Source organism: Gemmobacter nectariphilus DSM 15620 (genome assembly GCF_000429765.1).
GTDB classification, from domain to species: Bacteria; Pseudomonadota; Alphaproteobacteria; order Rhodobacterales; family Rhodobacteraceae; genus Wagnerdoeblera; species Wagnerdoeblera nectariphila.
On the sequence record NZ_AUCM01000009.1, the window covers coordinates 1 to 54,634 of the forward strand.

At 66.6% G+C, this 54,634-nt stretch carries 59 protein-coding genes and 1 tRNA gene (1 of these 60 cut by a window edge); 34 read left to right on the forward strand and 26 right to left on the reverse strand.

Features of this window, described 5'->3' with window-relative positions; genetic code table 11:
* Both G481_RS23495 and cpaB read left to right on the forward strand, forming a co-directional pair.
* Positions 1-247 (forward strand): transposase (locus G481_RS23495; RefSeq protein ID WP_035025797.1); only part of this gene is annotated, 247 nt, incomplete at its 5' end.
* 61 nt (positions 248-308) lie between these two features.
* Complete coding sequence (gene cpaB / locus G481_RS23500; protein WP_342666579.1) at positions 309-920, forward strand: Flp pilus assembly protein CpaB; 612 nt, start codon at positions 309-311, stop codon at positions 918-920.
* A gap of 199 nt (positions 921-1,119) precedes the next feature.
* On the opposite strand, the gene G481_RS0110275 is transcribed toward cpaB, so the two are convergent.
* The 8 genes from G481_RS0110275 to G481_RS0110310 form a co-directional block, all read right to left on the reverse strand.
* Complete coding sequence (locus tag G481_RS0110275; protein ID WP_028029949.1) at positions 1,120-2,196, reverse strand: 2'-deoxycytidine 5'-triphosphate deaminase; 1,077 nt, start codon at positions 2,194-2,196, stop codon at positions 1,120-1,122.
* A gap of 63 nt (positions 2,197-2,259) precedes the next feature.
* A tRNA-Pro gene (locus tag G481_RS0110280) sits at positions 2,260-2,337 on the reverse strand.
* Between the two features lie 64 nt (positions 2,338-2,401).
* On the reverse strand, positions 2,402-3,622 hold the full coding sequence (locus G481_RS25135; RefSeq protein WP_051294458.1) for a MerR family transcriptional regulator: 1,221 nt from the start codon (positions 3,620-3,622) through the stop codon (positions 2,402-2,404).
* A gap of 14 nt (positions 3,623-3,636) precedes the next feature.
* Positions 3,637-3,936, reverse strand: a complete 300-nt coding sequence (gene ihfA, locus G481_RS0110290; protein WP_028029950.1) for an integration host factor subunit alpha — start codon at positions 3,934-3,936, stop codon at positions 3,637-3,639.
* 82 nt (positions 3,937-4,018) lie between these two features.
* A complete protein-coding gene (locus G481_RS0110295) occupies positions 4,019-4,993 on the reverse strand; it encodes a beta-ketoacyl-ACP synthase III (protein ID WP_028029951.1) in 975 nt (324 codons plus the stop codon).
* Positions 4,990-6,114, reverse strand: coding sequence for a phosphate acyltransferase PlsX (plsX, locus tag G481_RS0110300; protein ID WP_051294459.1), 1,125 nt, complete (start codon positions 6,112-6,114; stop codon positions 4,990-4,992). The genes G481_RS0110295 and plsX overlap by 4 nt, the downstream gene beginning before the upstream one ends.
* A gap of 35 nt (positions 6,115-6,149) precedes the next feature.
* On the reverse strand, positions 6,150-6,356 hold the full coding sequence (rpmF, locus tag G481_RS0110305) for a 50S ribosomal protein L32 (RefSeq protein ID WP_028029953.1): 207 nt from the start codon (positions 6,354-6,356) through the stop codon (positions 6,150-6,152).
* 149 nt (positions 6,357-6,505) lie between these two features.
* Complete coding sequence (locus G481_RS0110310; RefSeq protein ID WP_028029954.1) at positions 6,506-7,042, reverse strand: YceD family protein; 537 nt, start codon at positions 7,040-7,042, stop codon at positions 6,506-6,508.
* Positions 7,043-7,139: 97 nt separating this feature from the next.
* Here G481_RS0110310 and G481_RS23510 point away from each other — a divergent pair, with 97 nt between their 5' ends.
* Positions 7,140-7,604, forward strand: coding sequence for an outer membrane protein assembly factor BamE (locus G481_RS23510; protein WP_035025800.1), 465 nt, complete (start codon positions 7,140-7,142; stop codon positions 7,602-7,604).
* Between the two features lie 214 nt (positions 7,605-7,818).
* Here G481_RS23510 and G481_RS0110320 read toward each other — a convergent pair whose 3' ends face one another.
* Complete coding sequence (locus G481_RS0110320) at positions 7,819-8,964, reverse strand: pyridoxal phosphate-dependent aminotransferase (RefSeq protein ID WP_028029955.1); 1,146 nt, start codon at positions 8,962-8,964, stop codon at positions 7,819-7,821.
* Positions 8,965-9,078: 114 nt separating this feature from the next.
* On the opposite strand from G481_RS0110320, the gene G481_RS0110325 reads away from it, so the two are divergent.
* The 3 genes from G481_RS0110325 to G481_RS26355 all read left to right on the forward strand — a co-directional run bounded on the left by G481_RS0110325 (position 9,079) and on the right by G481_RS26355 (position 11,235).
* Positions 9,079-9,828, forward strand: coding sequence for a DsbA family protein (locus G481_RS0110325; protein WP_028029956.1), 750 nt, complete (start codon positions 9,079-9,081; stop codon positions 9,826-9,828).
* A gap of 153 nt (positions 9,829-9,981) precedes the next feature.
* On the forward strand, positions 9,982-10,983 hold the full coding sequence (gene gap, locus G481_RS0110330; RefSeq protein WP_028029957.1) for a type I glyceraldehyde-3-phosphate dehydrogenase: 1,002 nt from the start codon (positions 9,982-9,984) through the stop codon (positions 10,981-10,983).
* Positions 10,984-11,094: 111 nt separating this feature from the next.
* The gene (locus G481_RS26355) at positions 11,095-11,235 is read left to right on the forward strand and encodes a hypothetical protein (RefSeq protein WP_169728714.1); all 141 of its coding nucleotides are present in this window, start codon (positions 11,095-11,097) and stop codon (positions 11,233-11,235) included.
* Positions 11,236-11,319: 84 nt separating this feature from the next.
* Here the strand turns inward: G481_RS26355 and G481_RS23515 are convergent, their stop codons facing one another.
* Complete coding sequence (locus tag G481_RS23515) at positions 11,320-12,828, reverse strand: divergent polysaccharide deacetylase family protein (RefSeq protein WP_051294460.1); 1,509 nt, start codon at positions 12,826-12,828, stop codon at positions 11,320-11,322.
* Between the two features lie 158 nt (positions 12,829-12,986).
* Here G481_RS23515 and G481_RS0110345 point away from each other — a divergent pair, with 158 nt between their 5' ends.
* The 7 genes from G481_RS0110345 (at position 12,987) to lexA (ending at position 18,592) form a co-directional block, all read left to right on the forward strand.
* Positions 12,987-13,568, forward strand: coding sequence for an anthranilate synthase component II (locus tag G481_RS0110345; RefSeq protein ID WP_028029958.1), 582 nt, complete (start codon positions 12,987-12,989; stop codon positions 13,566-13,568).
* Positions 13,565-14,581: an anthranilate phosphoribosyltransferase gene (gene trpD, locus G481_RS0110350; RefSeq protein ID WP_028029959.1), complete on the forward strand. Its 1,017-nt coding sequence runs from the start codon at positions 13,565-13,567 to the stop codon at positions 14,579-14,581. Before G481_RS0110345 ends, trpD begins: the two co-directional genes overlap by 4 nt.
* Positions 14,578-15,225 carry a uracil-DNA glycosylase gene (locus G481_RS0110355; protein ID WP_028029960.1) on the forward strand — a complete coding sequence of 216 codons (648 nt, stop codon included), beginning with the start codon at positions 14,578-14,580 and terminating at the stop codon, positions 15,223-15,225. Before trpD ends, G481_RS0110355 begins: the two co-directional genes overlap by 4 nt.
* Positions 15,226-15,374: 149 nt before the next feature.
* The gene (gene trpC / locus G481_RS0110360; protein WP_028029961.1) at positions 15,375-16,187 is read left to right on the forward strand and encodes an indole-3-glycerol phosphate synthase TrpC; all 813 of its coding nucleotides are present in this window, start codon (positions 15,375-15,377) and stop codon (positions 16,185-16,187) included.
* Complete coding sequence (moaC, locus tag G481_RS0110365; protein WP_028029962.1) at positions 16,188-16,658, forward strand: cyclic pyranopterin monophosphate synthase MoaC; 471 nt, start codon at positions 16,188-16,190, stop codon at positions 16,656-16,658.
* Positions 16,655-17,836, forward strand: coding sequence for a molybdopterin molybdotransferase MoeA (locus G481_RS0110370; RefSeq protein ID WP_028029963.1), 1,182 nt, complete (start codon positions 16,655-16,657; stop codon positions 17,834-17,836). Before moaC ends, G481_RS0110370 begins: the two co-directional genes overlap by 4 nt.
* Positions 17,837-17,908: 72 nt before the next feature.
* Positions 17,909-18,592: a transcriptional repressor LexA gene (gene lexA, locus G481_RS0110375; protein ID WP_028029964.1), complete on the forward strand. Its 684-nt coding sequence runs from the start codon at positions 17,909-17,911 to the stop codon at positions 18,590-18,592.
* A gap of 182 nt (positions 18,593-18,774) precedes the next feature.
* On the opposite strand, the gene G481_RS23520 is transcribed toward lexA, so the two are convergent.
* Positions 18,775-21,156, reverse strand: a complete 2,382-nt coding sequence (locus G481_RS23520) for a ComEC/Rec2 family competence protein (protein ID WP_245594954.1) — start codon at positions 21,154-21,156, stop codon at positions 18,775-18,777.
* 85 nt (positions 21,157-21,241) lie between these two features.
* Here G481_RS23520 and gltX point away from each other — a divergent pair, with 85 nt between their 5' ends.
* The 5 genes from gltX to G481_RS0110405 all read left to right on the forward strand — a co-directional run bounded on the left by gltX (position 21,242) and on the right by G481_RS0110405 (position 26,094).
* Positions 21,242-22,669 carry a glutamate--tRNA ligase gene (gene gltX / locus G481_RS0110385; protein WP_028029965.1) on the forward strand — a complete coding sequence of 476 codons (1,428 nt, stop codon included), beginning with the start codon at positions 21,242-21,244 and terminating at the stop codon, positions 22,667-22,669.
* 64 nt (positions 22,670-22,733) lie between these two features.
* Positions 22,734-24,029, forward strand: a complete 1,296-nt coding sequence (gltA, locus tag G481_RS0110390) for a citrate synthase (protein ID WP_028029966.1) — start codon at positions 22,734-22,736, stop codon at positions 24,027-24,029.
* Positions 24,030-24,196: 167 nt separating this feature from the next.
* Entirely contained in the window at positions 24,197-24,541 is a 345-nt protein-coding gene (locus G481_RS0110395) for a DMT family transporter (RefSeq protein ID WP_028029967.1), read from the forward strand.
* The gene (locus G481_RS0110400; RefSeq protein ID WP_028029968.1) at positions 24,538-25,086 is read left to right on the forward strand and encodes a TetR/AcrR family transcriptional regulator; all 549 of its coding nucleotides are present in this window, start codon (positions 24,538-24,540) and stop codon (positions 25,084-25,086) included. The genes G481_RS0110395 and G481_RS0110400 overlap by 4 nt, the downstream gene beginning before the upstream one ends.
* Before the next feature lie 54 nt (positions 25,087-25,140).
* The gene (locus tag G481_RS0110405; protein ID WP_028029969.1) at positions 25,141-26,094 is read left to right on the forward strand and encodes a magnesium transporter CorA family protein; all 954 of its coding nucleotides are present in this window, start codon (positions 25,141-25,143) and stop codon (positions 26,092-26,094) included.
* 32 nt (positions 26,095-26,126) lie between these two features.
* On the opposite strand, the gene G481_RS0110410 is transcribed toward G481_RS0110405, so the two are convergent.
* The 9 genes from G481_RS0110410 to G481_RS0110450 all read right to left on the reverse strand — a co-directional run bounded on the left by G481_RS0110410 (position 26,127) and on the right by G481_RS0110450 (position 33,475).
* The gene (locus G481_RS0110410) at positions 26,127-27,464 is read right to left on the reverse strand and encodes a glutamine synthetase family protein (protein ID WP_028029970.1); all 1,338 of its coding nucleotides are present in this window, start codon (positions 27,462-27,464) and stop codon (positions 26,127-26,129) included.
* Between the two features lie 5 nt (positions 27,465-27,469).
* Positions 27,470-28,321, reverse strand: coding sequence for an ABC transporter permease (locus G481_RS0110415; protein ID WP_028029971.1), 852 nt, complete (start codon positions 28,319-28,321; stop codon positions 27,470-27,472).
* On the reverse strand, positions 28,318-29,202 hold the full coding sequence (locus G481_RS0110420) for an ABC transporter permease (protein ID WP_028029972.1): 885 nt from the start codon (positions 29,200-29,202) through the stop codon (positions 28,318-28,320). Before G481_RS0110420 ends, G481_RS0110415 begins: the two co-directional genes overlap by 4 nt.
* Positions 29,203-29,254: 52 nt before the next feature.
* Positions 29,255-29,974: a transporter substrate-binding domain-containing protein gene (locus G481_RS0110425; RefSeq protein WP_028029973.1), complete on the reverse strand. Its 720-nt coding sequence runs from the start codon at positions 29,972-29,974 to the stop codon at positions 29,255-29,257.
* A 50-nt stretch (positions 29,975-30,024) separates the two neighbouring features.
* The gene (locus G481_RS0110430) at positions 30,025-30,804 is read right to left on the reverse strand and encodes an ABC transporter ATP-binding protein (RefSeq protein ID WP_051294461.1); all 780 of its coding nucleotides are present in this window, start codon (positions 30,802-30,804) and stop codon (positions 30,025-30,027) included.
* A 128-nt stretch (positions 30,805-30,932) separates the two neighbouring features.
* Entirely contained in the window at positions 30,933-31,382 is a 450-nt protein-coding gene (locus G481_RS0110435; protein WP_028029975.1) for a tellurite resistance TerB family protein, read from the reverse strand.
* 105 nt (positions 31,383-31,487) lie between these two features.
* Entirely contained in the window at positions 31,488-31,781 is a 294-nt protein-coding gene (locus tag G481_RS0110440; RefSeq protein ID WP_028029976.1) for a DUF1330 domain-containing protein, read from the reverse strand.
* Positions 31,781-32,656 (reverse strand): PhzF family phenazine biosynthesis protein, encoded by an 876-nt coding sequence (locus tag G481_RS0110445; RefSeq protein ID WP_028029977.1) that lies wholly within the window; start codon positions 32,654-32,656, stop codon positions 31,781-31,783. The genes G481_RS0110440 and G481_RS0110445 overlap by 1 nt, the downstream gene beginning before the upstream one ends.
* Before the next feature lie 45 nt (positions 32,657-32,701).
* A complete protein-coding gene (locus G481_RS0110450; protein WP_028029978.1) occupies positions 32,702-33,475 on the reverse strand; it encodes a 23S rRNA (adenine(2030)-N(6))-methyltransferase RlmJ in 774 nt (257 codons plus the stop codon).
* A gap of 102 nt (positions 33,476-33,577) precedes the next feature.
* On the opposite strand from G481_RS0110450, the gene G481_RS0110455 reads away from it, so the two are divergent.
* Positions 33,578-34,213: a TetR family transcriptional regulator C-terminal domain-containing protein gene (locus tag G481_RS0110455; protein ID WP_028029979.1), complete on the forward strand. Its 636-nt coding sequence runs from the start codon at positions 33,578-33,580 to the stop codon at positions 34,211-34,213.
* Between the two features lie 74 nt (positions 34,214-34,287).
* On the opposite strand, the gene G481_RS0110460 is transcribed toward G481_RS0110455, so the two are convergent.
* The 3 genes from G481_RS0110460 to G481_RS0110470 all read right to left on the reverse strand — a co-directional run bounded on the left by G481_RS0110460 (position 34,288) and on the right by G481_RS0110470 (position 39,101).
* Entirely contained in the window at positions 34,288-35,268 is a 981-nt protein-coding gene (locus G481_RS0110460) for an LLM class flavin-dependent oxidoreductase (protein ID WP_028029980.1), read from the reverse strand.
* Positions 35,265-37,286, reverse strand: a complete 2,022-nt coding sequence (locus G481_RS0110465) for a M3 family metallopeptidase (protein WP_028029981.1) — start codon at positions 37,284-37,286, stop codon at positions 35,265-35,267. The genes G481_RS0110460 and G481_RS0110465 overlap by 4 nt, the downstream gene beginning before the upstream one ends.
* Positions 37,287-37,520: 234 nt before the next feature.
* Positions 37,521-39,101, reverse strand: a complete 1,581-nt coding sequence (locus G481_RS0110470) for a lysine--tRNA ligase (protein ID WP_028029982.1) — start codon at positions 39,099-39,101, stop codon at positions 37,521-37,523.
* Between the two features lie 115 nt (positions 39,102-39,216).
* On the opposite strand from G481_RS0110470, the gene G481_RS0110475 reads away from it, so the two are divergent.
* The 3 genes from G481_RS0110475 (at position 39,217) to G481_RS23530 (ending at position 41,123) form a co-directional block, all read left to right on the forward strand.
* A complete protein-coding gene (locus G481_RS0110475; protein WP_028029983.1) occupies positions 39,217-39,639 on the forward strand; it encodes a tellurite resistance TerB family protein in 423 nt (140 codons plus the stop codon).
* Positions 39,640-39,768: 129 nt separating this feature from the next.
* Positions 39,769-40,245, forward strand: a complete 477-nt coding sequence (locus G481_RS23525; protein WP_035025808.1) for a hypothetical protein — start codon at positions 39,769-39,771, stop codon at positions 40,243-40,245.
* Complete coding sequence (locus G481_RS23530) at positions 40,242-41,123, forward strand: TerB family tellurite resistance protein (RefSeq protein ID WP_051294462.1); 882 nt, start codon at positions 40,242-40,244, stop codon at positions 41,121-41,123. The genes G481_RS23525 and G481_RS23530 overlap by 4 nt, the downstream gene beginning before the upstream one ends.
* A 58-nt stretch (positions 41,124-41,181) precedes the next feature.
* On the opposite strand, the gene G481_RS0110490 is transcribed toward G481_RS23530, so the two are convergent.
* Positions 41,182-42,006, reverse strand: coding sequence for an LOG family protein (locus G481_RS0110490; RefSeq protein WP_028029984.1), 825 nt, complete (start codon positions 42,004-42,006; stop codon positions 41,182-41,184).
* Positions 42,007-42,145: 139 nt separating this feature from the next.
* On the opposite strand from G481_RS0110490, the gene dapD reads away from it, so the two are divergent.
* The 5 genes from dapD (at position 42,146) to G481_RS0110515 (ending at position 46,367) form a co-directional block, all read left to right on the forward strand.
* On the forward strand, positions 42,146-42,973 hold the full coding sequence (dapD, locus tag G481_RS0110495; RefSeq protein WP_028029985.1) for a 2,3,4,5-tetrahydropyridine-2,6-dicarboxylate N-succinyltransferase: 828 nt from the start codon (positions 42,146-42,148) through the stop codon (positions 42,971-42,973).
* 358 nt (positions 42,974-43,331) lie between these two features.
* A complete protein-coding gene (locus G481_RS0110500) occupies positions 43,332-43,577 on the forward strand; it encodes a GlsB/YeaQ/YmgE family stress response membrane protein (RefSeq protein ID WP_028029986.1) in 246 nt (81 codons plus the stop codon).
* Positions 43,578-43,719: 142 nt separating this feature from the next.
* Positions 43,720-44,787, forward strand: coding sequence for a tRNA 2-selenouridine(34) synthase MnmH (mnmH, locus tag G481_RS0110505; protein ID WP_028029987.1), 1,068 nt, complete (start codon positions 43,720-43,722; stop codon positions 44,785-44,787).
* Entirely contained in the window at positions 44,784-45,848 is a 1,065-nt protein-coding gene (selD, locus tag G481_RS0110510) for a selenide, water dikinase SelD (protein WP_028029988.1), read from the forward strand. The genes mnmH and selD overlap by 4 nt, the downstream gene beginning before the upstream one ends.
* A 171-nt stretch (positions 45,849-46,019) precedes the next feature.
* Positions 46,020-46,367, forward strand: a complete 348-nt coding sequence (locus G481_RS0110515; protein ID WP_028029989.1) for a hypothetical protein — start codon at positions 46,020-46,022, stop codon at positions 46,365-46,367.
* A gap of 94 nt (positions 46,368-46,461) precedes the next feature.
* Here G481_RS0110515 and G481_RS0110520 read toward each other — a convergent pair whose 3' ends face one another.
* A complete protein-coding gene (locus G481_RS0110520; protein ID WP_028029990.1) occupies positions 46,462-47,556 on the reverse strand; it encodes a Hint domain-containing protein in 1,095 nt (364 codons plus the stop codon).
* A 191-nt stretch (positions 47,557-47,747) separates the two neighbouring features.
* On the opposite strand from G481_RS0110520, the gene dapE reads away from it, so the two are divergent.
* From dapE to G481_RS0110535, 3 genes are all read left to right on the forward strand, one after another.
* Positions 47,748-48,914 (forward strand): succinyl-diaminopimelate desuccinylase, encoded by a 1,167-nt coding sequence (gene dapE, locus G481_RS0110525; protein ID WP_028029991.1) that lies wholly within the window; start codon positions 47,748-47,750, stop codon positions 48,912-48,914.
* Positions 48,911-49,339, forward strand: a complete 429-nt coding sequence (locus G481_RS0110530; RefSeq protein ID WP_028029992.1) for a GNAT family N-acetyltransferase — start codon at positions 48,911-48,913, stop codon at positions 49,337-49,339. Before dapE ends, G481_RS0110530 begins: the two co-directional genes overlap by 4 nt.
* A 96-nt stretch (positions 49,340-49,435) precedes the next feature.
* The gene (locus tag G481_RS0110535; RefSeq protein WP_028029993.1) at positions 49,436-49,948 is read left to right on the forward strand and encodes an SRPBCC family protein; all 513 of its coding nucleotides are present in this window, start codon (positions 49,436-49,438) and stop codon (positions 49,946-49,948) included.
* Here G481_RS0110535 and G481_RS0110540 read toward each other — a convergent pair.
* A complete protein-coding gene (locus G481_RS0110540; RefSeq protein WP_028029994.1) occupies positions 49,926-50,522 on the reverse strand; it encodes a DNA-3-methyladenine glycosylase I in 597 nt (198 codons plus the stop codon). The two genes, G481_RS0110535 and G481_RS0110540, sit on opposite strands and share 23 nt — an antisense overlap.
* Before the next feature lie 128 nt (positions 50,523-50,650).
* On the opposite strand from G481_RS0110540, the gene G481_RS0110545 reads away from it, so the two are divergent.
* The 4 genes from G481_RS0110545 to G481_RS0110560 form a co-directional block, all read left to right on the forward strand.
* A complete protein-coding gene (locus G481_RS0110545) occupies positions 50,651-51,490 on the forward strand; it encodes an EAL domain-containing protein (protein WP_028029995.1) in 840 nt (279 codons plus the stop codon).
* A gap of 119 nt (positions 51,491-51,609) precedes the next feature.
* Positions 51,610-52,782: an acetyl-CoA C-acetyltransferase gene (locus G481_RS0110550; protein WP_028029996.1), complete on the forward strand. Its 1,173-nt coding sequence runs from the start codon at positions 51,610-51,612 to the stop codon at positions 52,780-52,782.
* A gap of 110 nt (positions 52,783-52,892) precedes the next feature.
* The gene (gene phbB / locus G481_RS0110555) at positions 52,893-53,615 is read left to right on the forward strand and encodes an acetoacetyl-CoA reductase (RefSeq protein ID WP_028029997.1); all 723 of its coding nucleotides are present in this window, start codon (positions 52,893-52,895) and stop codon (positions 53,613-53,615) included.
* A gap of 207 nt (positions 53,616-53,822) precedes the next feature.
* A protein-coding gene (locus tag G481_RS0110560; RefSeq protein WP_028029998.1) for an ABC transporter substrate-binding protein crosses the window boundary here: on the forward strand, positions 53,823-54,634 show its 5' portion. The gene runs 193 nt beyond the window's last position; 812 of the gene's 1,005 nt are visible here — the first part of the coding sequence; the start codon lies at positions 53,823-53,825; its stop codon lies off the right edge, out of view.

Here is a 54,634-nt window from a genome sequence, read left to right on the forward strand (position 1 = left end):
GATCCCGTTCTATGCCTTCACCGCCGCGATCCGGAAGATCATCTATACCACCAACGCCGTGGAGTCGCTGAACCGAGTGCTGCGGAAGACGCTGAAGACCAAGGGCTCCTTCCCGACCGAGGAGGCCGCAACCAAGCTGATCTTCCTCGCCATCCGCAACTTCGAAAAGGGTGGCCGCGCGGTCCGGGAATGGGTTGCGGCCCGCAATCAGCTGGCCATAATGTTCGCCGGGCGCTTCGACGCCTGAACGTATCTGAAAACCGCATGGGCCAGATCAGATACACAGAATTTCAGACACTCCCGAGAACATCTTTCAGGACACCGCCGTGCTGTTCCCCGGCGAAGGCACCCGCCAGCGCACCGTGATCCGCCAGATGGAAAAATTCGAGCCGCTGCTTGCCTCCAAGGTGACCGAACCGGGCGAGGATGCCGGCCTGAACACCCGCCTTGGCCGCGGGATGCGCGCCTTCACCATCCGCGTGGACGGCTCGTCCGGCGTGTCGGGCTTTCTGCGCGCCGGCGACCGCGTCGACCTTTACTGGACGGGCAATACCGCCGGCCTTTCCGATGAACGCGCGGGCGAGATCACCAAGCTGATCGAATCCGGCATCAACGTTGTCGCCATCGACCAGAACACTGATGGCTCGGCCGGTGCCTCGGGCTCTGCCAAGACGGTAACGGTCGAAGTCTCGCCCCAGCAGGTCGCGCGTCTGGCTCAGGCGCAGATGACCGGACGGCTGGCCCTGTCGCTGGTCGGCGTGGCCGATGACACGACAGCTGCGGCTGCCGATGTCGACAAGCGCGGTCTGCTGGGCATCCAGCGCGAAGAGATTGCCCCGGTCGAACAGGCCAAGGTCTGCACCATCCGCACCCGCAAGGGCGCCGAGGTCGTGGAAATCCCGATCCCCTGCACGAACTGATCCTTGCCCCCCGGGCAGCACCGGTCGGCAGCGGTCGCAGGGGTATTTGCAGCAAGATGATGCATCAGGCGCGGCGCGATCCCGGATCCGCCGCGCCTTTTTCCCGTCAGGCAGCGCCCCCAAAGCGCCGCGCGCCCCTTTCGACTTGATACAAATATCCCCGCCGGAGGCATCCGCCACTGGCCACGGGCACCGCCGGTCAAAGCTTGAAGTGCTTCGACAGTTTCAGCCCCTGCCCCTGATAGTTCGACGCGATCCCCGCACCATACAGCGTATCGGGCCGCTCGGTCATGCGCTCATAGACCAGACGGCCGACGACCTGGCCATGTTCCAGAACGAACGGTGCCTCGTGACAACGCACTTCCAGAACGCCGCGGCTACCGCTGCCGCCCGCTGCGCGGTGGCCAAAGCCCGGATCGAAGAAGCCTGCATAATGCACGCGGAACTCACCAACCATCGCCAAATAGGGCGCCATTTCCGCCGCATAGTCGGGGGGAATCGTCACCGCCTCGCAGCTGACAAGAATGTAGAAGGCACCGGGGTCCAGGATGATGCGCCCTTGCGCGCTGCGCACCTCTTCCCAGAACTCCGCCGGATCATAGGCGCCGATCCGGTCAAGGTCGATCACCCCGGTATGCGGCTTGGCGCGGTAGCCGACCAGATCGCCCGTCCTGGGGCGCAGATCGACGGAAAAGCCAAGTCCGCCGGAAATCAGCGGCGCGCCATCGACCAGCGGATCGCGGGTGTGCAGCGCGGCCAGCGCGGCATCGTCCAGCATCGCATCGCCGCGCCGCAGGCGCAGCTGGTTGAGGCGCATCCCGGGCCGGACCAGCACGGAAAAGCTGCGCGGGCAGATCTCGGCATAGAGCGGGCCCGCGTAACCTGCGGGAATCCGGTCGAATTCCACCCCGCCATCGGTGATCGTGCGGGTCAGCAGATCCAGCCGTCCGGTCGAGCTTTTCGCATTGGCAACGGCCGCGACATCCGCAGGCAGCGCCAGCCGCTCCATCAGCGGCACGACATAGACGCAGCCCTTTTCCAGCACCGCACCCTGGGTCAGATCGACCCGGTGCATCTCGAATTCGGCGATGCGGTCGGCCACCTTGCGGCCATGTCCGGCCAGGAACGAGGCGCGCACGCGATAGGCGACCGACCCAAGGCGCAGGTCCAGACTGGCAGGCTGCACCTGTTCTGGGCGCACCTCCGGATCGGCGGCAATGGTGCCGTCCGCGATCATCGCCCGGATCGTCTGTGCCGGCAGAACCCCGTCAGCCATGATCGCCCTTTCCGAAAACGGAACCGCCCGCGCTGCCACAGGGCAGGCGGGCGGTTTCGGTGATGGTCGGGCCGGTGAGATTCGAACTCACGACCTTCCGCCCCCCAGACGGACGCGCTAACCAGGCTGCGCCACGGCCCGACGAGGGGGATACATACCCATATTCTGCGCAGGGGCAAGCGCGAAATCGCATCCGGCGTCGCCTTTAGCGTTCGGGGTGACTCTGGTCCATCCGCGCGCGCAGCGCATGCAGCCTTGCCGCAAGGTCCCGCAAAATGGCGGGGGCGATATCGCCCTGCGCGACCTGCCTCAGACGGGCCGCAAGCGCGCGCATGTCGTGCCGCGGATCCTCGGGCAGGTCGGGAACGGGAACCGATGGCCTCGGCTTGGCGGCGGGTTGCATGAACAATGGCAGCCCGTCGAACGGATCCGGGCGGATCTGCGCGGGCGCCGGAGGCACGCCAGGATCAGGCAACAGATCATCCGAAACCACGGGCAGATCAGACGGCGCCTCAGGCCAGGGCGCTTCGATGTCGGGTTCATTGTCCGCAAAAGCGCCCATATCGTCACCAGGCGGGGGCGTGTCTTGCGGGTCCGGGATGGCGGGCGGCACCTCTGGCGGGGCTGCGGGCCATGGCGCATCGTCCGAAGGCGCGGGCGACAAGTCGCCCGCCGACCCCCTGGCATCGTCCAGCGGTTCGGCCCCATCGACCACAGCGGGGCGTTCGCCAGCCCCATCCTTGTCTTGCGGATCGGGCAGAAGATCGTCGGTCACCTGTGGCTCCTCTGAGGGGGCCAGCGGCCATGACGGCTCGTCCCCGGACAACGCTTCTGTTGCGGCGCCGTGCGGCAGCACCGGGCCGGGGGCGCCATCCTGCGGGTCGGGCACCAGATCATCCGCCACCGCCGGACCAGGTTCCGGGGCGGCGGGCACGGGATCACCTTCGCCCCCGTCCTGCGGGTCGGGCGGCAAGCCTGACGGCCCGGACATTTCGTCGACACCAGATTGCCCGGCTTGCGGGGCGGCCGCGTCATCGGCGGCAGCGTCGGCCGTCTTTCGCGGACCGGGCCAGGGAATCACCCGGACTTCCTCGGGCACTGCGGCGGGAACCGACGCCTCTTGCGTCCATTCTTCCTGCGCCTCGGTCTCCAACCCCGGATCGGCAAGGGCGCAGACATGGCGAACCCCTTGCTCGCGCAGGATTTTCTGCACACCGCGTATGGTCATGCCCTGATCGTGCAGCAAGATCCGGATCCCGGACAGCAGCGCCACATCGGTCGGCCGGTAATACCGCCGCCCCCCGGCGCGCTTGACCGGGCGGATCTGCGGAAACCGGGTTTCCCAGAACCGCAGCACATGCGCGGGCACCTCCAGCAGGTCGGCAACCTCGCTGATCGTGCGGAACGCCTCGGGCGACTTTGCCATCCGCCCGCCGCCCTTCAGCCCTTGCCGGCCGCCACGCGGTCCTTCATCAGATGCGAGGGCCGGAACGACAGCACACGGCGGGGCGAGATTGGCACCTCTTCCCCGGTTTTCGGGTTGCGACCCACGCGAGCCGCCTTGCCGCGCACCGAGAAGGTGCCGAACGAGGAAATCTTGACCGTCTCGCCCGCGACCAGCGCGTCCGAGACATGTTGCAGAACCGATTCAACAAGTTGCGCGGATTCGTTGCGCGACAGGCCGACCTCTCGGAATACGGCCTCGCTCAGATCCATGCGCGTCAGAGTCTTTTCGCCCATACCGTCCCCCCGGTGTTTGGGGCAGCATGGGGCAGCGGATTTTCCGAGTCAATATCAATGACTTGCGGCGGCGCTTTGAAGCCTACCAGCGCAGCACCACGGCGCCCCAGGCAAGCCCGCCGCCAATCGCCTCGGTCACGATCAGATCGCCGGTCTTGATCTGGCCGCGCGCCTTGCCGACCGACAGCGCCAGCGGGATCGAGGCGGCCGAGGTGTTGCCATGATCCTGCACGGTCACGACGACCCGGTCCATCGACACCTGCATCCGCTCGGCGGTGGCGCTGATGATGCGCAGATTGGCCTGATGCGGCACGATCCAGGCGACATCGCCTGCGCTGACACCGGCCTTTTCCAGCGCGGTATGCGCGGTTTCGGCCAGCTTCTGCACCGCGTGCTTGAAGACGGCATTGCCCTGCATCCGCAGATAGCCCGCCTGCCCGTTCGACGACACGCCGCCATCGACATAAAGCAAGTCACGATAGCGCCCGTCGGAATGCAGATCGACCGAGAGGATCCCCCGATCGTCCGAGGTCCCGGCGCCCTCTTCGGCCTCGAGCACCAGCGCGCCGGCGCCATCCCCGAACAGCACGCAGGTGCCGCGGTCGGTCCAGTCCATGATGCGCGAGAAGGTCTCGGCCCCGATCACCAGGACGCGCCGGGCCTGGCCCGACAAGATCAGCCCGTTGGCATTGGCCAGCGCAAAGACGAACCCGGCGCAAACCGCCTGGACGTCATAGGCAAAACCGCTGGTCGTGCCCAGGCCCGCCTGCACCATCGTGGCAACCGACGGGAAGGTGAAATCCGGCGTCGAGGTCGCCACGACAATGGCGTCCAGCTGGTCGGCGGACATGCCCGCATCGGCCAGCGCGGCCTGAGCGGCCCGAATCGCCAGATCTGACGTGGTCTGACCTTCGGCAGCAAAATGCCGCCGTTCGATCCCCGAGCGCGAGCGAATCCACTCGTCACTGGTGTCGATGGTCGCTTCGAATTCGCTGTTGGGCACCACACGTTCGGGCAAATAATGCCCGACGCCCCGGACGACGGCGCGGATAGTCATGGATTGGTCCCGGCTCCTTCACCCTGCCCTGCTGTATCCTGCCCCGAGGCATTGGCAGATGCAACCCGTGCCGCCAGCCGTTCGATGAACCCCGCACGGGCCAGCCGGCATGCCAGCCCGATTGCAGCCTCGACCCCGGTGGCATCGGCCGAGCCGTGCGATTTGACGACCGTGCCGTTCAGGCCAAGGAACACCCCGCCATTCACCCGCCGCGGGTCGATCCGCGACTGCAAGCGCTTGAGCGAGGCCAGCGCCAGCAGCGCCGCGATCTTGGACAAAAAGGTCGCGTTGAACGCCTCGCGCAGGAAATCCCCGACCAGCCGGGCGGACCCCTCGCCGGTCTTGAGCGCGATGTTCCCGGTAAATCCGTCGGTCACGATCACATCCACCCGATCGGACGGAATATCGCTGCCCTCGACAAAGCCGACATAATCGAAACCGCCTGCCGCGGTGGCTTCGGCAATCAGATCCTGCGCGGCCTTCACCTCGGCCCGGCCCTTGTGATCTTCGGTGCCGACATTCAGCAGGCCCACGCGCGGACGCGCCAGCCCAAGCCCGTTGCGCGCATAGGACGCGCCCATCATCGCATATTGCAGCAGATCGGGGGCATCGGCCTTCACGTCGGCGCCGACATCGAGCATGACATTGAACCCGCCGGGGTTCCGGCTGGGCCACAGACAGGCGATGGCCGGGCGGTTGATTCCCGGCATGCGGCGCAGGCGGATCATCGACACCGCCATCAGCGCCCCGGTATTGCCGCAAGACACGGCCGCCGCCGCCTCGCCGCTGCGCACGGCCTCGATGCAGGACCACATCGAGGTGCCCTCGCCATGGCGCATCACTTGGCTGGGCTTGTCCTCCATGGTCACGACACGCGGGGCGTGACGCAATTCGACAACGGCAGAAAGGCCCGGCTTCCTGTCCAGAAGCGGGCCCAGCACGGCCTGATCCCCATGCAGAAGGATGCGGACATCCGGGTTGGCCGCAACCACGGCGGCCACACCGGCGACCACGGCCGAAGGACCGCGATCTCCGCCCATGGCGTCCACCGATATGACCAGTTGCTGCCGTGTCACGACATCTGCAACGCGATCAGTCACTTCCGGTCCGGTGGAACCCATGGAGGAACGCGGTCACGAGGCGTCAGGCAAACGCCTTACGCCGCGTCCTCGTCCAGATCCACTTCGGTCGCGGTCGACACGACTTCGCGCGAATCGTAGTGGCCGCAGGCGCCGCAAACGTGGTGCGGGCGCTTCAGCTCGCCGCAGTTCGGGCATTCGTTGGGGTTCGCGGCGACCAGTGCGTCATGGGCACGGCGCATGTTGCGGCGCGAACGGGTGACTCGGTTCTGCGGAACGGCCATTTCTCAACCTCGGGCTTGTCGGGGACACGCCCCTGATATGCTTGCGAAAATCACGCCGAAACCCAGCTTTAGACCGGGTCGGCGTAACCTGTCTTGCGAGGCGCGGAACATAGACGGATTCTGCGCGGGCGCAAGGGGTTTCTGCCGGTTCACCCCTCCAGCTTGCCTTTCAGCGCTGCCAGTCCGGCAAAGGGGCGCATGGCCTCGTCGGTCAGGGGCTCGGCGCCCTTTTCGGTGAACACCGCCTGCCTCAGCTCTGCCCCCGGCGCACGCGGATAATCCGGCAGTGCCAGCGCCAGCGACTCGACCATCACCGCCCACAGGTCGACCGATTCCGGCAAGGGCTCGCGGGTGTCGTCCTCGGGCATCTCGACCTCGTCCCCCTCGGGATCGGTCATGCCCGCGACATAGACACGCGCAACCGGCACATCCAGCGCAAAGGGAACCGGGGCCAGCGTCACCACGCAGGCCTGATCGCCCTGCGCCTCCAGCCGTGCCTCAAGTGCGACATCGGCGCGCCCCCTCGGGCGCAGCTCCCCCTGAAAGCGCAAGGCCGTCAGCGCAAGCAGCCCCAGTTCTGCGGCCAGTTCGGCCCGTTCCTCGGCGTCGGGCTCCAGCTCGAACGGGCGGCGCCGGTTGCCTGTCAGCTCGGCAGTTCGGATGCGGATGGCAGAGCGGTCGGTCATGGCGGGCCTCCCTATGGGGCGCGGTCTTGCTTGAACCGCGCCGAAACCTTCTGTAAGCCGGATATGAGGCTTCGGCAGTCAAGACAAGAGGACGGCGATGGTCAAGGCGAAAACCGGGTTGCGCATGGCTCTGGCAGGGCTGGCGCTTCTGGCGCTTGGCGCGTGCGCCGAGGTGATCCGCAATCACGGCTATACCCCGTCGGACGAAGACCTCTCCGCGGTCACTGTCGGCAAGGACACGCGCGAGTCGGTCACGGCCAAGGTCGGCCGGCCATCCGCAGGCGGCCTGATGGCCGACAGTGGCTGGTACTATGTGCAAAGCCGCTGGTCCCACAAGGGCGCCCGCGCGCCCCAGGAAATCGACCGTCAGGTCCTGGCGATCAGCTTCGATGCGCGCGGCCAGGTCAGCAACATCGAACGCTTCGGGCTGCAGGATGGTCAGGTCGTCGCCCTGTCGCGCCGCGTGACCGACACCAACATCAAGGGCGTCGGCTTCATCCAGCAGATGATGGGCAACTTCGGACGCTTCAACCCCGGCCAGTTCATCCGTCAGGGCCTCTGATCCGCCCGCCGCGCCCGCGGCAAGTGCCGGATGCCTCCGGCGGGGATATTTGCATCAAGGCGAAAGGCAGTGGTGCGCCGCGCCCTGCTTTCACCTTTCTGCAAATACCCAAGGGCGCCCGCCACAGGCGCAAGCCCTGCATGACGCGGCGCCTGCATCATCTTGCCACAAATACCCATGCGACAGTCAGACCGGGCGCCGCGCCGCGCCGCGATCAGCGCGCCCTGCCCGCCATGAACCGCGCCAGCCGCGCAAGACCTTCCTCGATATCCGCCGTCGCGCGGGCATAGGAAAAGCGCAGGGTCTGGTGACCTCGGTCCGGGTCGAAATCCAGCCCGGGCGTCACCGCGACCCCGGCACCATTCAGGATATCGGCGGCCAGCTTGCGGCTGTCATCGGTCAGGTCGGACACGTCAGCATAGATGTAGAACGCGCCATCGGGCGGCGCGATGCGGGAAAAGCCTGCCAGCGGCAAGCGCTCCAGCATCAGGGCGCGGTTGGCGGCATAGACGGCCCGGTTTTCCTCCAGCTCGTCGATGCAGTCCAGCGCGGCAAGGGCCGCGATCTGGCTGGCATGGGGCGGGCAGATGAACATGTTCTGCGCCAGCCGCTCGATGCGGCGGACCTGATTTTCGGGCACCACCATCCAGCCGACGCGCCAGCCGGTCATCGAGAAGTATTTCGAGAACGAGTTGATCACGCAGACATCGTCGGTCACGTTCAGCGCGCTGACGGCCGGGGTCTCGTAGTGCAGGCCATGGTAGATCTCGTCCGAGATCAGCGCGATGTCGCGCCCTGCGCAGTGGTCGGCCAGCGCCGCCAGTTCCGCCTTGCCCAGCATCGTGCCCGACGGGTTGCCCGGCGAGGCGACGATCAGCCCGGCAAGCCCTTCGGGGATTTGCGCGGGCACCGGCTGGAACCTTGTGTCCGGCCCGGTCGGAATGCCCACCGCCTGCAAGGACAGCGCCTTGAGGATATGGCGGTAGCTGGGATAGCCCGGCAGCCCCATCCCCACCCGCTCGCCTGCATCGAAGAAGGCGGAAAAGGCCAGCAGGAAGGCCGAGGACGATCCGGCCGTCACGATCACCCGCCCCGGATCCAGATCGACGCCATACCAGCGCTGATACAGGGCCGCGATGCCGCGCCGCAGCTCGGGCAGGCCAAGCGCCACGGTATAGCCCAGGGCATCGGCCTCCATCGCGGCCGCCAGGGCCTTGCGCGCGCCGGCGGGGGCGGGGGTGCTGGGCTGGCCGACCTCCATGTGGATGATGTGGCGCCCTTGCGCTTCCAGCGCCCGCGCGGCCTCCATCACATCCATCACGATGAAGGGATCGACATCGCCCCGGCTTGAAACCCGCATGTTCTGCCCCCTATGGTGCGCCTGACTTTCGGCCTTTTTCCGCGCAGGCTGCGCCGGGTCAAGGGCCGATCCCCCAATTCCGCCGGGCCTCCGGCTGTCCAACCGGAGCTGTCCATGCGTTTTCTGCCTGCCCTTGCCCTCTGCCTTGGCCTTGCCGCGCCCGTCTCGGCGCTGGATCTGACCGCGATGACCGATGCCGAGCGTGCGGCCTTTGGCCAGGCTGTGCGCGGCTATCTGCTGGAAAACCCCGAAGTGCTGATGGAGGCCATCGGCATTCTGGAACAGAAGCGCGAGGCCGATCAGGTGGCCAGCGACCTGAAAATCCTGCGCGACAATGCGGCGGCGATCTATACCAGCCCGGCCGACTGGGTGGGCGGCAATCCCGAAGGCGATGTGACGGTGGTCGAGTTCCTCGACTATCGCTGCGGCTATTGCCGCAAGTCCTGGCAAGAGGTCGAGCAACTGGTCGAATCGGATGGCAACATCCGCCTCGTGTTCAAGGAATTCCCGATCCTGGGCGAGGATTCGCTGGCCTCGTCGAAATTCGCCATCGCGGTGCGCAAGCTGGCCGGGGACGAGGTCTACAAGAAGGCCCATGATGCGCTGATCTCGCTCAAGGGTCCGGCCAATGCCGAGGCGCTGGACGATCTGGCCGCCGAACTGGGCCTTGATGCGGCCAAAGTGTCGGCCGAGATGGAATCGGATGCGACCCTGGCGATCATCCGAGCCAACCACGAGCTGGCCTCGCTCTTGCAGATCAATGGCACGCCGACCTTCGTGATCAACGAGACGATGGTGCGCGGCTATGTGCCGCTGGACGGGATGCAGCAGATCGTCGCGGGCCAGCGCAGCAAGGCGAACTGACCGGGCCGCTCACCCCTGCGTGATCGTTAGCGCAAACCGGCGGCAACCCTCCGCCTGTTTGCGTTAACACCATGATTTTCCGAGGAATCCATGCTTCCGCATCGGACGGATCCGGTGTATCGGGGCGCCATTGGCTTTCTCATGGAGACGCGCATGACCATTACCATCGGCATCAACGGTTTCGGCCGCATCGGCCGCTGCACGCTGGCCCATATCGCCGAGGCTGCGCGCAATGACGTGCAGGTGGTCGCGCTGAACGCCACCGGCCCGATTGAAACCAATGCCCATCTGCTGAAATACGACAGCGTGCATGGCCGCTTTCCGGGCACCATCCGGGTCGAGGGCAACACGATGGATCTGGGCCAGGGCCCGATCCGCGTGATGTCGACCTACAACCCCGACGAACTGGACTGGACCGGCGTCGATGTCGTGCTGGAATGCACCGGCAAGTTCAATGACCGCGACAAGGCCGCCGTTCACCTGACCCGCGGCGCCAAGCGCGTGCTGGTGTCGGCCCCGGCCAAGAAGGCCGACAAGACGGTCGTTTACGGCGTGAACCACACCGAGCTGCTGCCCGAGCATCTGGTGGTCTCGAACGGCTCGTGCACCACGAACTGCCTGGCGCCGCTGGCCAAGGTGCTGAACGATGCCATCGGCATCGAGTCGGGCATCATGACGACGATCCATTCCTACACCGGCGATCAGCCCACGCTGGACCGTCGCCACAGCGACCTTTACCGCGCCCGCGCGGCGGCCATGGCGATGATCCCCACCTCGACCGGCGCTGCCAAGGCCCTGGGCGAAGTGCTGCCGGAACTGGCAGGCAAACTGGACGGCACCGCGATCCGCGTGCCGACCCCGAACGTGTCCTGCGTCGATCTGACCTTCTATGCCGCCAAGGACGTGACCGTGGCCGACGTGAACGAGATCATGCGCGAGGCGGCGGCCGGCCCGATGGGCGCCGTGCTGGGCTATGATCCGGAGCCGAAGGTTTCGATCGACTTCAACCACACGACGCAATCCTCGATCTTCGCGCCGGAACAGACCAAGGTCACCGGCAAGCGTCTGGTGCGCGTGCTGTCCTGGTATGACAACGAATGGGGCTTCTCGGCGCGCATGGCCGATGTCGCCGCCGCCATCGGCCGTCTGGTCTGAGATCACACGAGATGATCGGCAAAGGGGGCCCCTGCGGCCCCCTTTTGCTTGCCTGCACCCTCTAGGCACCGTAACCCTTGGGGCGCCGGCCCCCCCTTGGGAACAGACACCATGACCAACACGCTTGCCATCGTCCTGGTGGCCCTGATCCTGATCGGAATGGGCATCGACTACATGACGGGCACCGGCGCGACGCTGTTTCTGGCGCGGCGGTTTCTGGATCTGGTCGATTGGGTGGTGTTCTGGCGCTAGGCGCGCCTGCGGCAGCGCATCAGCCCCGCCATGGGCCGGGGCAAAGGGCTGCGCTGCGGGCGCCGCCCCCTGCCGCCACAAGGTTTACTGCGCCGGGAACACCGCCGACAGCGGCGCAAGCGCCAGCGTGGCCGCCCGCCCCTCCAGCGCCCATTCCAGCACGGCGGTGATCGTCTCGGGGCGTGCGCGGCCCACCACGATGGCCCGCCCGTCCTGCTGGGCCTTGAAGGCGGCCCGGTCCAGATAACGGCGGATCACTGCGGCACTTTCGTCCTTGGCATCAAGCTCGCGGAAGATGATGGCCGCCGGCAGCCCTTCGCGGCGGGCGACCTGATCGGCAGCGTTCAGGCCACGGTCCATCGAGACCATCCCGAACCCACGGGCTGCCAGCGCCGGAACCAGCGCGCTGGCCCAGGCGCGGTCACCCTGGGCCGAGGTCTCGCGCAGGTCGGCAATGGCCAGCGCCCCCGGAAAATCGGCCGACAAGGCCTCCATCGCGACTTCCATGTCGGCAGCGGCCCCACGGCGCGGCAGGGCGGTTGCCGGCAGGGCGACCTCTTGCCCCGCAGCGCGCCACAGCGCCGCACGCTCGGCCGCGTCGGGCAAGGCGGGGTCCACGATCAGGGTCAGCGGAAGATCGCTGGCCGCAAGCGTCGACAGATCGGCAATGGCCCCGCCCTGGTCCAGCAGCAGGATGGCAAAGGGCGGCTTGTTGTCCGGGTTGGCAAAGGCGCGCGCATTGCGGCGCAGCGCACCTGCGGGCGGGGCATCCGGCGCCACTTCGGCCGCCGGCACAATCGTCGGCAACCGGCCGGTGCGAACCCCGTCGACCGCACCATTGAAGCCAGGCTCGGGCCGGCTGGCAGGCTCTGCCGGGACATCAGTAACGGCCGCCGCTTCGGGCTTTGTCGCGTCAGTCGCAGCCTGCGGCGGAAGCGGGGCAGGCGGCAGGATGCGCGGCCCGTCGTCTGCGCGCTCGGCTTCGGCCATGGCCGGGGCCGCAGGCCTGCGCGCATCCGGCGCCGCATCGGTCGAGGGCAGCACCGGCGCCACCCCTGCAGGATGCGCCGGCTGGGTCAGCGCGGCTGGCGGCGCGGCCGGCATCGGCGCAACCGGGGTTGCAGCGCCCTCGGCCCCGGCAACATCCTGGCCCGCCACCTCGGGCGCAGCCGGTGCCCCGCCTTGCGGCAAGGGCGCCTCGGGCGCGATGGCTGCGGGGGCGGCCTGCGCGCTTTCGGACGGCGGAGGCAGGATCGGGGCCGGTGCCGTCTCGGGCGCCCGTTCCTCGGCAGGCGCGGCGGTCGGCTCCGGGGCGGCTTCGGGCGCGGCCTTGGCTTGCGGGGCAGCTTCGGTCGGTGCAGCCGTCGCCGTCTCGTCCACGCTCGGGGCAGCAGGTTCGGCGGCAGGGGGTTCGGCCGGCGGCGTCTGCGGGGCAGGCGCAGACGCCGCCTCGACGCCCTGGACGGCGGGCGCATCAACCGGGCCCGGCATCGCAGGCCGCTGCGGCAAGGGCGAGGTCAGCGAGACCGCCCCCAGCACCACCACGACCAAAGCCACGCCCGAAACCAGCCCTGCCAGAATCCCCCGGATCACCGCTTCCTCCTGCCTCAATTCTTCGTGGGCCACCCGGAATATCCGTCCCGAGGCGGTCTTGACGCCCTGCCCACGCTGCGCGCATCTATAGCGCGACATCGGACGGGGTTCACCCCCTGAATGCGCCACCAGGCGCGGCTAGGCCATGGGGGAATGGCATGATCCTGCTGATCGACAACTACGACAGCTTCACCTTCAACCTTGTCCATTATTTTGGCGAACTGGGGGCCAAGGTAAAGGTCGTGCGCAATGATGCGCTGGATGTGCAGCAGGCGATGGCGCTGCGCCCGGACGCCATCGTCCTGTCGCCCGGCCCCTGCGATCCGGATCAGGCGGGCATCTGCCTGCCCCTGACCTTGGCCGCCGCCGAGGCGCGCCTGCCGCTCATGGGTGTCTGCCTGGGGCATCAGACCATCGGCCAGGCCTTTGGCGGCAAGGTGGTGCGTGCCCCGCAGATCGTGCATGGCAAGACCGACCTGATGCACCACCAGAATACGGGGGTGTTCGCGGGCCTGCCGAACCCCTTGCGCGCCACGCGCTATCATTCGCTGGTCGTGGACCGCGCCAGCCTGCCGGACTGCCTTGAAATCACCGCCGAGACGGGCGATGGCCTGATCATGGGCCTGCGCCACCGCGAGCTGCCCATCGAAGGGGTGCAGTTCCACCCCGAATCCATCGCCTCGGACCACGGACACGACATGCTTCGCAATTTCCTGAACACCGTGGGGGTGCCCGCATGAGCCAGGCCCTCAAACCCCTGATCGCCGCCGCCTGCACCCGCCCCCTGACCCGGGAGGAGGCCGAGGCCGCCTTTGGCATCCTGTTCGCGGGCGAGGCAACGCCGGCCCAGATGGGCGGTCTGCTGATGGCCCTGCGCACCCGGGGCGAGACGGTGGACGAATATGCCGCCGCCGCCAGCGTCATGCGATCGAAATGCGTGCGCGTGACGGCCCCCGAAGGCGCCATCGACATCGTGGGAACCGGCGGCGACGGCAAGGGCACGCTGAACATTTCCACCGCCACCTCGCTGGTCGTTGCCGGCGCGGGCGTGCCGGTCGCCAAGCATGGCAACCGCAACCTGTCGTCGAAATCCGGCGCAGCGGATGCGCTGACCGAACTTGGCCTGAATGTCATGGTGGGCCCCGAGGTGGTCGAACGCTGCCTGACCGAGGCCGGGATCGGCTTCATGATGGCGCCCATGCACCACCCCGCCACCCGCCACGTCGCCCCCGTGCGGCTGGAACTTGGCACGCGCACCATCTTCAACATCCTCGGGCCGCTGACCAACCCGGCCGGCGTGCGCCGCCAGCTGACCGGCACCTTCGCCGCCGAGCTGTGCCGCCCGGTGGCCGAGACGCTGGCCGCGCTTGGCGCCGTCAAGGCCTGGATCGTCCATGGTGGCGATGGCACGGACGAGCTGTCGATTGCCGCCCCCTCGACCGTTGCCGCGCTGCATGGCGGGATCGTGACGGAATTCACCGTCTCGCCCGACGATGCCGGTCTGCCGTGGCATCCGTTCGAAAAGCTGCTGGGCGGCACCCCGGCGGAAAACGCGGCCGCCCTGCGCGCGCTGCTCGATGGCGAAACCGGCGCCTACCGCGATGCGGTTCTGCTGAACTCGGCCGCCGCGCTGGTGGTGGCCGACCGCGCCGCCAACCTGCCCGAAGGCGTCGCGATCGCGCGCGACTCGATCGACAGCGGCGCGGCCAAGGCCCGGCTCGACATCCTGCGCCGGATCACCCCGGCGCAATGACCCGGCCCGAACCGCCCGCCGGCTGGGCCGACCTGCCGTTCTTTCAAGTCCAGTGGCCCGCCCTGTGGGACCGGCTGGCGGCCAACCCCGGCTGGCAACCCGCGCCCGATCTTATCTTTCGCGCGCTTGCCCTGTGCCCGCCGCAACAGACGCGGGTGGTGATCCTGGGCCAGGATCCCTATCACACCCCAGGCCGCGCGACCGGCCTTGCCTTTGGCTTTCCGCCCGGCACCGCGCCCCGCGACAGCCTGCGCAACATCCTGACCGAGGTTGCCAGCGATACCGGCCATGCCGCCCCGCCTGCCGATCTGACCGGCTGGGCACGGCAGGGCGTCTTGCTGCTGAACACCGTGCTGACCGTGCCCATTGGCCAGGCGAACGGCCACAAGGGCTGGGGCTGGGAGCCGCTGGTCGCGCAGGTGCTGGACCGCCTGGCCACGACCGGCCCGCGCGCCTTCCTGCTGTGGGGGGCACCGGCGCAGAAACTTTGCGCCAGACTTCCGCGCGACGGGCACCTGTTCCTTGAAAGCCCGCATCCCTCGCCGCTGGCCGCCTATCGCGGCTTCTTCGGCTCGCGCCCCTTCAGCGCCGTCAACCGCTGGCTGGCACAGCAGGGCCAGCCGGAAATCGACTGGTCGGCCTGACCCTTCACCTTGCCGCAAATACCCTCGGGAGGGTCCAGGGAGGGCAGACAGCCCTCCCTGGCGGGGAGCGCGAGGGGCTGGCCCCTCGCTTCCCCCAAGGCTTCCATTCCTGGCGCTCACGCGCTACTCACGAGGAAAGGAGACCGTCCATGACCACGATCCTCGACCGTATCAAGGCCTACAAGCTGGAAGAGGTCGCCGCCGCCAAGGCCGCGCTTTCGCTGTCCGACCTCCAGGATCAGGCCAAGGCGGCCCCCGCCCCGCGCGGCTTTGGCGCGGCGCTGACCCGTGCGGCCCAGAAAGGCTATGGCCTGATCGCAGAAATCAAGAAGGCCAGCCCGTCCAAGGGCCTGATCCGCCCCGATTTCGACCCGCCTTCGCTGGCCCGCGCCTATCAGGCCGGGGGCGCCGCCTGCCTTTCGGTGCTGACCGATGGCCCTTCGTTCCAGGGCGCGCCCGAATTCCTGACGGCCGCGCGAGAGGCCTGCGATCTGCCCTGCCTGCGCAAGGATTTCCTCTATGACCCCTGGCAAGTGCTCGAGGCGCGCGCCTGGGGGGCCGACTGCATCCTGATCATCATGGCCTCGGTCGATGATGCCCTGGCCGAAGAGCTGGAAACCACCGCGATGGATCACGGCATGGATGTGCTGATCGAAATCCACGACCGCGCGGAACTCGACCGGGCGCTGCGGCTCAAATCACCGCTGATCGGCATCAACAACCGCAACCTGCATACGTTCGAAACCAGCCTCGACGCCACGCGCGATCTGTCGCGCCGGGTGCCCGAGGATCGTCAGGTCGTCTCGGAAAGCGGGCTGTTCACGCCGGACGATCTGGCCGACATGGCACAATACGGGGTGCGGCGCTTCCTGATCGGCGAATCGCTGATGCGGCAGGCAGATGTCGAGGCTGCAACCCGCGCGCTGCTGGCCCGGCCGCTGACGGCACATGGCGGGGTCTAGATGCTGACGCATTTCGACACCAAGGGTCAGGCCCATATGGTCGACGTGTCGGACAAGGCCGTCACCGCACGCACCGCCATAGCCCGGGGCGCGGTGCGGATGACCGCCGACACCCTTGCCCTTGTCACCGAAGGCCGCGCCGGCAAGGGCGATGTGCTGGGCGTTGCACGGCTGGCCGGGATCATGGGGGCCAAGCGGACCTCGGATCTGATCCCGCTGTGCCACCCGCTGCCCGTCACCAAGGTCTCGGTCGAGCTGACCCCCGACCCTGCCCTGCCCGGCATCCGCATCGAGGCCACCGTCAGGACCACCGGCCAGACCGGCGTCGAGATGGAGGCGCTGACCGCCGTGTCGGTCGCCGCCCTGACGATCTATGACATGCTCAAGGCGGCCGAAAAGGGCATGGAGATCGGCGCGATCCACCTTGCCATGAAAGAGGGCGGCAAGTCCGGCCGCTACGAGGCGCCATGATCCCGGTGGCCGAGGCACTGGCGCGCATCCTGTCCCTCGCCGGGCCTCTGGGGACCGAAACGGTTCCGCTTTCCCAGGCTTCGGGCCGCGTGCTGGCGGCCGATGCCGTGGCGCGCCGCGCCCAGCCGCCCTTTGCGGCTTCGGCGATGGATGGCTATGCGCTGGCCGACCCCCCTGCCCCCGGTCAGGTCTATCGCGTGATCGGCACCGCCCAGGCAGGGGCCGCCTATGGCGGATCGGTCGGCCCCGGACAGGCGGTGCGCATCTTCACCGGCGCGCCGGTGCCGCAAGGCGCCACCAACGTGGTCATTCAGGAAGACGTGACGCGCGACGGTGCGCGCATCATCATTGCCGAAACCCTTGGCGATGGCCCGAACATCCGCCCGGCCGGGGCCGATTTCGCCGCCGGCCACCGCCTTGCTGCGCCCCGGCGCCTGCGGCCCGCCGATCTGGCATTGCTGGCCGCGATGAACTGCTCGGACCTGACGGTCACCCGCCGGCCCGAAGTTGCCTTCATCGCCACCGGGGACGAGCTGGTCATGCCGGGCGAGGTGCCGGGGCCGGACCAGATCGTCGCCTCGAACATCTTTGCCCTCAAGGCCATGGCCGAGGCCGAAGGCGCCCGCGCCCGCATCCTGCCCATTGCGCGCGACAGCGAAGCCGCGCTTGCCCAGATGCTGGACATGGCACGCGGCGCCGATGTCATCGTCACGATCGGCGGCGCCTCGGTCGGCGATCACGATCTGGTGGCAAAGGTCGCGGCGGCCTCGGGCATGCAGCGCGCCTTCCACAAGATCGCCATGCGCCCCGGCAAGCCGCTGATGTCCGGGCGGCTGGGGGATGCGGTCATGCTGGGCCTGCCTGGCAATCCGGTCTCGGCCATCGTCTGCGGGCATCTGTTCCTGCTACCGCTGCTGCGCGCGCTGCAAGGCCTGCCCGATCCCGCGCCGCGCCCCTTGCAGGCCCGGCTTGCCTGCGATGTGCCGGCGAACGGGCAGCGCGCGCATTACATGCGCGCCTCTCTCGCCCAGGGTGATGGCCTGCCGCTGATCGACCCGTTCCCCGATCAGGACAGCGGCCGCCTGACCCCGCTGGCCGAGGCTTCGGCCCTGCTGATCCGGCCTGTGGGCGATCCGGCACGCCTGGCGGGAACCCCGGTCGACTACTTCCCCTTGTAGACCCGAGCCGGGTTGACACAAAACGGGAACGGTGACAGAACATAGCGGAACCTTTTGTCGCGGGGCGCCGGGATGCTGACACGCAAACAGCTGGAACTGCTCGATTTCATTCGCCTGCGGATGGAGGCGGATGGCGTCCCCCCCTCGTTCGACGAGATGAAGGATGCGCTGGATCTGAAATCCAAATCGGGCATTCACCGGCTGATCACGGCGCTTGAGGAACGTGGCTTCATTCGCCGTCTGGCCCACCGCGCCCGAGCCATCGAAATCGTCAAGCTGCCCGAGGCAATGGAAAAGCCCGGCTTCCGCCCCCGGATCGTGGCCGAAACGCCGCCCCCCCCGCCCGGCGCCCTGCCGGTCGAGGCGATCCATGCGATGGAACTGCCGGTCATGGGCCGCATCGCCGCCGGTGTCCCGATCGAGGCGATCAACCATGTCTCGCATCACATCGCCGTGCCCGGCTCGATGCTGTCGGGCAATGGCCAGCACTATGCGCTTGAAGTGCGCGGGGATTCGATGATCGAGGCCGGGATCAACGATGGCGACGTCGTGGTGATCCGCGAACAAACCACGGCCGAGAACGGCGACATCGTGGTCGCTCTGGTCGAGGATCAGGAGGCAACCTTGAAACGCTTCCGCCGCCGCGGCGGCATGATCGCGCTCGAGGCGGCAAACCCGGCCTATGAAACCCGCGTCTACCCTGACCACGCCGTCAAGGTGCAGGGGCGTCTGGTCGGCCTGATCCGCACCTATTGATCCTGGTGTGGCAACCGGCGGCCGCGACGGTCGGGTCTGGCCGATGCGCGTTCGTCGGTCCGGATGTATCCTCCGGGGATCAGCGTGCACGACCACAATGGGGGGCTGTCCCCGCGTGTTGGCCTTGTGTTGAACGGCCCGAGGGTCGGCCCCTGCCCCCCGGGGGGGGGCAGGCGATACCATCAGCGAAAGTTGGCCGGGGTGATGCGGCGCTCGGCCTGATCTTTAGCGGCGGCCAGCGCAAGATTTGACCGAACAGCGGGCTTCGGCGGGCCGTCTTTGACCGCGCCACACCTCAAGGCTGTGCAAGTGTCACCTGACCGGCGGGCGCTTGCTTCTGCTGACCGCAGAGCGGTCTGAGCCGTTTCGCCAGCGGGTCGCGCGACAGTGACCTGCTTTGGCCGCGCTTGACCCGTGGGCCGACTGTCGGGGGCCGAAGGCTGGCGATCCTGCACCAGGGGCGGGCGGGGCTTTGCCTCGGCAACCTGCGGCATCGGTGCTGTCCAGTCGATATCTGCGGTCCCCGGCGCGGGCGCCATGCCGGACCATCGGCGCGGCGACAGGGGGCGGGTCGCATGGATGACCAGCCCGCCCTGGCCGTTCGGCCGGATCGCCAGCGGTCCGGTGCGCGCCAGACGGGTCTGGTCGATCACCCGGCAACCGGCGGGCGGTGGCTGCGCCAGCCGGGCGGCGATCACCACCAGATCAACCTCGGCGCAGACGGCCGGCAGGCGGTCCGGTGCCGACTTGCCGGTCAGCACCGCGCCGCGCACCCCGGCCAGAGCGAATCGCCGATCCCCCTTGGCACCGGAAAAGCCGGGCCGCGCAGCCGCCCCCTCTTGCCCGGCGGGATCGCCATCGTTTTCCAGCCAGGTGCGGGCCGCGAACCCGTTGCCGCGCGGGGTGGACAGCGCCCGCCCCTCTGGCCCCATCAGCCCGGCCAAGCCGCCATCCGAGGCGATCAGCAGCACAGGCCGATCCCCGTGCCACAGCAGCAGCGCGGCCAGAACCGGCAGCAGGCCCGCAGCTCGCGCGCGCCCGCGCAGCAACACCAGCGCGGCGCCCCCCAGACCCATCACCGGCAGAACCCAGGGCGCGGGCGAGGCAATCATGGTGACCGCCCCCTCCCACCCCGCCACCATGCGGGCAATGGCCAGGATTGCGCCCGTCCCCAGTTCCAGCAGCCACAGTACCGGCGCAGCCAGCCCCAAGGGCGCCAGCACCGCCGACAGCACCGCCGCCGGCATCACCAGCACCCCCATCAGCGGCGAAGCCAGCAGGTTGGCCACCAGCCCGTAATCGGTGAACCTGTTGAAATGCACCGCAGCAAAGGGCGCCGAGGCAAAGCCCGCCAGCACCGAGGACAACAGCAGCACGGCCACCGGCCGCAGCCAGCCCGGCAACCGCCCCGGCGGCGCCAGCCGGTTGAACAGCTCAAATCCCGAGACCAGGGCGGCCGTCGCGGCAAAGGACATCTGGAACCCCGGCTCTGCCACTGCCTCGGGCTGAACCAGCATGATCACGACCGCCGCCATGGCGACCGATCGCAGCGAAATCGCCCGCCGATCCAGCAGCACGGCCCCCAGCATCAGGGCGACCATGACAAAGGCGCGCGTGGTGGCCACATCGCCCCCCGACAGCACCAGATAGACCGCCGCCACCGCCAGCGCGACCACCGCCGCCACCTTGCGCGCCGGAATGCGCAGCGCCAGCGGCGGGATCAGTGCAAGCCCGCCCCGCAAGGCCCCAAAGACAAAGGCCGCCAGCAGCCCCATATGCACCCCGGAAATCGACACAAGGTGATAGAGGCTGGAATCGCGCAGCGCCTGCACCGCCTCGGCCCCCATGCCGGACCGATCGCCCGTCATCATCGCGGCGGCAAAGGCGCCCGGCTCGCCGGGAATTGCGGCTTGCAAGGCCGCCGACAGATACATCCGCATCCGCGCAACCTGCGCATCCCACAGCCCGGGCGGCGACTGCGCCAAGGCAGGCGTGCGCGTATAGCCCACCGCCCCCAGCCCGCGAAACCAGGCCAGGCGCTGAAAATCGAAGCCGCCAGGTTCCACGGCACCTTCGGGCGGCGAAAGATGCGCGGTCATCATCAGCCGCATCCCTGGCTGCGGATCGAAAAACCCTTGCACCCCATGCAGCGACACCCGCACCCGCCCCGGCGTGCGATCCGGCGGCACCCGTTCCAGCACCACCCGGTCCAGCGTCAGGCGCAGCTGATCCGATTGCGAGCGGTCAATGTCGATCACCCGCCCCTCGACCGGGCCATAATAGCGAAACCCCAGCACGGGCGCCGCCACCAGATCAGACCGCGCCCCGGCCAGCAAAAACCCCATCGCGGCCGCCAGAACGGCCGCCCCTGCCGGTTGCCAGACCGCCAGCGGCGAGAGCCAGACCAGCGCCCCCGCCAGCGCGAGGCCAAAGGCGCCCCAATAGGCCAGCCAAGGTTCGCCCGGCCACGATAGCCAGATCCCTATGCCGACCGCCATGCAGACCGGCACCCACGGGAACAGCCGCCCCCGTTCCGCCAACAGCCAGTTGCCCAGCCGGCCCACTTGCCGCGCCCCCCGCGATTGCCTAGACAGGCGTCGATCCTGGACCACAATGGTTTCCCGAAGGTTAATTCCGAAAGGCCCGCCCATGCCCGGCCCCTCCGACCGCCCCGTCGTCACCCGCTTCGCCCCCTCGCCCACGGGCTATCTGCATATTGGCGGCGCGCGCACCGCGCTGTTCAACTGGCTCTATGCCCGCGGCCGGGGCGGCAAGTTCCTGCTGCGGATCGAGGATACCGACCGCGAACGGTCCACGCCCGAGGCAACGGCGGCAATCCTGCAAGGCATGGAATGGCTGGGCCTTGACTGGGATGGCGAGGCGATCAGCCAGTTCGAGCGCGCGCCCCGTCACGCCGAGGTGGCGCATGAGATGCTGGCACGCGGCAAGGCCTACAAGTGCTTTTCCACCCCCGAGGAGATCAACGCCTTCCGCGAGGCGGAAAAGGCCGCCGGCCGCTATCCGGTGTTCCTGTCGCCCTGGCGCGATGCCGATCCGGCGACCCACCCCGACGCCCCCTATGTGATCCGCATGAAGGCCCCCCGCGATGGCGAGACCGTGATCCAGGACGCGGTTCAAGGCGAGGTGCGGGTCAAGAACGAGAACCTTGACGACATGATCGTCCTGCGGTCCGACGGAACGCCGGTCTATATGCTGGCGGTGGTGGTCGATGACCATGACATGGGCGTCACCCATGTGATCCGCGGCGACGATCACCTCAACAACGCGTTCCGTCAGCAGATGGTCTATGACGCGATGGATTGGGAGGTGCCGGTCTGGGCGCATATACCACTTATTCACGGTCCGGATGGCAAGAAGCTGTCAAAGCGGCATGGAGCGGTGGGTTTGCACGACTACGCGGCAATGGGCTATCCGGCGCAGGCGATGCGCAATTACCTGTGCCGTCTGGGCTGGGCGCATGGCGATGACGAATTCTTCACCGATGCCCAGGCCATCGAATGGTTCGATCTGACGGGAATCGGCCGCGCCCCGGCCCGGCTGGATTTCAAGAAGCTGGAGAATCTGTCGGGCCAGCACATCGCCAGCATGGACGACGCCGCGCTGCTGCACGAATTGCAGGCATATCTGCGCGCCGCCGGACGCGATCCGTTGAGCGATGCACAGTCAGGTCTCATGCTGCGCGCAATGCCCTCGCTGAAGGAACGGTCCAAGACCTTCCCGGAACTCCTTGACAAGGCTGCATTTGTGACCGTTTCGCGCCCGATTTCGCCAGAGCCGAAGGCGCTGGCCGCGCTGGATGCGGTATCCCGTGGTATACTGTCGGAATTGACGCCGCGCCTGCAAACTGCTACTTGGTCGCGCGAGACGCTCGAGGCTGTGGTAGCGGAAACAGCTGCCGCTCACGGGCTGGGAATGGGCAAGATTGCAGCGCCGCTGCGTGCAGCGCTGGCTGGTCGGACCGTCACACCCAGCGTCTTCGATATGATGCTGGTCATCGGCCGGGAAGAAACGATGGCGCGGCTTGCGGAGGCTGCGGTTTGGCCGGAAACGGCCTGACCCCTCCGTGCGGGAATGAGCTTTCGCAGGGGCTGTTGCCCCGGCACCTAGAAGAGGGACCAGAATGCCGACACCGATCAAGACCGCCAAGCTGACCATCGACGACAAGAGCTATGACCTGCCGATGTATGCGCCGACGGTCGGGCCCGATGTCCTCGACATCGGCAAGCTGTATGGCCAGGCCGACGTCTTCACCTTTGACCCCGGCTTCACCTCGACCGCGGCCTGCGAATCCACCATCACCTATATTGATGGCGACAAGGGCGAGCTGCTCTATCGCGGCTACCCGATCGAACAGCTGGCGGAACAGTCGCATCACCTCGAGGTCTGCTACCTGCTGCTGTACGGAGAGCTGCCGAACAAGGAGCAGATGATCGACTTCGAAAATCGTGTGACCCGTCACACGATGGTGCATGAACAGATGCACAACTTCTTCCGCGGCTTCCGCCGCGATGCGCATCCGATGGCCACCATGGTGGGCGTCGTCGGCGCGATGTCGGCCTTCTATCACGATTCGACCGACATCAACGATCCGTGGCAGCGCGAGGTCGCGGCGATCCGCATGATCGCCAAGATCCCGACGATCGCGGCGATGGCCTACAAGTATTCGGTCGGCCAGCCCTTCGTCTATCCGAAGAACGACCTGAGCTATGCGGGCAACTTCCTGCGCATGTGCTTCTCGGTCCCGGCCGAGGAATATGTCGTCAACCCGATCCTCGAAAAGGCCATGGACCGCATCATGATGCTCCATGCCGACCATGAACAGAACGCCTCGACCTCGACTGTGCGTCTGGCCGGCTCGTCGGGCGCCAACCCGTTCGCCTGCATCGCGGCCGGCATCGCCTGCCTGTGGGGGCCGGCCCATGGCGGCGCCAACCAGGCGTGCCTGGAAATGCTGCGCGAGATCGGCACCGTGGATCGCATCCCGGAATTCATCGCCCGCGCCAAGGACAAGAACGATCCGTTCCGCCTGATGGGCTTTGGCCACCGCGTCTACAAGAACTTTGACCCGCGCGCCAAGGTGATGAAGCAGTCGGCCGACGAGGTGCTGGATCTGCTGGGCATCCACGACAACGAAACGCTCAAGGTCGCCAAGGAGCTGGAGCGGATCGCGCTGGAAGACCCCTACTTCATCGAGAAGAAGCTCTATCCGAACGTCGACTTCTACTCGGGCATCATCCTCGAGGCGATGGGCTTCCCGACCGCGATGTTCACCCCGATCTTTGCGCTGTCGCGTGCGGTGGGCTGGATCGCCCAGTGGAAAGAGATGATCTCGGATCCGGCGGGCAAGATCGGCCGTCCGCGTCAGCTGTATGTCGGCGCGCCGAAGCGCGACTATGTGGCGGTCGAAGGCCGCTGAGGCACCGGACAGTTCCAACGAAAGGCCCTGCTTTTGCAGGGCCTTTTGCTTTTGCCCTGCCCTGATCTGCCTGCACGGCAACGGACCCTGTGGTCAGCGCGGCGTGCCCTCTTGACCGAAGCGATGAAACCGACCAGATGGTCGGTATCTTTCTGACAGGTCGAATCATGCCGTCCATCCTGCAATCCTGGGCCGCGCTTGGCGTGGCCATCGTTCTTGAAGTCGCCGGGTCTTCGTTCCTGCTGAAATCGGAACAGTTCACGCGGTTGCTGCCCTCGGCCATGACGCTGCTGCTGTATGCGCTGGCCTTCTACACGCTGTCCTTTGCGCTGCGGCACATTCCGCTGGGCGTGGCCTATGCGATCTGGTCGGGGGTCGGCATCATCCTGACGGCGCTGATCAGCGTGTTCGTGTTTCGCCAAAGCCTGGATCTGGCGGCGATTGTCGGCATCGGCTTCATCATGACGGGCGTCATCATCATGAACGCCTTCTCGCAGGCCGCCGCGCATTGAGCGGGGCACATCACCGCCGCAAGCAGCCCGAACTGGTGCGGGCCGCCATCCTGGCCGAGGCCGGCGCGCTGGCTGCGCGGATCGGAGTTCAGGCGCTGACGGTGCAGGCGGTGGCCGAGGCGGCCGGCGTCACCAAGGGCGGCCTTTTGCACCACTTTCCCAGCAAGGACTTGCTGGTGCGCGCCTTGCAGGCCGCCGCGATCGAGGGGTTCGAGACTGCGGTCGAGGCCTGCATGGCCGCCGATCCCATCGCCCATGGTCGCTTTACGCGCGCCTATGTGCGCACCTGTCTGGACGGCGCCAGTGATGGCCCCTCGCCCACGCTGATCGCCGCGCTTTGGGCCGATCCGGTGCTGCGGCGCGACTGGTATGACTGGATGGCCCGGCAAGAGGCCCGGCACGCCGCCACCGATGGCAGCGCCGAGTTGCAACAGATCCGCTTTGCGGCCGATGGCATCTGGCTGGCGCTGACCAATGGCCTGGATACCAGCGGCTGGGTCGATCGGCTGATCGCCGGAACAGGCGCCGGGCGATCCGCCACTTGACCTTTGGGCCCCGGCCCCGGATCGTTCCGGCAAGACCCTTGAAACGGTGCCCCGATGCTTTACGCCTATCGCCCCGATGGCCCGCGCCTTGAACGCCTTGCCCATGACGCAGCCCTGGACGATGCGCTGTGGATCGACCTTTACCGGCCCATGCCGGCACAGGTCGAGGCGGTCGTGGCCCTGGGGATCGAGGTGCCGACCCTTGCCGACATGGAAGAGATCGAGATCTCGAACCGGCTCTATCGTGACAATGGCATCGACTACATGACCGTGGTGCTGCCCGGAACCGACGTGCATGGCGAACAGCTCACGGGTCCGGTCACCTTCATCCTGGCGCAGAACCGGCTGGTGACGGTGCGCCACCACAATCCCCGCCCGTTCGAGACCTATCCCGCCCGCGCCGAAAAGGTCGGTCCCGGATGCGGCCAGGCCAGCGACATCCTGCTTGGCCTGATCGAGGAAATCATCGGGCGGCAGGCCGACCTGCTGGAGGCCGTGGGCAAGACGCTGGACGCCGCCAGCCGCCGGGTGTTCCACGAGGATCCGGGCACCGATGTCGGCCCGCTGCGCGACCTTTTGCGCAGCACGGGAATGGAGAATGAACGCATCGGACGGGTTCGGCTGGGCCTTCTGACGCTGGAACGTGCGCTTGGCTTTCTGGAACAGTCGCCCGAGCCCCTGCCCAAGAAATCCCTTGGCACCATCAAGGCCCTGCGCCGTGACATCGCCGCGCTATCGGTTCATGCCGACTTTCTGGGAACCCGGGTCGAGATGGCCAGCGATGTGACGCTGGGGATCATCAACATTGGCCAAAGCCAGACGACCAAGACCGTCTCGGTCGTCGCGGTGATCTTCATGCCGCCGACGCTGGTGGCCTCGGTCTACGGGATGAACTTTCGCATCATGCCGGAACTTGATTGGGCCTGGGGCTATCCTGGCGCGCTGGGGCTGATGCTGGCCTCGGCCGTCGGGGCCTATCTGTTCTTCCGCTGGCGCCGCTGGCTGTAGGGCAGAGCCGGGCACGGCTCTGCCCCCCAGGGTCAGACGGTATCCAGATACAGCTCGACCTGCTCTTCTGGCGTCAGCTCGGCCATGTAATGCAGCTCTTGCCGCTTGGTCAGGATGTAGTTGCGCACAAGTTCGGGGGCAAACATCCGGGCGATGATCGGGGAATGTTCAAAGGCGTCGATCGCGCCCGCCCAGGTCGCGGGCAATTGCGACAGGCCTTCAGTCGCATAGGCATTTCCGGTCACCGGGGGCGGCGCCTCCATCCCGTCCTCGATCCCGATCAGCGCGGAGCCCAGGATCGCGGCCAGCATCAGATAGGGGTTCACATCGCCCCCCGCGACCCGGTGTTCGATCCGCCGCGCCGAGGGGCTGCCCGAGGGCACCCGGATCGCCACGGTGCGGTTTTCATACCCCCAGCAGATCGCGGTGGGGGCATGGGCATCGGGAACCAGCCGTTCATAGCTGTTGGCATGGGGGGCAAAGACCAGCGCACTGTCATGCATCCCGGCCAGGCAGCCGGCGACGGCGCTGCGCAGTATGGCCGTGCCCTCGGGTCCGCCATTGTCAAAGACATTGCGCCCGGCACTGTCCAGCAAGCTGAAGTGCGTGTGCAGCCCGCTGCCGGAATATTCGGGATAGGGCTTGGCCATGAAGCTGGCCGCAAAACCGTGGCGCCGCGCAAGGCCCTTGACCAGCATCTTGAACAGCCAGGCATCATCGGCCGCCCGCAAGGCATCATCCTGATGCATCATGTTGATCTCGAACTGGCCAAGGCCCGTCTCGCTGATCGCGGTGTCGGCGGGAATGTCCATCGCCTCGCAGGCATCATAAAGATCGGTGAAGAACACGTCGAACGCATCCAGCGCCCGGATGCTCAGCGTTTCGGCCGCCTTGCGCCGCTTGCCCGACCGCGGCGAGGGCGGCACCTGCAAGGTCTTGCCGCTATCGTCGATCAGGAAGAATTCCAGCTCCATCGCCACCACCGGCGTCAGGCCATGGGTGCGGTAGCGATCCACCACCGCACGCAGGGCATGGCGCGGGTCGCCATCATAGGGCTGGCCATTTTCGCGGAACATCCAGATCGGCAACAGGCCGGTCGGCGCCTCGAGCCAGGGCATCGGCATGAAGCCGCGCTCGGTCGGGCGCAGGATGCCATCGGCATCGCCCTGTTCGAACACCAGCGGGCTATCGTCGATATCCTCGCCCCAGATGTCGAGGTTCATCACCGACATCGGAAAACGCGTGCCGTTCTTGATGACGTTTTCGGCGAAACGTGCCGGAATGCGCTTGCCGCGCGCCTGGCCGTTCAGATCGGCCGCAGCAACGCGGATGGTGCGCACATCGGTATGTTTGCGCAGCCAGTTGGACAGGTCTTTCATCGAATGATCTGCGGCCGGATGCGGAGCTTCGGCCGCACCTCCTTTGGCAGATGCCGGTTGAGCCGCCGGTTCACCGCGCCGAACAGCGCAGTGATCACAAGGGTCGCCAGGATGAAATAGGCGGCAATGATCGGATAGGCGACGAAGGGGTTGAAGGTCTGAGTCGCGAAATAGCTGGCGTAATAGAGCGCATCGCCCGATTGCTGCCAGGCCGGAAAGCCGGAAAAGAACACCAGCGTCGTGGCGTGGAACAGAAAGATCGCCTCGTTCGTATAGCTGGGCCAGGCCAGCCGCAGCATGGTCGGCCAGGTGATGCGGCGAAACCGCGACCAGCCCGACAGGCCATAGGCATCCGCCGCCTCCATGTCGCCGCGCGGCACCGACCGCAACGCACCATAAAAGATTTCCGCCGTATAGGCCGAGGTATTGAGGAACAGCACGATCAGCGCCCCCAGCCAGGCCCGCGTCAGCCAGCCGGTCGACACCGACAGTTCGACCGGGCCAAGGGCCAGGGTGCCCGTGACCTTTGGCACGATCTGGAAGAACTCGTAGGCAAAGAAGAACTGGATGAACAAGGGCGAGCCGCGAAAGACAAAGATGAACGCCCGCGCCGGCCGCGACAGCCAAGGGTGCTCGCTGCCCTTGGCGACCGCGATGGCCGTTGCAAGGCCAAAGCCCAGCACCACCGCCAGCAGCGCGAAATAGACGTTCCACAACATCCCCGAGCCGATCAGCACCACCTGATCGCACAGGGTGATGTCGGCGCCCTTGGGCAACAGAGTGGCCCCGAAATCGCGCCCCAGCGCGCGCAGGCCATATTCGGTCAGGGATTCGGCACAGGTTCTCATGCTGCACCCGCCTTGCGCAGCGCCTCGCCCGAGGCGGTGGCCTGCCCGACGGACAGCCGCATCTGAAGCCGCCCCAGCACCTTTTCGCTACCCCAGGTCAGCAGCAGGTAGAAACACAGCAGCGCCAGGAAATACCACACCCGCCAGTCTGGATGCGGATAGGCATAGATCTGCGTCTTGGAACTGCCCAGCTCGCGCGCCCAGTAGACGATATCCTTGATGCCCAGCAGGAACAGCAGCGGCGTGGCCTTGATCAGGATCATCCACAGGTTCGACAGGCCCGGCAGCGCATAGACCCACATCTGCGGCAAGATCACCCGGCGAAACGCCTGCGCGGGCGACATGCCATAGGCCTCGGCGGTTTCCACCTGCGCACGCGGCACGGCATCCATGGCGCCCTTCAGCGTGTTGGCGGCAAAGGCCCCGAACACCAGCGCAAAGGCCAGCAGCGCCAGCACAAAGGCATAGGCATCATGGGCGACCTTGGGCGCGCTTGACAGCGGCACCTTGGCCTGCGGACAGACGACGAAATCATTGCCCTGACGCACCGGCTCGGTCCAGTCGGGGCATAGCGTGACATGCATCAGATATTCCAGCCCCTGATCCACCGCAATCGGCACGAACAGGAAGAAGACAATATCGGGCACACCGCGCACCATGGCGATATAGCCCTTGCCCAGCAAAGCCACCGGCAGCACATGCGAGCGCGCCATCACCGCCCCGCCAAAGCCGAAGCCCAGCGCCGCCGGCGCCGCCAGCGCCAGCAGCAGCAGCACCGTCAGCACCGACCAATACATGGACAGATGCGTGCCCGAGGTCAGGTAGCACGCGAACCACGCGGCACCTTCGAGCGACTTGGGATCGGCGCAGACTTCGAACATCGGAGCGGACTTCCGTAAGGGAGGGGCGCCGCACGGGCGCCCCTGCCGGGGATCAGAACTTCGGCGAGTCCGGGCCGAACCACTTCTCGATCAGGGCGTTCAGCGTGCCGTCGGCCTTCATCGTGCCGATGGCGGCATCGAACTTGCCGCGCAGCTCGGTGTCGGACTGGCGCAGGCCCATGCCCACACCGCCGCCCAGCGCAACGTCCTCGCCGACGAACATCAGCGCGCCGCCGGATTCCTCCACGAACGGCTTGAGGAAGTCCTTGTCGGCAAAGACCGCATCGGCCTCGCCGTTGCGGACCGCGCCGATGGTTTCATCCGGCGTTGCAAATTCCACCAGCGTCGCGCCGGTCTCGGCCACATGGCCCGCCTGGATCGTGCCGGTCTGCGCCGCGATCACGCCCTTCAGGTCGGCATCCTTCGACAGCGCCACATAGGACGAAGCCGCCGGGGGCGTGTAGTTCTGGGTGAACGAGATCACCTTGGCGCGTTCCTCGGTGATCGACATGCCGGCGATGATCGTGTCGTAGTTGCCTGCGGTCAGGTTCGGGATGATCGAATCCCAATCCGTCGTCACCCATTCGCAGGTCAGGCTGGCGCGCTTGCACAGCTCGTCGCCCAGTTCCCGCTCGAACCCGTCGACCTGACCCTTGTCGTTGATGAAGTTGAAGGGCGGATAGGCGCCCTCGGTGCCCATCCGCACCGTCTGTGCCAGGGCGGCGGTCGCACTCAGCGCCAGCACGCCCAGGGTCAGTGCAAGTTTCTTCATGTTCCCCTCACGTTTGTTATGGTTGGTGACGTCTTGTGTGGTTGGCGCAATCAATGCGCCATGGTCGCGGACAGGAACTGCCGCAGCCGTTCCGATTTCGGCGCGCCGAACAGATCGGCCGGTGCCCCCTGTTCCTCGATCAGCCCCTGATGCAGGAAGATGACATGGTCGCTGACATCGGCGGCCATCTTCATGTCATGCGTCACGATCAGCATGGTGCGCCCTTCGTCGGCCAGGGCCTTGATGACCTTGACGACTTCCTGCTCCAGCTCGGGGTCCAGCGCGCTGGTCGGCTCGTCGAACAGGATGGCGCGGGGCTCCATGCACAGGGCGCGGGCAATGGCGGCGCGCTGCTGCTGGCCGCCCGACAGCTGCGCGGGCCAGGCGTCGGCCTTGTCGGCGATCCCGACCTTGGCCAGATATTGGCGGGCCTTGCTCTCGACCTCAGCGCGGTCACGGCCCTGAACGGTCAGCGGCGCTTCCATCACGTTTTGCAAGATGGTCAGATGGGACCACAGGTTGAACTGCTGGAACACCATCGACAGGTTGGTGCGGATGCGGCGCACCTGCGCCTTGTCCGCCGGGTGACGGTGCAGCCCCTCGCCCCGCCAGCGCACAGGTTCACCTTCAAAGATCACATCGCCTTGCTGGCTGTCCTCCAGCAGGTTGCAGCAGCGCAGCAGCGTGGATTTGCCAGACCCCGACGAGCCGATCAGCGACACCACATGCCCGCGCGGCGCAACCAGATCGACGCCTTTCAGCACCTCAAGGTTGCCATAGGCCTTGTGCAGGCCGCGAATCTCGATCACCGGCGCGGTTGCGGTGGTCACGATATCCCCGTTGTCTTGTTCTCGTTACACCCAATAGGGCCGATCCGGGACGTTATTGCAACGAGGATTCTGCCGGTTCCGACCGCCGGAGTCCAAAAATTGATCAATTTACGCGACGGAAGGCTAGCCTACGGGCGCGCCAGGGCCCGCTCGGCCCGCTGCCGCGCCAGCCCCGAGTCCGCATCCGTCACGCCCAGCAGCGAAACCACCAGCCGCATCAGCCGGTCCTCCTCGGCATCGCGGCCCCCGTCGGCCAGCGCCACCGACCACAGCGCCTCGATCAGCCCCAGCCGGTCCTCCAGCACCACGGCCGCCTTGAGCGCGCGGGTAAAGCGCACGGTATCCGGCGCGCCCGCCTCCAGCGCCTCGGCCTCGGCCCGCAATCTGGCGACGCCGTCGGCATCAAGGCCGAACCGCGCCCCCAGCACCCGGTCGATCCGCGCCACTTCCGCCGCCGAATAGTCCCCGTCCGAGCGCGCAAGCCGCACCATCAGCGCCGCCAGCGCGAGCCGTGCCTCGTCCGCCGGCAAAGGTGCAGGCTCGGGCGCGGCCAGCCATTGCAGCAACCGTTTCACCATGAACGCACTCCCAACCTATGCCGTTTCATCTGTCCGGAAATATCCCGGGGGGGCGCCGCAAGGCGCGGGGGGCTGGCCCCCCTGCCCCGCTTGCCCCATGGGCACTCAGCCATCCCAGCCTTCGACGATCACCAGATCGCCCGACGACACCGGATCGCGCAGCGCCTTGGCCGCCTGATATTCGGGACTGTCATAGCAGGCCCGCGCAGTCTCGATGCTGTCGAACTCGATCACCACCGTGCGCGCCTTGGCAGCGCCTTCGCGCACCTCCTGCGCCCCGCCCCGCACGATGAACCGCGCGCCATATTTGGCAAAGGCCACCGCATTCGCCTGTCGATAGGCCTCATAGGCCTGCGGATCGCGCACATCGACATGAGCCACCCAATATCCCTTGGCCATCATCCCCTCCGTTCCGGCACCCGGATGCGCCCCTCGGCCACCCGCACCGCCCGTCCTGCCACACGCGCTGCCACCAGCGCACCATCCTTCACGACCGCTGTCAGGCGCAAGCGGCTGGGCCGCCCCATCTCGACGCCTTGATCAATCGTGAAGACCGTCTCGCCCTCGTCCAGCGCGCCCTGCCCGTGCAAGACTGCGGCAAAGACCGCAGTCGCCGATCCGGTCGCCGGATCCTCGGGCACGCCTGCACCGGGGGCAAACATCCGGGCCCGGACCGTCCGCGCCCCGGTCCAGCACCAGACCCACATCTTGCCCGGCGCACCGGCGCGACCCAGATCAGACCATGCCGGCTCCAGCGGCCGTGCTGCGGCCAGCGCCTCCAGTGTGGCGACCTCGGGGAACAGAAACCGCGAGCCGCCTTCGCACAGCGCCACGCTGCGCAGCTGGGGCAACCCCAGCGCCGCCGCCACCAGCCCGGCATCGGGCACCGCACCGGCGGCAAAGGGCACCACGGGCGCCGTGAACTCGGCCATCGGCACCGCGCCGCTGCCCAGGGTCACCGGCACAAGGCCCGCCCGTTCCTCCAGAACCAGCTGCCCGTCAATTCCGCGCACCCCCGCCAGAAGCACCGCGCAGCCGATGGTCGGATGACCCGCGAACGGGATCTCGGCCAGCGGCAGAAAGATCCGCACCTTGGCGGCATGCGCCGGATCATCCGGGGTCTGGACAAAGATCGTCTCGGACAGGTTGAACTGGCGGGCGATGGTCTGCATCTGCCAGTCCTCCAGACCATCCGCCCCAAGAACGACCGCAAGCGGGTTCCCGGTAAACGGCTGATCGGTAAAGACATCAAGAATATGATAGTCCAACTGCATCTTGCAGCCTCCTGACCCGACCAGATGTCGGAAAATACCAAGTCGCTAGGCGTTGAAAAGCGCCGAAATCCGCGCCGCCTCCTCTGCCATCCCCCATGCGGGATTGATGACGAACATCCCCGACCCGACCATCCGGTGCCCCGGACGCACCGGGGCAAAGTGCACCTCATGGCGCAAGGCGTCAGGATGGGCCGCCACCAGCCGCTCCAGCATCGGCCGATGCGCGCCGCCCGTCAGGATCGGATACCACAGCATGATGACGCCCACCGGCCATTTGCGGGCAATGCTGCCGATCACCGAGGGCAGGCGGTCGTAATCGTCCTTCACCTCATAGGAGGGGTCGATCATCAGGACCCCGCGCCGCGGGGTTGGCGGGCACATCGACAGCGCCATCGCCAGCCCGTCCTCGCGCCGGATATCGGCATAGACCGACGACATCGCCTCGCGCAGCGCGGCATGTTCGCGCGGGTGCAACTCGGCCAGGACGATCTTGTCAAAGGGGCGCAGCAGCAGCCCGGCGATCAGCGGCGATCCCGGATAGGCCGCCGGCCCCGCCACCTTGCGCACCGCATCAAGGCACCGGCGATACGGATGATCGGGGGCAAAGCCCTGCTCCATCCGCGCGATGCCGGCCGCCGCCTCGCCCGTCTTGACCGCCTCGGGGGCATCCAGCTGGTAAAGCCCCCGCCCCGAATGGGTTTCCATATAGGTCAGCGGCTTGTCCTTGGCGGTCATGTAGTCCAGCAGCCACGCCAGCAAGGCATGCTTCTGAACGTCGGCCGGATTTCCGGCATGATAGATGTGCTGATAGGACAACATTCCCCAGCCCTAGCGCCTTGCCCCGACTTGGGCAAGCCGCAGCGCTTTCGGCTTGCGCGGCGCAACGCCCCGGTCCACCTTTCGGCCAAAGGACCGCACGACATGACCCGCCCCAGACCCCGGACTCGCATCCAGCAAAAGAACCGCGAAACCATCCTCGCCGCCGCGCTGGACGTCTTTTCGCAACAGGGCTTCCGGGGCGCCACGCTGGACCAGATCTCCGAGGCGGCAGGGCTGTCGAAACCGAACCTGCTCTATTACTTCCCCTCGAAAGAGGCGATCCACGCCGAACTGCTCGACAATTTGCTCGACATCTGGCTGCAACCCTTGCGCGATCTCGACCCGATGGGCGAGCCGATGACGGAACTGCTGCGCTATGTCCGCCGCAAGCTGGACATGAGCCGCGACATGCCGCGCGAGAGCCGCCTGTTTGCCAACGAGGTGCTGCAAGGCGCCCCGCGCATCGGCGCCCAGCTCAATGGCCCGCTCAAGGCGCTGGTCGACGAAAAGGCCGCCGTCTTGCAAGAGTGGATGGACGATGGCCGGCTTTCCGCCGTGCCGCCGCAACATCTGCTGTTCTCGATCTGGGCGCTGACCCAGCATTACGCCGATTTCGACATGCAGGTCCGCGCCGTCCTTGGCCCCGACCACGACCCGTTCGACGAGGCAGGCGCCTTTCTCGACACGCTGTTCCGCCGCCTGCTTGCCCCGGACCGCAGCCGCCCCCCTTCGCCTTGAACCAAATATCCTGCGGGGGGAATGGCCTTGGCCCTGCCAAGGCCATGGGGGGCGCAAAGCCCCCCCTCTGCCGCTTACAACCCGCGCAAGACCTCGGCCGCGATCTCATAGCTGCGCTTGCGCGCACCATGGTCATACATCTGCGTTGCCAGGATCACCTCGTCCGGCCGCAGATCGCCCGTCAGCCGCTCGACTTCCGCGCGCAGCGTCGCGGGCCCGCCCGTCGCCGCGCAGGACAGCGCATGATCCACCCCCGCCCGTACCGAAGGCGGGATCCGCGCCTCGATATCACGCACCGGCGGCTGCAACCGCCCAGGCCGCCCCAGCCGCAGATTGGCAAAGGTCTGCTGCATCGAGGTGCGCAGGAACTTCGCCTCTTCGTCGGTATCGGCCGCAAAACAGCCCATGCCCATCGCAAAATAGGGCTTGTCGAGCCACACCGAGGGCCGGAACTGCGCCCGATAGACCGCCGCCGCCTGATGCAGGAAATCCGGGGCGAAATGGCTGGCAAAGGCATAGGGCAGCCCCAGATACGCCGCCAGCTGCGCCCCAAAGGTCGAAGACCCCAGGATCCACACTGGCACATGCGTGCCCTCGCCCGGAAAGGCATGAACGGGGCCATCGGGGTTGTCGCCAAGGAACCCCAGCAATTCGACCACATCGTCCGGGAAGGTATCCGCCCCCGCCATGTAACGGCGCAGCGCCCGCGCCGTCGCCTGATCGGTCCCCGGCGCGCGGCCAAGGCCCAGGTCGATCCGCCCCGGATACAGCATCGCCAGCGTGCCGAACTGTTCGGCCACCACCAGCGGCGCATGGTTGGGTAGCATGATACCCCCCGCCCCGACCCGGATCGTCCGGGTCGCCGCCGCCACATGCTGGATCGCCAGCGCCGTTGCCGCACTGGCAATGCCGGGCATGTTGTGATGTTCGGCCAGCCAGTAGCGGGTATAGCCCAGCCCTTCGGCATGGCGCGCGAGGTCGGCGGAATTGTTCAGCGCATCGGCGACAGTGCTGCCTTCGGGCACCGGCGCCAGATCAAGGACCGAAAATTTCATGCGGCCACCTCCAGCAGCCCGCGGCCTTTCAGCAGCGCCTCGGGCCCCGGCATCCGGCCCCGGAAGGCAGTATACAGCGCATCCGCCTCGACCGATCCGCCCTTGGACAGGATGAACTCAAGAAGCCTTGCCGCCGTGGCCGCGTCAAAGGCGCTGCCCTGGTCTTCGAACGCCTCGAAGGCGTCGGCGTCCATCACCTCGGACCACATGTAGCTGTAATAGCCCGCCGCATAGCCGCCGCCCGAAAAGACATGGCCGAAATGCGGGGTGGCATGGCGCATGACAATCGCGCGCGGCATCCCCAGCCCGTCCAGCACCTCGGCCTGCCGCGCCATCGGATCGGCCGGCGGCACGCCTTCGTGGAACGCCATGTCAACCAGCGCCGAGGCAACATATTCGACCGTCGCAAAGCCCTGATCATAGGTCTGGGCCGCCAGCAGACGCTCGCGCAGATCGGCCGGCATCGCAGCACCAGTCTGCCAGTGGCGGGCATGACGCTCCAGCACCTCGGGCACCGACAGCCAGTGTTCATACAGCTGGCTTGGCAGTTCCACGAAATCGCGCGCCACATTGGTGCCCGACAGCGAGCCATAGGTCACATCCGACAGCATCCCGTGCAGCGCATGGCCAAATTCGTGGAACAGCGTGCGCGCATCGTCCCAGGACAGCAACGCCGGGCTGCCCTTGACGAAGTTGCACACATTCACGATCACCGGCCGCTCGGCCCCGCCAAACTTGCGCTGCCCCCGAAACGACGACATCCAGGCCCCCGAGCGTTTCGAGGGCCGCGCAAAATAATCGCCGATGAACACGGCCACATGGTCGCCCGCGCGCGTCACCTCCCACGCCCGCGCATCAGGGTGATACAGCGGCACATCCAGCGCCTTGAACTCCAGCCCGAACAGCCGGTGCGCACAATCAAAGGCCGCCGCGATCATCGCATCGAGCGACAGATAGGGCTTCAGCGCCGCCTCATCCAGATCGTGCTCGGCGCGGCGGCGGCGTTCGGAATAATAGCGCCAGTCCCAAGGTTCCAGATCGCCGTTGATCCCGTCGGCATGCATCATCGCGGTCAGGATGGCGCCGTCCGCCTCGGCCCGCGCCTTGGCAGGCGCCCAGACCCGCATCAGCAGATCGCGCACCGCGCCCGGCGCGCGTGCCATCTCGGTTTCCAGCTTGTAGGCGGCAAAATCCGGATAGCCCAGCAGTTGCGCCCGCTCATGCCGGATCGCCAGCGTCTCTGCGGCAATGCCGCGGTTGTCGGTCGCCCCGCCATTCTCGCCGCGCGCGGCCCAGGCCCGGAACGCCCGTTCCCGCAGATCGCGGCGGGGCGAGAATTGCAAGAACGGCACGATCAGCGACCGGCCCAGCGTGATCACCGGCCCCGGCCGGCCCCGCTCGGCCCCCGCATCGCGGGCGGCGGTCACAACAAACTCGGGCAGGCCCTCCAGATCGGCCTCGGTCAGGTCCATGAACCAGTCCCGCTCATCGGCCAGCAGGTTTTGCGCGAACTGCGTGCCCAGGACGGCCGCGCGCTCGTTCAGCACCTTCATCCGCGCCGCCCCCTCGGGCGCCAGCGCCGCCCCCGCCCGCACAAAGCCGCGCCGCGTCAGCTCCAGCAGCCGCGCCTGCTCGGGCGTCAGGTCCAGGGCATCCCGCGCCTGCCACACCGCCTCGACCCGGGCAAACAGCGCCGGGTTCAGCACCTTCTCGCTGCTATAGGCCGCCAGTTTCGGTGCCAGCTCGCGCTGCAGCGCCTCGCGCGCCGGGGTGCTGTCGGCCCCGACAAGGTTGAAGAACACCGAGGCCACACGGTCCAGCCGTTCCTCGGCCAGTTCCATCGCCTCGATCGTATTGGCAAAGCTTGCAGGTTCGGGATTGGCGGCAATCGCGGCCACATTCGCCCGCGCCTCGATCAGCGCCGCCTCAAAGGCCGGCGCGAAATCCTCGTCCCGGATCGCGGCAAAGGGCGGCAGATCGAAGGGCACCCCCGAAGGCGCCAGCAGCGGATTGGTCATGGCAGATCTCCTTTGGCAGGAAACCTAGGCTCTTGGCGGCCCGCTTGAAACCCCCCAGCCGCGCGCCTGTGATCCCTGTCGGATGCCTCCGGCGGGGATATCTGGATCAAGTCGAAATGCAACGACAGAAGGTCAGGCGCCGCCCGCCTGCTTTGCCTTTTCCAAATACCCTCGGGAGGGGTTCGGGGAGGGCAGACAGCCCTCCCCGTGCACGGCAAACGCCCCGCGCCGCCGTCAGACCAGCTCGCCCGCCAGCGCCCGGCCAAGCAGCGCCCGCGTTTCGGCAATGCCGTAAAGCGCGATGAACCCGCCAAAGCGCGGCCCCTCGCTGGCGCCCAGCAGCACCTCATAAAGCGCCTTGAACCACTCGCGCAGGTTCTCGAACCCGTGGTCCTTGCCGACCGCAAACACCATGGACTGCAGGGCCTCGTCGTCCAGCCCGCCTTGCCAGCCTTCCAGCCGCGCCGACAGATCCTCGATCGCCGCGCGTTCCTGATCGCTTGGCAGGCGGAACACCCGCTTGGGCGCCACGAAATCGGCAAAATAGCGCACGGCAAAGCCTGCGGCCTGGTCCAGCTGCGGGTTGGTCTCGGGGCTGGCTTCGGGAGCATAGCGCTTGATGAAGCCCCACAGCCCCTTGGCATCCGAGGCCCCCGCCACAGAGGCCAGGTTCAGCAGCATCGAGAACGGCACCACCATGTCCGACTTTGGCGGGTTGCCGCCATGGATGTGCCAGACCGGGTTGTTCACCTGCTTTTCCGCATCATCCGTTTCAGCATAGGCGCGCAGTTGCTGGTGATATTCGTCCACCGCCTTCGGGATCACATCCCACCACAGCCGCTTGGCCGTCTTGGGCTTTTGATACATGAAATACGACAGGCTCTCGGTCGAGGCATAGGTCAGCCATTCGTCGATGGTCAGCCCGTTGCCCTTGGATTTCGAGATCTTCTCGCCGTTTTCATCGAGGAACAGCTCATAGGTGAAATGCTCGGGCTTCTTGCCGCCCAGGATCTCGCAGATCCGGTCATAGATCGGCGTGTTGGTGCTGTGGTCCTTGCCATACATCTCGAAGTCGACGTCCAGCGCTGCCCAGCGGGCGCCGAAATCGGGCTTCCATTGCAGCTTCACGTTGCCGCCCGTCACCGGCAGGGTCCATTCGCGGCCCTCTTCATCGTCAAAGGTGATGGTGCCGTCCTTGGCGTTCACCTCTTTCATCGGCACATACAGCACCCGGCCCGTTTCCGGGTGGATCGGCAGGAAGCACGAATAGGTCTGCTGGCGTTCTTCGCGCAAGCTGGCCAGCATCACCTTCATGATGTCGTCATAGCGTTCCGCCGCCCGCAGCAGGACCGCGTCGAACTGGCCCGAACGGTAGAAATCGGTTGCCGAGATGAATTCGTATTCGAACCCGAAGGTATCGAGGAACCGGCGCAGCATGGCATTGTTGTGATGGCCAAAGCTCTCATATTCCCCGAACGGGTCGGGCACGCTGGTCAGCGGCTTTTGCACGTTCGCCAGCAGCATCTCGCGGTTCGGGACGTTCTCGGGCACCTTGCGCATCCCGTCGAGGTCATCCGAGAAGCACACAAGCCGCGTCGGAATGTCGCTGATCAGCTGAAAGGCGCGGCGGATCATCGTGGTGCGCGCCACCTCGCCGAAGGTGCCGATATGCGGCAGACCGCTGGGGCCATAGCCGGTCTCGAACAGCACATGCCCCTTGGCCGGCGGCTTCTTTTCATAGCGTTTGAGGATGCGGCGGGCCTCTTCAAAGGGCCAGGCTTTCGATTTCATCGCGGCGTCACGCAAGGCAGACATCGGCGCATCCTCAGGGTTCCCGTGCAGGCCCCATGCCGGCACGACCCCCGCCCTCTATTGCCGGGGGCGGCGCAGGTCAATAATCTGAGCGGCGAAACGCCTTGCAGGAGCCGCCATGTCTGCCGATACCCCCTCGATGTCGCCCCAGGACGCGCTGGTCGCGGTGATGATCGCGGTCTCCGCCTCGGATGAACAGATGCACACCCCCGAACTGGTGGCGATCCAGCGCATCGTGAATCACCTTCCGGTCTTTGGCGATTACGATGCCGACCGGATGAAGACCGTCGCCCAGACCGTATTCGACCTGCTGGAAGAGGAAGACGGCCTTGACGCCCTGTTCGGCCTGGTGCGCGAGGCGCTGCCCGAGCGCCTGTTCGAGACGGCCTATGCGCTGGCCTGCGACGTGGCCGCCGCAGATGGGACACTTCGCCAGCCCGAGCTGCGGATGCTCGAGGAGATCCGGCACGAGCTGAACATCAGCCGGCTTCACGCTGCGGCGATCGAGCAGGGGGCGAGGGCAAGGCATCAGAGGGCGTGAGGGGGGGGGGGGGGGGGAGGCTGTCATTCGCGGCTACGATCATGCGCCATGCGCAGATAATAGTTGAATCACGAGACATGCCAGCCGATAGTCGCTTCGTTAGAGTCGGCCCCCTTTCGAGAGGCACCCATGGAATCTGAATTCACAAGACTCGAGACTTTTGAAGAGACCGTACAAAGCATCAACGGCGCACCGTCGCTGCGGAAGATCAAGATTATCATCGACGGCACGGATTTCTCCGCAGATGCAAAAGCCATTCTTTATGATATCGCAAAGATCACGATAAAGATTGGCGAAGCCGTAGTGGCCATCGGCCGGAGAATTTTTGAAATTGCCACATCTCTGATGCGTAAATTTCCGAATCTTGCCCTCGGGGCGTTGGTTGGGCTTGTGATCGCCACGGTGATCAGCGGAACTCTTGGCACCATTGCCCTTGGGCCCATCGCACCGTTTGCAGGACTGGCTGCTTTACTCTCAAAGCTGGTAATCGTTATTGGCGTCGGAAAGGGGTTTCTCGACGACTTGCGCAACAATGCCGCCAAGGCAGATATGGATCGAGTCGAAGCACATTTCGATGGCCTCAAAGCGGGCTTCGCAAGGGCATGACGACTGCGGAAGAAATCTCAATTCTTGAATTCAGCGAAATCCGCGCAGTACTAAGCAACTCCGAAAAATTCAAGATCAAGCTGGGCATTGGTAGAGACGCTTATGCTTCACTGAGACTCGGCAAGACTGCATCTCTTCTTTGGGATGTCGGCGGGGTTGCGGGCACAGGCGCAAGCGTTGCGGCATCAAGCACGGTTGCGTCTACCTTCTTCGGAACGCTCTGGACAACGATTGGAATCGGGACTGCGGCAACACCTGTCGGTTGGGTTGTAGGTGCCGCGTTGGTTTCGGGTGGCGCGTATTACGGCGTCACTCGCCTATTCAGATCATACTCTGGAAGCCGAATTAACGAGATTCCCAAGTTCTTGAATACTGGCCTCGATGTTCTAGCCACGACGATTCTTGATCTGATGGGGAGCCTTGCCTTGAAGGTTGCAGCAATTGACGGACAGATTGACCCTGTCGAGTTGGAAGCAATCTCGGAGTATTTTGAGAAAGAATGGGGATATGACAGAGCATATCTGGATCAGGCCCTGAAGCTCATGGAAGAGAATATAGGCAAATCTCGTCTATCAGACATGGCGTCCGAGCTTGCTACCTTCGCAAAGACCAACCCGGACTGCAACTTTGATGCGATGAGAGGAGAGCTCCGGACTCTGCTGATCGAGATAGCCGAGGCGGATGGCCATCTTGACGAGCGAGAAGATATGGCGATCGAAAGGATAAACAAGGCGCTTTCCGAGCAGTCTTCTCTTCTCGCAGCAGCTACCGATCTTGCTTCCGCATCGGCGAAGAATATTGGGGGGTTGGCGGCGACCGCAATGTCCGGGCTTCAATCAACGCTTGCGGGCATGAAAGGAACACCGCCCAAAAAGTAGCCCTAACTACACCAACGGCAATACAGGTGATATCGTCGATCGGACGCCCTCCCCCCCTTCAACACCCCGCCCCCTTCCACCCGTCGATCACCCCCACCGCCTCCTCTGCCGTCTCGACATAGCGGAACAGGTCCAGATCCTGGGGCGAGATGGTCCCGGCCTCGGCCAATGCCTGCCAGTTCACCACCTTTTCCCAGAACGCCTGGCCAAACAGCAGGAACGGCACCCGCTTCATCCGCCCCGTCTGGATCAGCGTCAGCGATTCGAACATCTCGTCCAGCGTGCCGAACCCGCCGGGGAACACGCAGACCGCCTTGGCCCGCATCAGGAAATGCATCTTGCGGATCGCGAAATAGTGGAAGTTGAAGCACAGATCGGGCGTGACATATTCGTTCGGCGCCTGTTCGTGCGGCAGCACGATGTTCAGCCCGATGGACTGCCCGCCTGCCTCATGCGCGCCGCGGTTTCCTGCCTCCATCACGCCGGGGCCGCCGCCCGTCGCGATGACGTTTTCCCGCCCATAGCTTTTCATGCTGCGCTCGGTCATCAGGCGGGCAAAGCGGCGCGCTTCCTCGTAGTATTTCGACAGCTCGGCCAGCGCGGGGACGCGCGCGGTCTCGGCCCGATCGGGCGCGGGGATCCGGGCGCCGCCGAACAGCACGATGGTGCTTTGGATCCCGCGCTCGTCCATCACGATCTGGGGTTTGAGCAGCTCCAGCTGCAAGCGCACGGGCCGCACTTCCTCGCGCGTCATGAAATCGGCGTCGGTAAAGGCCAGTCGATAGGCCGGGGCGCGGGTCTGCGGGGTATCGGGCACGCCCGCGGCGGCCGCGATGTCTTGCACGCTGTCGCGGAAGGAATGGCTGCGGCTGTCGTCGGTCATCGGGGCATCCTCTGGCATGGGGGCCCAGACCTGACACATCCGGCGCCGGGTTTCCATGCCTGCCCGTGCAGGGCGGATTGCGCGACCCGCGCCCACGCCCTATAGCCAAAACCGATCTTTCAGCGACACGAGGCCCCAAATGTCCAACGCCGCCCTTGAAGCCGCCATCGAAGCCGCGTGGGAAGCGCGCGACACCATCACCCCTGCCACCACCGGCACGACCCGCGCGGCGATCGAAGAGACGCTTTCGGCGCTGGACGCGGGCACGCTGCGCGTGGCCGAGCGGCAGGCGGACGGCAAATGGCACGTCAACCAGTGGGCAAAAAAGGCCGTGCTGCTGGGCTTTCGCCTGAACGACATGGAAATGCAGTCGGGCGGCCCGCAAGGCGGCGGCTGGTGGGACAAGGTCGACAGCAAATTCGCCGGCTGGGGTGACAACCAGTGGCGCGCCGCCGGCTTTCGCGCGGTGCCGAACTGCGTCGTGCGCCGCTCGGCCTTCATCGCGCCGGGCGTGGTGCTGATGCCGTCCTTCGTCAACCTGGGCGCCTATGTCGACTCGGGCACGATGGTCGACACCTGGGCCACCGTGGGCAGCTGCGCCCAGATCGGCAAGAACGTCCACCTCTCGGGCGGCGTCGGCATCGGCGGCGTGCTGGAACCCATGCAGGCCGGCCCGACCATCATCGAGGACAACTGCTTCATCGGTGCCCGCTCCGAGGTGGTAGAGGGCGTGATCGTGCGCGAGGGTTCCGTGCTGGGCATGGGCGTGTTCATCGGCCAGTCCACCAAGATCGTCGACCGCGAGACCGGCGAAGTGATGTATGGCGAGGTTCCGGCCGGATCCGTCGTCGTCTCGGGCTCGATGCCGTCGAAGAACGGCGTCAACCTTTACTGCGCGGTGATCGTGAAGCGGGTGGATGCCAAGACCCGCTCCAAGACCTCGATCAACGAGCTCTTGCGGGACTGACCCGGACAGGCGCGCATCGTCGCGGCGCCTTCCGCCCTGGTGCGCGCCGCCCCCAAGCGGGCGACAGCGACGGCAAAGCCGCCCGCCACCTGCGCGGGCGGGCGGTGCGGCAGGAACAGACCGGAAGCGGGCACGCCCATCCCCGGCGGCTGGAGGGGTTTCACACCCCTCCAGACCTCCCCGTGGGGTATTTTCGGAAAGGTGATGGGGAAAGCCGGGCAGCAGCGTCATCCATTCCGCCGGATTCTCGGCGCGCGTGGTTCGGTCGACCCCGCAAGCGGCGCGCCGCGATTTTCCCGGAACCGGCGGCCTGTTTCCATGTTACCCTGGGGGCGCAACGCCAACCAAGGGGGCAAACATGGGACTTGGCATCATCATGTCGATCATCATCGGCGGGCTCGCCGGATGGATCGCCAGCATGATCATGAAGGCCGACACCGGCCTTTTCACCAACATCCTCCTTGGCATCGTCGGCGCCGTGGTGCTGAACGCGTTGCTGGGCTGGGCCGGCATCTATGCTGCCCGCGCCTGGTTGCCGCAACTGATCGTCGGCGCGGCGGGGGCGGCCCTGCTCATCTGGATCGGTCGCAAGCTGCGCGGCTGACCCGCCTTTCGCCTTGATCCAAATATCCCGGGGGCAGGCGCAACAGTCCCACAGGCCTTTCGGGTGACAGGGGGCAGCGCCCCCTTGCGCAACATCGACACGCGCCCTTTCCCGGCCCTTGGCCATCGGCTAGAACACCCGCATGGCCATCACGCTGACCTCGCTGACCGATCTAGCCACGCATCGCTTCGATGACATCATCGACGTGCGCTCTCCCTCGGAATATGCCGACGATCATCTCCCCGGCGCCATCAGCCTGCCGGTGCTGGACGATGCCGAACGGGCGCGCGTCGGCACGATCTACAAGCAGGTCTCGCCCTTTGATGCCCGCCGCATCGGCGGCGCGCTGGTCGCGGCCAATGCCGCCCGCCACCTGCAAGGGCCGCTGGCACACAAGCCCGGCGGCTGGCGCCCCCTGGTGCATTGCTGGCGCGGCGGGATGCGGTCGGGGTCCTTTGCCAGCATCCTGACCAGCATCGGCTGGCGCACGGAAACGCTGAACGGCGGCTACAAGGCCTGGCGCGCGCTGGTGACCGAGGCGCTCTATGATCGCCCGATCCCCGCCCCGGTGGTGCTGCTCGATGGCAACACCGGCTCGGCCAAGACCGAGCTGCTGACCCTCATGCCCGAACGAGGGGTGCAGGTGATCGACCTTGAAGGGCTGGCGCATCACCGCGGCTCGCTGTTCGGGGCGATGGGGGCCCAGCCCTCGCAACGCATGTTCGAAGGGCGGCTGGCGATGGCGCTGTCCGCACTCGACCCCACCCGCCCCGTGCTGATCGAGGCCGAAAGCGCCAAGGTCGGCGACTGCCGCCTGCCCCCTGCCCTGTGGAAGGCGATGACCACCGCCCCGCGCATCGCGCTTGTGGCGCCGGTGGCTGAACGCGCCGCCTATCTGACCCGCGCCTATGCCGATGTGACCGACGATCCGGCCCGCCTGACCGCCACGCTGGAGCGCCTGCGCCCCTTTCACCCGGCCGAGCGCATCGAACGCTGGCAAGCCCTTGCCGCCACCGGCGGCTTTGCCACGCTGGCGGCAGAGCTGGTCGAACATCACTACGACCCGCGCTATCGCAAGCACCGCGCCCGCGCCGTGGTTCCGGTCACCGACTTGCCCGCCCCCTCGCTGGCCCCCGCCGCCCTGCCCGGCCTTGCCGACCGGCTGGCCGCCACACTCAACGCCCTGACACAGCCCAAAGGTGCCGCATGACCGCCCCGACGACCGCGCCCGAGCCGCGCCTGACCTCGCTCTCTCATGGCGGGGGCTGCGGCTGCAAGATCGCCCCCGGCGTGCTGTCGGGCATCCTGCGCGGCACCCCCAGCCTGCCTATCCCCAAGGACCTGCTGGTCGGGATCGAGACATCGGACGATGCGGCCGTCTATCGGCTGAACGACCATCAGGCGCTGGTCGCGACCACCGATTTCTTCATGCCCATCGTCGATGACCCCGACCATTTCGGCCGCATCGCCGCGACCAACGCCATTTCCGATGTCTATGCCATGGGCGGCACCCCGATCATGGCGCTGGCGCTGGTCGGCATGCCGATCAACGTGCTGTCGGTGGAGACCATCGGCAAGATCCTCTCGGGCGGCGCGGCCGCCTGCGCGGCGGCGGGCATCCCGGTGGCCGGCGGGCATACCATCGATTCGGTCGAACCGATCTATGGCCTTGTCGCGCTGGGTCTGGTCGATCCGGCGCACCTCAAGCGCAATGCCGATGCCCGGCCTGGCGATGTGCTGATCCTTGGCAAACCCCTTGGGGTGGGCATCCAGTCCGCCGCGCTGAAAAAGGGCGCGCTGGACGCTGCCGGCTATGCCCGGATGATCGCCACCACGACGCGGCTGAATACCCCCGGCCCCGATCTGGCCCGCCTGTCCGGCGTTCACGCCATGACCGATGTGACCGGCTTTGGCCTGGCCGGTCATGCGCTGGAAATGGTGCGCGGCGCGGGCGCCGATCTGTGGCTGGACTGGTCGGCCGTGCCTGTCCTGCCTGGCGTTCTTGATCTGGCGCGCGCCGGAAATGTCACCGGCGCCTCGGGGCGCAACTGGGCCAGCTATGGCACCGAGGTCGTGCTTCCCGGCGACTTCCCGGCCGAATCCCGCGCCCTGCTCAGCGATCCGCAAACCTCGGGCGGGCTGCTGATCGCCTGCGCGCCCGATACGGCGGACGAGGCACTGGCCATCTTCCACCGCCACGGCTTTGACGAGGCTGCCGTGATCGGCCAGGTCGCTGACCCGTCCGACGCGCCCCGCCTTCGGTTGCGCTGATCCTCCTGCCCCCTTTCGCCTTGATCCAAATATCCCGGGGGCAGGCGCACGCGCACCACGCGCACAACGGCTACAGGGGGCAGCGCCCCCACGCGCGCCGCGCACCACAGGCGCCGCTTGCCCCCGAAGCCCGGCATTGCTAAGCCGGCACCACCAGCCGGAGTTGCGCCGATGCCGACCGACCAGAAACCCGCCGAACCCAAGGTCAAACGCCCCCAGCAGGTGCATACCCTGCTGGTCGAGGTTGGCCGCAAACCCGGCGACGGCTTGCCCGAGGGGGCAACCGGCGCGGGCCTGCTGTGCTATGCCTCGGGCGTCGATGAGGCCGAGGCCGTGCGCGAGACCGTCGCCATCTTGCAGCAGGCGGAACTGTCGGTTCTGGAAGTCACCGGCCACGGCACCCGCGCCGATCGAGAAGCGGCCGGCGAGGCGATCGACCCCGAGGAAGGCCGCCTGATGGATCGGGCGCTGGCCGAAAACTCGGTTATCGTCGCGGTGCTGACGCCCTATTTCGACTGACCGGGCCTAGCGGCGGCGGGGGCCTTGGGCAACCGCACAACGCTGAACCGCCCCCCAAGGTGGTTTCCACCCCATGCCGTTCTACCCGGGTGGCTCAGGCCATGCGCCGGGGGACAAGGTCGGCGCCTTCAAGCAGCATCAGCGCTGCCGCGCGGGCCAGATCGGGGCCATCGGCCGGCAGAACGCCCGACGGGTCGGGACAGGCGACCGGCAAGCCCCCGGGCGCCAGAACGGCCGGGCGATCGGGCACCGGCAGGGCCAGCAACAGGCTGCGCAGCGGGCCGGCCATCGGCCGGGCCACCGGATCGGGGAGGAACGCGGCCCGCACCATGGCGCGCCGCGATCCGCTCAGGGCATGGGCCTCGCCTCCGTCAAAGACGAGGCGCGTCATCGGCCCGGCCAGCAGATCGCGGGTCATCGGCAAGCGGACTGCCCGCAGGCGCCGCGGGCTGAACGGAAAGCCTGGCGGCACATCCGCCAGATGCAGCGCGGCAAGGCGCACCATGCGCCCGTCCATGTCCAGAACCGCATCGCCCGCGGTCAGGGTGCCCAAGGGGCGCGGCCCGCGCGGGGTGTCAACCGGCGTGTGGGCGGAAATCGCGGCGGGCGACCAGGCCAGCGTCTCGGGCGCCATCGCGCTGCCCGGTGTCTGACGCGCCCCGACCGTGCCAAGCGCCGGATGGGCCAGCCGGTGCGGCCCCACACGGCACAGGGCCCAGACCGCCGCCGCATCGGGCGCCAGCGCGCCAGACCCCGACACCCCCGGCAGCACCGCGACCCCGTCGCTGTCCATCAGGTCCAGCCGCCAGCGCCCGCCTGCCCCGTCCAGCCCGGCCCCCGCCCAGTCCAGCCGCACAACCAGCGGCCCGGCTGCCGCCGGAATCGGACCTGGCAAGGCATGGTGAACCACCTGATCCCCCCGGCGATGGCGCACGACCAGCCCGACATCGCGCCCGGCCAGCAACGAAACCCCCGACGAGGCGGCAAGCCCCGCCTCGGGCCAAAGCCGGCCTTGCCGCGGTGCCAGACGGATCGCGCCTTCGGCAAGTTCCAGCACCACGGCAGCGCTGTGCGGCAGCCCGCCCAGCACCGCCAGCAGCGCGCCGGACCTTAGCCGCGTCTCGGGCGCCAGACGGGGCGCCGGATCGCTGCCAAGGGCGATCCAGCCGTTCAGACTGCCTGGCCGCACTGCCGCACCTGTCACGCGATACCTCGATGAAATCCTTGGCCCATCCTGACGCAGATCGCCCGGCCTGTCACCGGGACGCGGCAGCGCCATGGCACGGGGTGGCCATCGGGCAACAACACCGCGCCTTCGGTTTTCGCTGGAACCGCCCTTTCGGGCTGACTAGGGTGCGCGCGATCTGCACGGAGCCCGACATGACCGACACTGCCCTGCCCTTCGATCCCAGCGACCCGGTGGCCCTGACCGCCGCGCTGATCCGTTGCCCTTCGGTCACGCCGGTCGAAGGCGGGGCGCTGGTCCTGCTGGAAACCGCGCTTGGCGCTGCCGGTTTCACCTGCACGCGGGTGGACCGGGCCGGGGTGCCGAACCTTTTTGCCCGCTGGGGCGACAAGGGGCATGCGCGCAGCTTCGGCTTCAATGGCCATACCGATGTGGTGCCGGTCGGCAATCCGGCGGACTGGACCTGCGATCCCTTCGGCGCGGAAATCCGCGATGGCCGCATCTGGGGCCGGGGCGCGGCCGACATGAAATCGGGCGTTGCCGCCTTTGCCGCCGCCGCCATGGATTTCGTGCGCGAAACGCCCCCCGATGGCGCCGTGATCCTGACGATCACCGGCGATGAGGAAGGCGTCAGCACCGATGGCACCGTCGCCCTTCTGGACTGGATGGCCGCCAATGGCGAGGCCATGAGCCATTGCCTTGTCGGCGAGCCGACCTGCCCGTCCGAGATGGGCGAGATGATGAAGATCGGCCGCCGCGGGTCCATGACTGCTCGGTTTTCGGCGCGCGGCGTTCAGGGCCATTCGGCCTATCCGCACCGAGCCAAGAACCCCGTCTCGGCCATGGCCCGGCTGATGGACCGGCTGGCCAGCCATGACCTCGACACGGGCACCGCGCATTTCGATGCCTCGACCCTGGCGGTGACCACGATCGACACCGGCAACCCGGCCAACAACGTGATCCCCGCGGCCTGCAAGGGCACGGTCAACATCCGCTACAATGACCTTCACACCGGCGCCAGCCTGTCGGACTGGCTGCAGGGCGAGGCGGCAAAGGTGCAGGCCGAAACCGGGGTGGAATTCAGCGTCGAGTTCTATCTGGCCGGCGACAGCTTCGTCACGCCGCCGGGTCTGCTGTCGGATCTGGTCGGGCGCGCGGTGCAGGCCGAAACCAACCGTGTGCCGGAACTTTCGACCTCGGGCGGCACGTCGGATGCGCGCTTCATCCAGCATCATTGCCCGGTGGTGGAATTCGGCCTGGTCGGCAAGACCATGCATCAGGTCGACGAGAATGTCGAAGTCGCGCACATCCACCAGCTGAAATCCATCTACAGCCGGATCCTGCGGGACTATTTCGCATGACGATCACCGAAACGCTGGATCTGGCCGCCTGCCATGCGCTGCGCCGCACCGTGTTCATGGACGAACAGGGCATTTCCGAGGCCGATGAATTCGACGATCTTGACCCGGTCGCCGTGCATCTGCTGGCCACCGTCGATGGCCGGGCCATGGGCACCGCCCGCCTGCTGACAGACGGGACCACGGGCAAGATCGGCCGGGTCTGTGTGCTGCCCGAGGCACGCGGCACCGGGCTTGGCGCCGCGCTGATCCGGGCGGGCATTGCCCATTTCGCGGCGCGCGGCGGGATCGACACGGTCAAGCTGTCGGCGCAGGTTCATGCGCTGGGGTTCTATGAAAAGCTGGGTTTCACCCCCTATGGGCCCGACTATCTGGACGCCGACATCCCGCACCGCGACATGAAGCTGACACTGCCCGCGCAGGGCTGAACCCGGCCAGCGGCGGAAAAGCCGGGCAAGGCGCCCATGGGCCTTTCGCCGCGTCCCGCCCGCGCCTATGCTGAGCCCGAACAGGAGGAGCCCGCCATGCAGATGAACGACAGCCGCCTCATCATTGCCCCGCCCGCCACGGTCTGGGCCGCGCTTTTCGACCCCGAGGTTCTCAAGGCCTGCGTGCCGGGCTGCGAAGAGCTGACCGGCACCGCCGAAGACGGGTTCGAGGCTGCGGTCGTGCAGAAGGTCGGCCCGGTCAAGGCGCGCTTCACCGGCCTCGTGAAACTGTCCGACATCGTGCCAGGCGAAAGCTGCACCATCTCGGGCGAGGGCAAGGGCGGCGCGGCCGGCTTTGCCAAGGGCGCCGCGCGGGTGCGTCTGACGCCCGAGGGCACGGGCACCAAGCTGGATTACGAGGTCGAGGCGAATGTCGGCGGCAAGCTCGCGCAGCTTGGCAGCCGCATCATCGACGGCTTTGCCCGCAAGATGGCGGACGATTTCTTCAACCGCTTTCAGGATGCCGTCGAGGGCCCCGATACCGCCGAGCCCCCGGCCGAGGGCGAGCCGCCGAAAAAGGGCTGGTTCAAGCGCCTGATCGGAGAGTGACCGCCCGGCCCAGCCCCGCCACCCTGTCGTGGCACGGGCAGGTCACCATATGGTCGTTCACCATGCCGGTCGCCTGCATGAACGCATAGGTGATGGTTGGCCCGCAGAACTTGAACCCTGCCTTCTTCAGCGCCCTGGACATCGCCTGCGAGGCGGGCGTATCCACCGGCACCTCGCGCATCGAGGCAAAGCGGTTCTGCACCGGGCTGCCATCGACGAACTGCCACAGGAACGGGGCAAAGCCGCCCTTTTCCTCGATCGCCAGCCAGGCGCGCGCGTTGCCGATCGTCGCCTCGATCTTGCCGCGGTGGCGCACGATGCCAGGATCGGCCAGCAGGCGCGTCACCTCGGCCTCGCCCCAGTGCGCAATGGTCTGCGGATCGAAGCCCGCAAAGGCGCTGCGAAACCCCTCGCGCTTGCGCAAGATGGTGATCCAGGCAAGCCCGGCCTGAAACCCGTCCAGAATCAGTTTCTCCCACAGCGCACGCGGGTCGGTTTCCGGCACGCCCCATTCGGTATCGTGATAATCGACATACAGCGGGTCGGTGCCGCACCAGGTGCAACGCTCGGACATTTTCAAATTTTCCCAATGGGTTGAACTGTTACCATGGGTTTTAACACAATTGGAACAAAATGGGAATGTTTACCGATTGTTCATGCTTTGGGCAGCATGATGACCCAGTTTCGGGACGGAGCAGGCAGATGCACGACGCCTCATATGACAACGGCTTTCACGAAGGCCCGGCCGACCCGCTGACGGCTGCGGTGGAAGAACGCGACAAGGGCACGCTGGCCATGGTGGATCATGCGCTGCGCGACGGGCGCACGATGCTGGCCTATCAGCCGGTCGTGCTGGCCGCGAACCAGTCGCGGGTTGCCTTTCACGAGGGCATGATCCGTATTCTTGACCCTTCGGGCCGGGTGATCCCGGCGCGCGAATTCATGGGCGCGGTCGAAACGCGGGAAACCGGCCGGCTGATCGACTGTGCGGCGCTGCGGCTTGGCCTTGCCGCGCTGGCCGAGGTGCCCGACCTGCGCCTTGCGATCAACATGTCCGCGCGCTCCATCGGCTATGCGCCCTGGCTCAAGACCCTGCATGAGGGCCTCAAGCGCGACGAAACGGCGGGCGAGCGGTTGATCCTGGAAATCACCGAAAGCTCGGCCATGCTGATGCCCGATGTGGTCACGGCCTTCATGGACGACCTGCATGGCGAAGGGATTTCCTTTGCGCTGGACGACTTTGGCGCAGGCTATACCGCCTTTCGCTACTTCCGCGACTTCTTCTTCGATGTGGTCAAGATTGACGGACAGTTCATCCGCAACATCGCCTCGAACCCCGACAATCAGGTCTTGACCCGCGCTCTGGCCTCGATCGCGCGGCATTTCGACATGCTGGTCGTCGCCGAGTCCGTGGAATGCCAGGCAGATGCCGACTGGCTGGCGGCAAACGGGCTGGATTGCCTGCAAGGGTTCCATTTCGGCGCGCCGATGATCCAGCCGTCGTGGCTGCCGCGGGCCCGTCGGCGGCAGGTGGCAAAGTGACGCTGCGTCAAAAGCCCGATCCGCAATTTCCTTGCGATTCTGCCGCTGGCCGCTTAGCCATGCTGCACGGCGGCAGGCCCGTCCTGCCCTGAGCTTCGCATCGGGAAGAGGAGCCCCCCATGACCAACGTGGTGATTGTTTCGGCAGCACGGACTGCTGTCGGCAGCTTCAACGGGTCGTTTGCAAATACCCCAGCCCACGATCTGGGCGCCGTGGTGCTCGACGCTGTCTGCGCACGCGCCGGCGTTGACAAGGCCGAGGTCTCGGAGACCATCCTGGGCCAGGTGCTGACCGCAGGCCAGGGCCAGAACCCCGCCCGTCAGGCCCATATCAAGGCAGGTCTGCCCCAGGAATCGGCAGCCTGGTCGATCAACCAGGTCTGTGGCTCGGGCCTGCGGGCGGTCGCGCTGGCCGCGCAGCACATCCAGCTGGGCGATGCGGCCATCGTCGCCGCCGGCGGGCAGGAAAGCATGTCGCTGTCCCCCCATGTCGCGCATCTGCGCGCCGGGCAGAAGATGGGCGATCTGAACTTCATCGACTCGATGATCAAGGATGGTCTGTGGGATGCCTTCCATGGCTATCACATGGGCCAGACGGCCGAGAACGTCGCCCAGAAATGGCAGATCAGCCGCGAGCAGCAGGACGAATTCGCCCTTGCCAGCCAGCTCAAGGCCGAGGCCGCGCAAAAGGCCGGCAAGTTCAAGGATGAGATCGTCCCCGTCACGCTGAAGACGCGCAAGGGCGATGTCGTCATCGAAAACGACGAATACATCCGCCATGGCGCCACCATCGAAGCCATGCAGAAGCTGCGCCCTGCCTTTACCAAGGATGGCTCGGTCACGGCGGCGAATGCCAGCGGCCTCAATGATGGCGCGGCCGGCGTTCTGCTGATGACCGAGGAAGAGGCGGCCAAGCGCGGGCTCAAGGTGCTGGCGCGCATTGCATCGTATGCAACCGCAGGTCTTGACCCGGCCATCATGGGCGTCGGGCCGATCTTTGCCAGCCGCAAGGCGCTGACCAAGGCTGGCTGGAACGCGGCCGATCTGGATCTGGTCGAGGCAAACGAGGCCTTTGCCGCCCAGGCCTGCGCGGTGAACAAGGACATGGGCTGGAACCCCGATCTGGTCAACGTGAATGGCGGCGCCATCGCCATCGGCCACCCGATCGGCGCCTCGGGCGCGCGCATCCTGAACACCCTGCTGTTCGAAATGCAGCGCCGCGACGCCAAGAAGGGTCTTGCCACGCTGTGCATCGGCGGCGGCATGGGCGTTGCCATGTGCCTCGAACGCTGACCTGCAGCGAAATTTTCTCGCAGATGCAGAAATGGGCGCGCAACATTCTTGCGCGCCCATGTTATTCACGGTAACAGAGTTTCAAGACCTAACCCGTTTGAGGAGGAATCATGTCGAGAGTTGCTTTGGTCACCGGGGGCTCGCGCGGGATCGGCGCCGCGATTTCCGTCGCGCTGAAGAACGCGGGCTATACCGTCGCGGCCAACTATGCGGGCAACGACGAGGCGGCCGCGAATTTCACCGCCGAGACCGGCATCAAGACCTACAAGTGGAACGTGGCCGACTATGAGGCCTCGAAAGCCGGGATCGCGCAGGTCGAGGCGGATCTGGGCCCGGTCGATATTGTGGTGGCGAATGCCGGCATCACCCGCGATGCGCCCTTCCACAAGATGACGCCGGAACAGTGGCATCAGGTCATCGACACCAACCTGACCGGCGTGTTCAACACGGTCCATCCGGTCTGGTCCGGGATGCGGGATCGCAAGTTCGGCCGCGTGGTGGTGATCTCGTCCATCAACGGGCAAAAAGGTCAGTTCGGTCAGGTGAACTATGCCGCGACCAAGGCCGGGGATCTGGGCATCGTCAAATCGCTGGCACAGGAAGGCGCGCGGTTTGGCATCACGGCCAATGCGATCTGCCCCGGATACATCGCAACGGAAATGGTGATGGCCGTTCCGGAAAAGGTGCGTGAATCGATCATCGCCCAAATCCCGACCGGCCGGCTGGGCGAACCCGAGGAAATCGCCCGCTGCGTGGCCTTTCTGGTGGCCGACGATGCCGCCTTCGTCAACGGCTCGACCATCAGCGCGAACGGCGGGCAGTTCTTCGTCTGAAACAAGACCCAAGTTCTGCGGCAAAGGCCGGCCCTTCGGGGTCGGCCTTTATGCATTCCGCCATCTGCCCAAAATTTGCGCCAAGAGCGTGCATTTGACGCCTTTGCAATGTGCACATGCCTTATCTGTGGCACATGATGCTTGCGCAATGGCTGCGGTTCTGGATTGCTGAAGGGAATACAAGAAAAACCAATCGGGAGATCACCCATGTTCCACCGCGTCCTGACTGCCGCCACGGCAAGCCTGCTGCTGGCGGGCAGCGCCATGGCCGAAACCGCGATCAACTTCGCGCTCGACTGGAAGTTCGAAGGCCCGGCCGCCCCCTATTTCGCCGCCATCGACAACGGCCATTTCGCGGCCGAGGGGCTGAAGGTGGACATCCAGGCCGGCCAGGGCTCGCTGGACGCGATCCCCAAGGTGGCAACCGGCGCCTTCCCGATGGGCTTTGCCGACATGAATTCCATCGCCAAGTTCCTTGACCAGAACCCCGGCGCGCCGGTGACGGCGGTGATGATGGTCTATGACAAGCCGCCGGCGGCCATGGTCGGGCGCAAGTCGCTGGGCATCAACGCGATCAAGGACATCGAGGGCAAGGTCCTGGGCGCCCCGCCGCCGGATGGCGCCTGGTCGCAATTCCCGGTCTTTGCCAAGGAAACCGGGCTTGATATGTCCAAGGTCAAGGTCGAACCCCTGGGCTTCCCCACCCGCGAGCCGATGCTGGCCGAGGGCAAGGTCGCGGCCGTGACCGGGTTTTCCTTTTCGGTCGTGCTGAACCTTGTCCGTCTGGGCGTGCCCGAGGATGACATTTCGGTCTTTGTGATGGCCGACAATGGCGTCGACTACTATGGCAACGCGGTGATCGTGAACACCGACTTTGCCAAGGCGAACCCCGAGGCCGTCACCGGCTTTATCCGCGCACTGGCCAAGGGCTGGAAGGACGCGGCGGCGGACCCTGAAAAGGCGGTCGGCCAGATGATCACCCGCACCCCGGCCTCGGATGTCGCGCTGGAAACGCGGCG

What these genes read in the sequence shown, in the direction of transcription:
- G481_RS0110275 (WP_028029949.1), bottom strand. Translation starts at nt 2,196, where the DNA reads ATGGCTGACGGGGTTCTGCCGGCACAGACGATCCGGGCGATGATCGCG.
- G481_RS25135 (WP_051294458.1), bottom strand. Translation starts at nt 3,622, where the DNA reads ATGGCAAAGTCGCCCGAGGCGTTCCGCACGATCAGCGAGGTTGCCGAC.
- ihfA (WP_028029950.1), bottom strand. Translation starts at nt 3,936, where the DNA reads ATGGGCGAAAAGACTCTGACGCGCATGGATCTGAGCGAGGCCGTATTC.
- G481_RS0110295 (WP_028029951.1), bottom strand. Translation starts at nt 4,993, where the DNA reads ATGACTATCCGCGCCGTCGTCCGGGGCGTCGGGCATTATTTGCCCGAA.
- plsX (WP_051294459.1), bottom strand. Translation starts at nt 6,114, where the DNA reads ATGGGTTCCACCGGACCGGAAGTGACTGATCGCGTTGCAGATGTCGTG.
- rpmF (WP_028029953.1), bottom strand. Translation starts at nt 6,356, where the DNA reads ATGGCCGTTCCGCAGAACCGAGTCACCCGTTCGCGCCGCAACATGCGC.
- G481_RS0110310 (WP_028029954.1), bottom strand. Translation starts at nt 7,042, where the DNA reads ATGACCGACCGCTCTGCCATCCGCATCCGAACTGCCGAGCTGACAGGC.
- G481_RS23510 (WP_035025800.1), top strand. Translation starts at nt 7,140, where the DNA reads ATGGTCAAGGCGAAAACCGGGTTGCGCATGGCTCTGGCAGGGCTGGCG.
- G481_RS0110320 (WP_028029955.1), bottom strand. Translation starts at nt 8,964, where the DNA reads ATGCGGGTTTCAAGCCGGGGCGATGTCGATCCCTTCATCGTGATGGAT.
- G481_RS0110325 (WP_028029956.1), top strand. Translation starts at nt 9,079, where the DNA reads ATGCGTTTTCTGCCTGCCCTTGCCCTCTGCCTTGGCCTTGCCGCGCCC.
- gap (WP_028029957.1), top strand. Translation starts at nt 9,982, where the DNA reads ATGACCATTACCATCGGCATCAACGGTTTCGGCCGCATCGGCCGCTGC.
- G481_RS26355 (WP_169728714.1), top strand. Translation starts at nt 11,095, where the DNA reads ATGACCAACACGCTTGCCATCGTCCTGGTGGCCCTGATCCTGATCGGA.
- G481_RS0110345 (WP_028029958.1), top strand. Translation starts at nt 12,987, where the DNA reads ATGATCCTGCTGATCGACAACTACGACAGCTTCACCTTCAACCTTGTC.
- trpD (WP_028029959.1), top strand. Translation starts at nt 13,565, where the DNA reads ATGAGCCAGGCCCTCAAACCCCTGATCGCCGCCGCCTGCACCCGCCCC.
- G481_RS0110355 (WP_028029960.1), top strand. Translation starts at nt 14,578, where the DNA reads ATGACCCGGCCCGAACCGCCCGCCGGCTGGGCCGACCTGCCGTTCTTT.
- trpC (WP_028029961.1), top strand. Translation starts at nt 15,375, where the DNA reads ATGACCACGATCCTCGACCGTATCAAGGCCTACAAGCTGGAAGAGGTC.
- moaC (WP_028029962.1), top strand. Translation starts at nt 16,188, where the DNA reads ATGCTGACGCATTTCGACACCAAGGGTCAGGCCCATATGGTCGACGTG.
- G481_RS0110370 (WP_028029963.1), top strand. Translation starts at nt 16,655, where the DNA reads ATGATCCCGGTGGCCGAGGCACTGGCGCGCATCCTGTCCCTCGCCGGG.
- lexA (WP_028029964.1), top strand. Translation starts at nt 17,909, where the DNA reads ATGCTGACACGCAAACAGCTGGAACTGCTCGATTTCATTCGCCTGCGG.
- gltX (WP_028029965.1), top strand. Translation starts at nt 21,242, where the DNA reads ATGCCCGGCCCCTCCGACCGCCCCGTCGTCACCCGCTTCGCCCCCTCG.
- gltA (WP_028029966.1), top strand. Translation starts at nt 22,734, where the DNA reads ATGCCGACACCGATCAAGACCGCCAAGCTGACCATCGACGACAAGAGC.
- G481_RS0110395 (WP_028029967.1), top strand. Translation starts at nt 24,197, where the DNA reads ATGCCGTCCATCCTGCAATCCTGGGCCGCGCTTGGCGTGGCCATCGTT.
- G481_RS0110405 (WP_028029969.1), top strand. Translation starts at nt 25,141, where the DNA reads ATGCTTTACGCCTATCGCCCCGATGGCCCGCGCCTTGAACGCCTTGCC.
- G481_RS0110415 (WP_028029971.1), bottom strand. Translation starts at nt 28,321, where the DNA reads ATGAGAACCTGTGCCGAATCCCTGACCGAATATGGCCTGCGCGCGCTG.
- G481_RS0110420 (WP_028029972.1), bottom strand. Translation starts at nt 29,202, where the DNA reads ATGTTCGAAGTCTGCGCCGATCCCAAGTCGCTCGAAGGTGCCGCGTGG.
- G481_RS0110425 (WP_028029973.1), bottom strand. Translation starts at nt 29,974, where the DNA reads ATGAAGAAACTTGCACTGACCCTGGGCGTGCTGGCGCTGAGTGCGACC.
- G481_RS0110435 (WP_028029975.1), bottom strand. Translation starts at nt 31,382, where the DNA reads ATGGTGAAACGGTTGCTGCAATGGCTGGCCGCGCCCGAGCCTGCACCT.
- G481_RS0110440 (WP_028029976.1), bottom strand. Translation starts at nt 31,781, where the DNA reads ATGGCCAAGGGATATTGGGTGGCTCATGTCGATGTGCGCGATCCGCAG.
- G481_RS0110445 (WP_028029977.1), bottom strand. Translation starts at nt 32,656, where the DNA reads ATGCAGTTGGACTATCATATTCTTGATGTCTTTACCGATCAGCCGTTT.
- G481_RS0110450 (WP_028029978.1), bottom strand. Translation starts at nt 33,475, where the DNA reads ATGTTGTCCTATCAGCACATCTATCATGCCGGAAATCCGGCCGACGTT.
- G481_RS0110455 (WP_028029979.1), top strand. Translation starts at nt 33,578, where the DNA reads ATGACCCGCCCCAGACCCCGGACTCGCATCCAGCAAAAGAACCGCGAA.
- G481_RS0110460 (WP_028029980.1), bottom strand. Translation starts at nt 35,268, where the DNA reads ATGAAATTTTCGGTCCTTGATCTGGCGCCGGTGCCCGAAGGCAGCACT.
- G481_RS0110465 (WP_028029981.1), bottom strand. Translation starts at nt 37,286, where the DNA reads ATGACCAATCCGCTGCTGGCGCCTTCGGGGGTGCCCTTCGATCTGCCG.
- G481_RS0110470 (WP_028029982.1), bottom strand. Translation starts at nt 39,101, where the DNA reads ATGTCTGCCTTGCGTGACGCCGCGATGAAATCGAAAGCCTGGCCCTTT.
- G481_RS0110475 (WP_028029983.1), top strand. Translation starts at nt 39,217, where the DNA reads ATGTCTGCCGATACCCCCTCGATGTCGCCCCAGGACGCGCTGGTCGCG.
- G481_RS23525 (WP_035025808.1), top strand. Translation starts at nt 39,769, where the DNA reads ATGGAATCTGAATTCACAAGACTCGAGACTTTTGAAGAGACCGTACAA.
- G481_RS23530 (WP_051294462.1), top strand. Translation starts at nt 40,242, where the DNA reads ATGACGACTGCGGAAGAAATCTCAATTCTTGAATTCAGCGAAATCCGC.
- G481_RS0110490 (WP_028029984.1), bottom strand. Translation starts at nt 42,006, where the DNA reads ATGACCGACGACAGCCGCAGCCATTCCTTCCGCGACAGCGTGCAAGAC.
- dapD (WP_028029985.1), top strand. Translation starts at nt 42,146, where the DNA reads ATGTCCAACGCCGCCCTTGAAGCCGCCATCGAAGCCGCGTGGGAAGCG.
- G481_RS0110500 (WP_028029986.1), top strand. Translation starts at nt 43,332, where the DNA reads ATGGGACTTGGCATCATCATGTCGATCATCATCGGCGGGCTCGCCGGA.
- mnmH (WP_028029987.1), top strand. Translation starts at nt 43,720, where the DNA reads ATGGCCATCACGCTGACCTCGCTGACCGATCTAGCCACGCATCGCTTC.
- selD (WP_028029988.1), top strand. Translation starts at nt 44,784, where the DNA reads ATGACCGCCCCGACGACCGCGCCCGAGCCGCGCCTGACCTCGCTCTCT.
- G481_RS0110515 (WP_028029989.1), top strand. Translation starts at nt 46,020, where the DNA reads ATGCCGACCGACCAGAAACCCGCCGAACCCAAGGTCAAACGCCCCCAG.
- dapE (WP_028029991.1), top strand. Translation starts at nt 47,748, where the DNA reads ATGACCGACACTGCCCTGCCCTTCGATCCCAGCGACCCGGTGGCCCTG.
- G481_RS0110530 (WP_028029992.1), top strand. Translation starts at nt 48,911, where the DNA reads ATGACGATCACCGAAACGCTGGATCTGGCCGCCTGCCATGCGCTGCGC.
- G481_RS0110535 (WP_028029993.1), top strand. Translation starts at nt 49,436, where the DNA reads ATGCAGATGAACGACAGCCGCCTCATCATTGCCCCGCCCGCCACGGTC.
- G481_RS0110540 (WP_028029994.1), bottom strand. Translation starts at nt 50,522, where the DNA reads ATGTCCGAGCGTTGCACCTGGTGCGGCACCGACCCGCTGTATGTCGAT.
- G481_RS0110545 (WP_028029995.1), top strand. Translation starts at nt 50,651, where the DNA reads ATGCACGACGCCTCATATGACAACGGCTTTCACGAAGGCCCGGCCGAC.
- G481_RS0110550 (WP_028029996.1), top strand. Translation starts at nt 51,610, where the DNA reads ATGACCAACGTGGTGATTGTTTCGGCAGCACGGACTGCTGTCGGCAGC.
- phbB (WP_028029997.1), top strand. Translation starts at nt 52,893, where the DNA reads ATGTCGAGAGTTGCTTTGGTCACCGGGGGCTCGCGCGGGATCGGCGCC.